Raw genomic sequence first — 55,879 nt, 5'->3', positions numbered from 1 at the left:
TTCGAGCCCGAGCCGGAGCCCGAGAGGGACCGTCGGCGCCACGAGCCGCTGCAGTCGCACGACCCCCTGCAGAAGGACGAACCGGCCGAGCCGGTACGCGTGATGCACCCTCCCGTGCAGCGGGAGCGGGAGCAGCCGTCTCCCCCTGCGATCATCGAAAATGGACGATCCGGGAGAATTGCCCCCGTGTCATCCATCACACCTGAACGCCAGAGCCTGGAGAAGAGCGCCCCGGTGATCATGCCCAAAGTTGTGTCCGAACGGGAGCCGTACCGGATCACCACGTTGCACCCCCGGACGTACAACGAGGCCCGTACCATCGGGGAACACTTCCGCGAAGGTACCCCCGTGATCATGAACTTGACGGAGATGGACGATACGGATGCGAAGCGACTTGTCGACTTCGCGGCCGGTCTGGTCTTCGGTTTGCACGGGAGTATTGAAAGAGTGACGCAGAAGGTGTTCCTGCTGTCTCCTGCTAACGTCGATGTCACGGCGGAGGACAAGGCCCGCATCGCAGAGGGCGGGTTCTTCAACCAGAGCTGAAGACGCAAGGATCAACGGAACGGGCCGTAAGGTCGCACGAGAGCGCCCAGTGTGGCGAGGGGAGAGGGAAGCGCAGTGAGTACCGCACTCGAGGTGGTCCAAGTCGCGCTGTACTGCTTCCTGCTCGTGTTGATCTTCCGACTGGTGATGGACTACGTCTTCCAGTTCGCCCGCTCATGGCAGCCCGGCAAGGCGATGGTGGTCGTTCTCGAAGCGACCTACACTGTCACTGATCCGCCACTCAAGCTGCTGCGGCGGTTCATTCCGCCGTTGCGCTTCGGGGGCGTGGCGCTCGACCTGTCCTTCTTCGTATTGATGATCATCGTCTACATCCTGATCAACGTCGTGGCCAGGCTGTGAACGATCGAAATGGTCTTGCCGACATGCCGACGAGTTACGTTGAGGTGAAGAGATGCCACTGACCCCCGAGGACGTGCGGAACAAGCAGTTCACGACCGTCCGCCTCCGAGAAGGCTATGACGAGGACGAGGTCGATGCCTTCCTCGATGAGGTCGAAGCCGAGCTGACGCGCCTGCTGCGCGAGAACGAGGACCTGCGCGCGAAGCTCGCCGCAGCGACCCGTGCTGCCGCGCAGAACCAGCAGCAGGGCGGAATGCGCAAGCCCGAGCCGCAGGACAACAGGCAGGGCGGGCCGGTGCCCGCCATATCAGGTCCTGTGCCTCCCGGTCAGCACGGCGGTCCGGGTCAGCACCCCGGTCAGCACGGCGGTCCGGGTCAGCACCCCGGTCAGCACGGCGGTCCGGGTCAGCACCCCGGTCAGCACGGCGGTCCCGGACAGCACGGTCCGGGTCCGCAGCAGGGCATGGGCGGTCCCCCTCAGCTTCCCGGCGGGCAGCCGCAGCTTCCTGCCGGTCCTGGCGGCCCTCAGGGCGGTCCCGGTGGTCCCATGGGCCCCGGCGGACCGCAGGGTGGCCCCGGCGGACCCCAGGGCGGTCCCGGCGGTCCCATGGGCCCCGGCGGCGGACTGCAGATGCCGGGTGGCGGCGGGCAGAACAACGACAGCGCCGCACGCGTGCTGTCGCTTGCCCAGCAGACCGCCGACCAGGCCATTGCGGAGGCCCGTTCCGAGGCGAACAAGATCGTCGGTGAGGCACGCAGCCGCGCCGAGGGTCTCGAGCGCGACGCCCGCGCCAAGGCCGACGCCCTTGAGCGGGACGCCCAGGAGAAGCACCGCGTCGCGATGGGATCCCTGGAGTCCGCCAGGGCGACGCTGGAGCGCAAGGTCGAGGACCTGCGTGGCTTCGAGCGCGAGTACCGGACGCGTCTGAAGTCGTACCTGGAGAGCCAGCTGCGTCAGCTGGAGAACCAGGCGGACGACTCGCTGGCTCCGCCGCGTACTCCCGCCGCGCCCTCCCTCCCGCCGTCCCCGTCGATGGCCTCCGCGGGTGCGCCCGCCGGTGGCGGGATGGGCAGCATGGGAGGCCACCAGTCGATGGGCGGCGACGGCATGGGCGGTTCCGGCGGCGGCCACGGCGGCCCGAGCTACGGCGGGGGTCAGCAGCAGATGTCCCCGGCGATGACGCAGCCCATGGCGCCCGTGCGTCCGCAGGGCGGCCCCGCGCCGCAGCAGGCTCCGTCACCCATGCGGGGCTTCCTGATCGACGAGGACGACAACTGATCATCTGACGGCGGACTCCGCCGGCACAAGGCAGGGCCGGGCCCGGAAGCGAGAAGCTTCCGGGCCCGGCCCTGTGCTCGGCCCCTCGCCGCGGGGGCGGCCGGAACGTGGTCCCTTTCGTGGCCACACAGGGCTCTCGGCGCCCGGCGGTTCGCTCTCCGCCCCGGAGATCCAGCGGCGGGTTCTCACTCCGTCAGGCGGATGCTCAGAGGTTTCTCCGGCGGGCCCCGTGACCGCGCTCTGCGGCAGCGCCGAAGCGGGGACGCCGAGAGGGGCCGCCCGCACGTGCGGGCGGCCCCTCTCGGTCTGTCTCGCGTACTCGGGGGTCCGGGGCGACTCCGTCAGATCTTGCGGAGACGGAAGGTGAGGGAGAGCGACTCGTCCCGGAACGGAGCGCCGAAGTCGGACTCCTCGGCAGCCACGTCCTTCTGCGCGAACTCCTCCGCGAGGACCTCTTCGGAGATCAGGCCCGAGTGGTCCGCGAGGGCCCGGCCGACCTCCTCGTCCGTCGTGGACCACCGCAGCGCGATGCGGTCGGCGACGTCGAGGCCCGAGTTCTTGCGGGCCTCCTGGATGAGGCGGATCGCGTCCCGTGCGAGTCCCGCGCGGCGCAGCTCGGGGGTGATCTCCAGGTCGAGGGCGACCGTCGCTCCCGAATCGGAGGCGACGGACCAGCCTTCACGCGGCGTCTCGGTGATGATCACTTCCTCGGGTGAGAGCGGCACGTGCTCCCCGTCCACCTCGACAGCGGCTGTGCCCTCGCGGAGAGCGGCCGAGAGCCCTGCGGCGTCCGCCTCGGCGATCGCCTTGGCGACCGCCTGGGTGCCCTTGCCGAAACGGCGGCCCAGAGCACGGAAGTTGCCCTTGGCAGTGGTGTCCACGAGCGAGCCTCCGACCTCCGAGAGGGAGGCGAGCGCCGTGACGTTGAGCTCCTCGGTGATCTGCTTGCGCAGGTCGGGGGAGAGGGTCTCGAAGCCGTGCGCCGCGACGAGCGCGCGGGAGAGCGGCTGACGCGTCTTGACGCCGGACTCGGCGCGCGTCGCACGCCCCAACTCCACCAGGCGGCGCACCAGAAGCATGTCCTGGGAGAGTTCCGGGTCGACCTTGCCCAGGTCCGCCTCGGGCCAGTCGGCAAGGTGCACCGAGTCCGGCGCGCCCGGCGTGACGGGGACAATCAGGTCCTGCCACACGCGCTCGGTGACGAACGGCACGATGGGGGCCATCAGGCGCGTGACCGTCTCCAACGTGTCGTGCAGCGTGCGCAGGGCCGCCGGGTCGCCCTGCCAGAAGCGCCGACGGGAGCGCCGTACATACCAGTTGGACAGGTCGTCGACGAAGGTCGAGAGCAGCTTTCCGGCGCGCTGGGTGTCGTAGCCCTCCATGGCCAGCGTCACCTGGTCGACCAGCGCGTGCAGTTCGCTCAGCAGCCAGCGGTCCAGCAGAGGCCGGCTCTCCGGCGCCGGGTCCGAGCCGGAGGGCGCCCAGCCGGTCGTACGGGCGTAGAGCGCCTGGAAGGCCACCGTGTTCCAGAAGGTCAGCAGCGTCTTGCGGACGACCTCCTGGATCGTGCCGTGCCCCACGCGACGTGCGGCCCACGGCGAACCCCCGGCTGCCATGAACCAGCGCACCGCGTCCGCACCGTGCTGGTCCATGAGCGGGATCGGCTCCAGGATGTTGCCCAGATGCTTGGACATCTTCCGGCCGTCCTCGGCGAGGATGTGCCCGAGGCAGACCACGTTCTCGTACGAGGACTTCTCGAAGACGAGTGTGCCGACGGCCATCAGCGTGTAGAACCAGCCGCGGGTCTGGTCGATGGCCTCCGAGATGAACTGCGCCGGGTAGCGCTTCTCGAACAGCTCCTTGTTCTTGTACGGGTAGCCCCACTGCGCGAAGGGCATCGAGCCGGAGTCGTACCAGGCGTCGATGACTTCGGGGACGCGCGCCGCCGTCAGCGGGCAGCCCTCGGCCGGGCAGTCGAAGGTGACCTCGTCGATGTAGGGACGGTGCGGGTCCAGGGCCGACTGGTCGGTGCCGGTCAGCCTCGTCAGCTCCGCGAGCGAGCCGACGCACGTCAAGTGGCCCTCCTCGCAACGCCAGAAGGGCAGCGGTGTGCCCCAGTAGCGGTTGCGGCTGAGAGCCCAGTCGATGTTGTTGTCCAGCCAGTCGCCGTAGCGCCCGTGCTTGACCGACTCCGGGTACCAGTTGGTGCGTTCGTTCTGCTCGAGCAGTGCTTCCTTGATCTGGGTGGTGCGGATGTACCAGGACGGCTGCGCGTAGTAGAGCAGGGCCGTGTGGCAGCGCCAGCAGTGCGGATAGCTGTGCTCGTACGGGACGTGCCGCAGAAGCAGGTTGCGGGCGGCGAGGTCCGCGACGAGCGCCTCGTCGGCCTTCTTGAAGAACTGCCCCTCCACCAGGTGGAGTCCGGCCTCGAAGGTGCCGTCGGGGCGGACGGGGTTGACCACGGGGAGGCCGTAGGCGCGGCAGGTGCGCATGTCGTCGTCGCCGAAGGCGGGAGCCTGGTGGACCAGGCCGGTGCCGTCCTCGGTGGTGACGTAATCAGCGTTGACGACGAAGTGGGCGCCCTCCATCTCCACGATGTTGAACGGGCGTTCGTAGCCCCAGCGCTCCATCTCGGCGCCGGTGAAGCGCTCCCCGGTCGGCTCGTAGCCTCCCCCGGGGCCTGCCGACCCGGGTGGTGCCCCCACGCCCAGCGCCTTCTCCAGCAGCGGCTCGGCGACGACGAGCTTCTCCAGCCCGTTGGTCGCGACGACGTAGGTGACGTCCGGGCGGGCGGCGACAGCGGTGTTGGAGACCAGCGTCCAGGGCGTGGTCGTCCACACCAGGAGCGACGCCTCACCCGCGAGGGGCCCCGACGTCAGCGGGAACCGGACATAGACCGACGGGTCGACGACCGTCTCGTACCCCTGGGCCAGTTCGTGATCCGACAGGCCGGTGCCGCACCGCGGGCACCAGGGGGCGACGCGGTGGTCCTGGACCAGCAGACCCTTCTCGAAGATCTGCTTCAGCGACCACCACACGGACTGCACGTACTCCGGGTCCATGGTGCGGTAGGCGTCGTCCATGTCGACCCAGTAGCCCATGCGCGTCGTCAGCTCGGCGAAGGCGTCGGTGTGCCGGGTGACGGACTCGCGGCAGCGGGCGTTGAACTCCGCGATGCCGTAGTTCTCGATGTCCTGCTTGCCGTTGAAGCCCAGCTCCCGTTCGACGGCCAGCTCCACCGGCAGGCCGTGGCAGTCCCAGCCGGCCTTGCGTGCGACGTGGTAGCCGCGCATCGTGCGGAAGCGCGGGAAGACGTCCTTGAAGACGCGTGCCTCGATGTGGTGGGCGCCGGGCATGCCGTTGGCGGTGGGCGGGCCCTCGTAGAAGACCCACTCGGGCCGTCCCTCGGACTGCTCGAGAGTGCGGGCGAAGACCTTGTTGTCCCGCCAGAAGTCGAGCACGGCGTGCTCGAGGGCGGGCAGGTCGACCTGGGCTGGCACCTGGCGGTACTGCGGCATCGGAACTTCCTCCGGCGGACATCTCAGCTTCCGTCGGAGGGACGAGATCACCTGCCTCAACGGCGGCGGTCCCGCGGTACCACCCTCCTTGGCAGCGGGACGTGCCCACTGCCCCCTCATTGGGGTGCGCTGCCGGTTCTACTCGCGCCGGTCGTGCCCGGCGCTTTCTTCCGGCGGCTCCGGGGTGATCTTCACGCCGTGCAGACCCCTGGGCTCACACCGTCCCCAGGTCGCTCGTGGCTGCGTGCGGACGCTACTCGTCCCCTTCATCGCCTTTCGCTCAGCCCAGTGTAAGGGGCTCGGCGGGCTGCGGAGGGCCGGTTTTCGCGGGGCCGGGCGGGGCACAACGGATTGGAGACCGGCGTGCCCCCGTTGTCGAGCGTTCGGAGTCGATTTATCGTTCCGGTCACGTTTCGCGAGCAAGATCACAATATGTGAAGGGGCCACGGCCATGGTGGCGAAAGGATCTGCCGCGAGTGATCCGGCAGCTGCTGACAAGTCCACGAAGAAGGCCGCGGCCACGAAGAAGTCCTCTGCGGCCGGCAAGACGGCACCGAAGAAGGCGACGGCGAGGAAGAGCGCAGCCGGGAAGACGGGGAAGACCGCGGCGGAGGGGGAGGTGCCCGCGAAGAAGACCTCGGCGAGGAAGACAGGATCCAGGAAGACCTCAGCGAAGAAGGCCGCGGCGAAGAAGACTGCGGCGAAGAAGGCCCCAGCGAAGAAGGCCGCGGCGAAGAAGGCCGCGCCCAAGAAGACGGCCGCGAAGAAGCAGACGACGGGAGCCGAGAAGGTGGCTGCGAAGAAGACTCCGGTGGCGAAGACCGAGAAGGTCCCCACGGCGCGGGCGGTCGCCGCTCCTGCGGAACCGGGCGAACTCGCCGTACGGGCGGGGGAGGAGCCGTGGACGCCCGAAGAGGTCGAGGAGGCCCGCGGCGAACTGCAGAGCGAGGCTCAGCGGCTGCGCGACGAACTGGTTGCCTCCGGCGAAGCTCTCGACGGGCTCATGCGGGACTCGGGCGACGGCGCAGGCGACGACGACGCCGACACCGGCACCAAGAACATCACGCGTGAGCACGAGATGGCCCTGGCGGCCAACGCCCGCGAGATGCTGTACCAGACCGAGCGGGCCATCGAGCGGCTCGACGCCGGTACGTACGGGCTCTGCGAGAACTGCGGCAATCCGATCGGCAAGGCCCGGATGCAGGCGTTTCCCCGGGCGACGCTGTGCGTGGAGTGCAAGCAGCAGCAGGAGCGGCGCTAGGTGCCGGAGGGGCGGGTGGGGGGCGAAGGGGGCCGCTACCGTCCTCATATGTCGTACCCTCGTCGGGTGACAGAGGTGGAGCGGACTATCGGTACTCCTGACGAGGCCACACAAGAGCCCGCCGACGGTTCCGGCGGCGACGCACAGGCCGCCCACCGCGGCAGACGCCGGGTCGGTGTCCTGATCTCCGTGGCCGCCCTCGCCTACGCGTTCGATCTGATCAGCAAGCTGATCGTGGTCGCGAACCTGGAGCACCATGCACCGATCCAGGTGATCGGCACGGTGCTTCAGCTGGACGTGGTGCGTAACCGCGGCGCGGCCTTCGGTATCGGCGAGGCACTCACCATCGTCCTGACGGCCATCGCGGCCGTGGTGATCGTCGTCATCGCGCGCATCGCGAGGCGGCTCTACAGCGTTCCGTGGGCGATCGCGCTGGGGCTGCTGCTGGGCGGGGCGTTCGGGAATCTCACAGACCGCGTCTTCCGTTCGCCGGGCGTCTTCCAGGGCGCCGTCGTGGACTTCATCGCACCCACGCACTTCGCGGTCTTCAATCTCGCGGACTCGGCGATCGTCTGCGGTGGCATTCTGATCGTGATCCTCTCCTTCCGGGGTCTCGACCCCGACGGGACCGTGCACCGGGACTGACCGGCACCGGAGCGCTCAGGGACACCGCCCGCCGATGCGCGGAGTCGGGCCGCGACGACGGAGAGCATCCGGGCATCCGGCATACTCGATCGGGTGAGCACGATCCCCGAAACCCGCACCCTGCCCGTACCGGACGGCCTCGAGGGCGAGCGCGTCGACGCCGCCATTGCCAGGATGTTCGGCTTCTCCCGCACGAAGGCGGCCGAACTGGCCGCAGACGGCAAGGTGTTGCTGGACGGTTCCGCGGCCGGCAAGTCCGACCGGGTCCACGGGGGAGCGTGGCTGGAGGTGGAACTGCCGCCTCCGCCCGAGCCGGTGCGGATCGTGGCGGAGCCCGTCGAGGGCATGACCGTGGTCCATGACGACGCCGACCTCGTGGTGGTCGACAAGCCCGTGGGCGTCGCCGCGCACCCGAGCCCCGGCTGGAGCGGTCCGACGGTGATCGGCGGGCTGGCCGCGGCCGGGTACTCCGTCGCCACCTCCGGCGCGGCCGAGCGGCAGGGCATCGTGCACCGCCTCGACGTGGGCACTTCGGGGCTCATGGTCGTCGCCAAGTCCGAGCGTGCGTACACCCTGCTGAAGCAGCAGTTCAGGGAGCGGACCGTCGACAAGCGGTACCACGCGCTCGTGCAGGGGCACCCCGACCCGCTCAGCGGCACGATCGACGCCCCCGTCGGACGGCACCCGCAGCACGACTACAAGTGGGCGGTCACGGCTCAGGGCAAGCCGTCCGTGACGCACTACGACCTGATCGAGGCGTTCCGTGCCGCCAGCCTCCTCGACATCAAGCTGGAGACCGGCCGTACGCACCAGATCCGCGTGCACATGTCCGCGCACAGGCACCCGTGCGTCGGCGACCTCACCTACGGGGCCGACCCGAAGCTCGCCAAGCGCCTGCGGCTGGAGCGGCAGTGGCTGCACGCGGTCAGGCTCGGCTTCGAGCACCCGTCCGACGGGAGCCGGGTGGAGTACGAGAGCGACTACCCGGAGGACCTGCAGAAGGCACTGGACATCGTCCGTTCCGAAAGCGCCTGAGCATGGACCAGCTCGCGCTGCTCTTCGCCCTGCTGCTCGGTGCCGTTCTGACCGTTCCCGTGGCGGACCGAATAGGTGTGCCCGCTCCGGTGCTGATGACGCTGCTCGGCGGTGTCCTCGCGCTGCTGCCCTTCGTGCCGGACGTCGAGGTGCCGCCGGAGTTCATTCTTCCGCTGGTGCTGCCGCCCCTGCTCTACGCGGCCGTCCAACGCACGTCCTGGCGCCAGTTCGCGGCGAACAGGCGGCCCATATTCCTGCTGGCGGTGGCGCTGGTCTTCGTGACCACCGCGGCTGTCGCGGCAGTGGCCAACGCGCTTGTGCCGGGGCTGGGCCTGGCGGGTGCCGTGGCGCTGGGGGCGCTCGTCGCACCGCCCGATCCCGTCGCGGCGACGTCGGTCGCCGGGCGGCTGGGGCTGCCGCGGCGGCTGGTGTCGATCCTGGAGGGCGAGGGCCTCTTCAACGACGTCACGGCGATCACCCTCTACCACGTCGCCGTCGCGGCGGCCGTCACCGGGACCTTCTCCGTGAGCGGCGCGATCGGCGAGCTGGTCCTCTCCGCGGTCGTCGCGGTGGCGGTCGGACTCGCGCTGGGGTGGGCGGCGAACAAGCTCGCCGGGTTCCTCGGGGACGCGACGCTGCAGACGGGTCTCACGCTGCTGGTGCCCTTCGCCTCCTACGTCCTGGCCGAGGAGCTGAAGGGCTCCGGCGTGCTGGCGGTGCTGATGACCGCCCTGTATCTCTCCTCCGGGCGTGCAGTGGACGCGGACGACGTGCAGGGGCGGCTGGTCGGTCAGAGCTTCTGGTCGATCGTCGACACGCTCGTCACCGGCGTCGCCTTCGGCCTGATCGGGCTCGAACTCGCCGCCGTCGTCGGCCCCGTGCGCGGACGATGGGACGAGCTGCTGCCGGCGGCGCTCGCCGTGATCGCCGTGGTTGTCGTGCTGCGGCTGGTGTGGCTCCTGCCCGCGGCGTGGCTGGCCAAGCGGTTGCACCGGCGCAAGGACCTGGACGAGGACATCCCGCTCACCTGGCGTGAGACGACGGTCGTGTGGTGGGCCGGCATGCGCGGCGTGGCCTCTGTGGCGCTGGCGCTCGCCGTGCCGCTGACGGTGGACGGCGGCGGCAGCTTTCCCGCGCGGGACGCCATCCTGTTCATCGCCTTCGCTGTCGTCCTGGCCACGCTCCTGCTCCAGGGGCTGACCCTTCCCTGGCTGGTCCAGCGCCTGCACGTGAAGTCCGACAGCGCCGCCGAGCGGGAGCTGGAGCGGCAGCTGGCCATGAGGTGCGCGAAGGCGGCGCGGCGGCGCGTGCGGCAGGTCGAGGAGGACGAGGACCTTCCGGAGGAGGTGTCCGAGGCACTGCTGCGTCGTGCTCACGACGTGGGCGCGCGCATCTCGCCGGACATCGTGGAGCACGAACGCCGGGAGGCGCACGCCATGCGTACCGCCCGGATGAAGAAGATGCACCGGCTCAACGCTGAGCTGCTCTCCGCCGCCCGGCACGAGGTCCTCGCCGCGCGCAGCGAGCCCGGTGTGGACCCGGAGGTGTGCGACCGCGTCCTGCACCAGCTCGATCTGCGCAGCTTCCGGTTCTGAGACGGCGACGCGGAGCGGGCGGCCCCGGGCGGCCCGCCCGCGGGTTCGGGGCACGATGCGTAGAGCACGTCCCTGCCCGCGGGCAGGGCAGGGACCAGGGCCCGGAAACAGAGACCGGTAACACGGCCCGGTAACAGGCCCAGGGTCAGGAGAGCCTGCCGCTGCGGTTGTTGCGGCCTTCCAGGTGTCCGTTGTCGGAGCTGGAGTCGGAGTACGGCCCCGGGGGATCGCCCGCGGAAGAGAGCCGGATACCCGGCAGCGCGTACGGATGTTCACGCCGGAGCCAGTCGAGCAGCTGTTCACGAAGGTTGCAGCGGAGCGTCCACAGATCGTCGGACGTACGGGCGGAGACGGCAGCGCGCACCTCGATGGTGGTGTGGGTGGCGTCGGTGACGACGAGGCTCCAACTGCGGCCGTCCCAGTAGTCGTTGGCCCGCACCAGCTCCTCGGTCCGCCTGCGGATCTCCGCGACCGGGGCGGAGTGGTCCAGCTGCAGAAGGACCGTGCCGGTCATCTGCGGGCCGCCGCGCGACCAGTTCTCGAACGGCTTGCTCGTGAAGTACGAGACCGGCATCGTGATGCGCCGTTCGTCCCATGTGCGCAGCACCAGGTAGGAGACGGTGATCTCGTCCACCGTGCCCAGTTCCCCGTCGACCACGACCTCGTCGCCGATGCGGACCATGTCGCCGAAGGCGATGGACAGGCCGGCGAAGAGGTTGCCCAAAGTGGCCTGGGCGGCGATACCGGCGACGATTCCCAGCACACCCGCGGACGCGAGCATCGAGGTGCCGAGCGTCCTCATCGCCGGGAACTGCAACAGGATGGCGGAGGCCGCGATGACGACGACGACCGTGGTGACCAGGCGCTGGATCAGCGTGAGCTGGGTCTTCACGCGCCGTGCGCGCGCCGGGTCGTGCGCCACCCCGGCGTACCGGGCGGTGGTCGTCTCCACCACGGCGGCGAGAACCCGCAGGACCAGCCATGCCGTGGCCGCGATGAGGATGATGTGCAGCCACAGGTTGACCGTCGGGCGGTAGCTGCGTGCGATCTCCGCCTGGTCGTAGAAGACGTTCAGGAGGGCCACGAAGACCACGGCCTGCAGCGGCACCCGCCCGCTCCGCAGCAGCCCCCAAAGCGGCGTCTCCGGGTGCCGGGCGTCTATGCGGCGCAGCAGGCGGTCCACGCCCCACGCGATGGCGAACGCGAGCACGATCGCACCGCCGAACACGATGAGCGGGCGTAGCACGTTCTCCATGACGGGATGACTCCTCGGGGGTTGACGGGCACTGACGACGGTACCTGCCACCATGTTCGGTGGCCCGATCCGGAACCGGGCCCCGGGTGCTATGTGAGGGAAGTGACATTTTGGCCACCGTCGTTCTGTTCCACTCCGTCCACGGGCTGCGACCCGCCGTGCACAGGGCGGCGGACCGGTTGCGGGCCGCCGGTCACGAGGTGCACACTCCCGACCTGTTCGAGGGGCGCACGGCCGGCACCGTCGAGGAGGGCGCGGAGCTGAAGGACGAGATCGGCCGGGACGAACTGCTGATGCGCGCCGTCACCGTCACGGCACCGCTTTCCGAGCGCGGCCTCGTCTACGCGGGCTTCTCACTGGGCGGTTCCGTCGCACAGAACCTCGCCCTCGCCGACGACCGTGCCCGGGCGCTGCTGCTCCTGCACGGCACGTCGGACCTTCCGGAGGACGCCGCCGTGGACGATCTCCCCGTACAGCTGCACGTCGCCGACCCGGATCCCTTCGAGCCGCACGACTGGCTGAACGCCTGGTACCTGCGGATGCGACGGGCCGGAGCGGACGTCGAGGTCTTCCGGTACGCGGGAGCGGGACATCTCTTCACCGACGAGGATCTGGACGATTACGACGCGGAGGCGTCCGAGCGCACCTGGCGCACGGTGCTGGGCTTCCTCGACGGCGTGTAGAGGCGCCCCGGTGCCCGTGGCCCCCGGGTGCTGGGCAGGGCCAACCGCCCGGGGGCCGCGCCGTGTTGAGCTTTCCGGGCCCGGCGCGGCCCGGCCGGGACCGCCGGCTCCGGGACCGGGGCCCTGCACCGGACCGTCACCGTCACCGTCGCCGTGCGAACGCCGCCGGCCGAGCCGTCTGACGGCGGCACCCTGACGACGACGGTCCCGGCCCGTCTCCGGCCGGTCAGGCGCCCAGCGGGCCGTCCGCCTTCTCCAGGCGACTGGTGCCGGAAAGCGTGCGGTAGGAGCGGCGGACCTCGCTGGTCGCGTTCTTGTCGGTCTTGTCCGAGAGGACGAAGTAGTCCATGTGCGCCCGCTCGGAGTCGACGTCGAGGACGCCGTAGCCGTGCGAGTCCATGTCGAGCCAGCGCACGTGGCGGTTGGTGGCCCTGACGGCGGCCTCCGCGACCGTCGAGACGGTGTCGGGCGCGGCATGGATGATGTCGTCGAGATTGTCGGACGTGACGGACGCGACGACGAACTCCGTGGCCACCGGCTCGTCCTGGGGGTACGTCGCGGCCTTGACGGGGACCTCGTTGGCGAAGGCCATGTGGATGTCGCCAGTGAGGAAGACGGTGTTGTCGATGCGCTGGTCGCGCAGGTGCGTGAGCAGTTCCCGCCGGTCGTCCGTGTAGCCGTCCCACTGGTCGACGTTGAGGGCCAGGCCCTCCTTCGGGATGCCCAGCAACTCCGCGAGCGGGCCGAGCAGATGGGCCGGCACGGAGCCGAAGGCGACCGGGGAGATCATCACGGAGGTGCCGACCATGCGCCAGCGAGCGGTCGAGGAGGTCAGCCCGGACTTGAGCCAGTCCAGCTGCTTGCGTCCCGTGATGGTGCGTTCGGGGTCGTCGATGACGTCGCCGTCGCCGATGGAGGCCTGCTTGTCGCGGAAGGAGCGCAGGTCGAGCAGGTGCAGATCGGCGAGCCGTCCGAAGCGCAGGCGGCGGTACGTGGTGCCCTCCGTGGAGGTGCGTACCGGCATCCACTCGAAGTAGGCCTGTTTGGCGGCTTGTTGCCGGTCCGCCCACTCGCCCTCCTCGCCGGGCGTGTGGTTCTCCGCGCCGCCCGACCAGGTGTCGTTGGCGATCTCGTGGTCGTCCCAGATGGCGATGAGGGCGTGGGCCGCGTGCATCGCCTGCAGATCGGGATCGAGTTTGTGGTGCGCGTGCCGGGCGCGGTAGTCGGCGAGGGTGATGGTCTCGTGCTCGGGCTGTACGGTGCGCAGCGCGCCCCCCTGAAGGGGGTACTCCTCGTGGCCGTACTCGTAGATGTAGTCGCCGAGGTGCAGGACGGCGTGCAGGTCCGCGCGCGCGGCCAGATGCCGGTACGAAGCGAACCAGCCGGCCTCGTAGCTCGCACACGAGACCACGCCGAAGCGCAGCCGGGCGGGGTCGGCGTCTTCGGCGGGGGCCGTGCGGGTGCGGCCGGCCGGGGAGTTCACGCCGCCCGCAGCGAAGCGGAACCAGTAGGCGGTGTCCGCGGCCAGTCCGCGTACGTCCGCCTTCACGGTGTGGTCGCTCGCGGCTGCGGCGGTGACGGTGCCGTGGGCGACGACCTTGCCGAAGCCCTCGTCCTCCGCGACTTCCCATGTCACCGTCACGGGGCCGCCCTTGCCCGACCCGGGAACGGCGTCCGCGGTGGGAGTGACCCGCGTCCACAGCAGGACGCCGTCGGGCAGCGGGTCGCCGGAGGCGACGCCGTGGAGGAAGGCGGGGCCCTCGGCGGCGTGGGCGACGGGCGTGCCGCCGACGAGGGGGAGGAGGGCCGCTGACGCGGCGGTGGCCGCAACGACGGTGCGGCGCCTGGGGTGCCCGGGGGAGGGTCTCTCCGCGGGGACCGAAGTCGGGGACTCACTATGTGTGTTTGTCACGGACTCAGATGTTACGCACAAGTAGCCCCGGTGGGCAGGTCACTCGCAAGAGTTCAACTGCCCGCCGGGGCATGTTCGTTCACAGGACGTGAAATCGAGCAGGTCGCAGCAGGTCGCAGCAGGTCGCACCCCACGGACCAAGGTCCGCACGAACAGCCCTGCGCGGCACAGCGGTTCAGGGTGGCGGCGGGGCGAGCCCGCCGCCACCCCCGCCGCCGTTACTGCTTCGGAGGCGTGAGCTTCACGCCCAGCTTCTGCAGCTCGGCCGGGAGCTGCTGCTGGTCGACGTCCTTGCCGTCGATCCGGATCGTGGGCGTGCCCTGGACCTCGCTCTTCTTGAAGTCCTCGACCATGGCGAGCGCCCACTTGTCGTACGTGCCGTTCTCGAGGGACTTCTTGAAGCCCGCGTTGTTCTTCAGCGCTGGGACCGAGTCCGCGACCTCGAGCAGGTAGTCGTCATCGGCGAACTTGTCCTGGCTCTCCTCGGGGTGGAACTTCGACGAGTACATCGCGTCCTTGTAGTCGCGGAACGCGTCCTTGTTCACGTCGAGCGCGGCCCCCAGGGCGCTGATGGCGTTCTTCGAGCCGTCACCGCCGAGGTTGCCGTCGATCAGGGCTCCCAGGTGCACCTTGAGCTTGTACTTGTCCTCCTCGGCGCCCTTGACGAGGATCTTGCCCGCGGCCTGCTCGAACTGCGCGCAGGCGGGGCAGCGGAGGTCCTCGTAGACGTCGACGGTCTTCTTCCCGTCGCCGATGACGATGTCCTGACCGTCCTTGCCCGAGGAGTTCGCGGGCTTGACCAGCTTCTGGTCCTTGGCCGCCTCCCAGTCACTGGGGGCGGTCAGCTTCGTGACGGCGAAGAAGATGCCGCCGGCCACGGCGAGGACGGCGAGGACCGCGACGCCGACCAGCGCCTGCCGGCGCATCTTGTCCTTCTTCGCCTGCCGTTCACGCTCCGCGCGCAGCCGATCGCGGGCGGCGCGCTTGGCTTCCTGGCTGTTGCGCTTGCTCATGGGTTTCTTCTCCGTGGTGATGTACGCGGTGTGCGTGGGGACGACGATGGACGGTCTCGTACCGGTCGGCTCGCGCGCCTGTTGCCCGGGTCGGGTCCTGTTCAGGCTGCGAGCGCGACCTGCGGCGGTCCTCGTCGGTGCACGGAGTGGGTGAGCAGCGGCAGCGCACGCGGGCCCAGAACGGGCAGCGACCGCGGGGCGGGCGCGGGTTCCCCGCACTCGTACGTACGGGAGCCGGCTGCGAACGCCGTCCGCAGCGGCCGGAAGGCGGTGACCGAGGCGGCGCGCAGCAGCCCGGCCAGTGCCGCCTCACCCCGGCGGAGCCAGGCGGCGGCCATGAGCCCGACCGCGACGTGGGCCGCGAGCAGCACGAACGGCGTCGCCGACGGGCCGGCCTCCAGTGGGCCCAGCTGCGCCAGGCCACCGTGGGCCAGGCCCTCGGTCCGGCCGGAAGCGCCCTGCGAAGCGAGGTCGGCGAGCGGGGTGCCGATGCCGGTGCCGCCGCACAGCAGGTCGACGCCGAGGGTGCGCAGCGGACCGGTGACGGGACCGCCCGCCTGCCCGTAACAGGCGTGCTGACCGGAGGTGAAGACGGTGTCGGCGAGCAGTTCCAGCGGGATCAGTACCCCGGCGATGCGTCCGTAGCCGCGCTCGCGGTCGGCGAGGGCGAAGGCCAGCAGGAAGATCACGCCGGTGACCGCCAGCAGCGGGCCGACGGGGAGCGGCATCCCCGAGAGCAGGACGTGGGATCCTGCGGACAGCGTGACGCACAGCACGGTGAAGACCACCGCGCGTACCGTCCGTATGCTTGCCGCACCCATGTCCATCGCCGGAAGTGTGCCATGCGGAGGGGTAAGGGGTCTCTAAAAGCGGACCGTGAATTGCCCCGCTCCCCGCCGTTCCCGGCCGCGGACCGCGGATGCGCCGACGGGCCCGGTGGAATCTGGGAGGCCTACAGGGGCTGCGGGGTCTACGTGCCTACGGCGTAAGGGGCCTGCAGGCCGGGGATCCGGCCGTTGCGGGCCGGCGCGGCCCGGCCCTTCCTTGTCGTCCTCGGTGACGTCCGCGTAGATCGGTGACGTCCGCGTAGAAGAGACAGGCCGTCCCCCGGCAGAAGGCGAACGCGGACGCGGTCATCTTCCGGAACTTGACCTGGAAGGCGGCCGGGTCGGCGGCCAACAGCTCTCCGAAGGCGCTGTCGAAGACCTCGAGGATCTGCTCGGCGCGCGCCTCCGCGCCGGTCTGCTGCGCAGCCGTGGAAACCGCCCGATCGGGGTGGGTCGTGGTGCCGGAGCTGACGGGGGAGCGCACCGGATTGCTCTCGCACGGGCCGCAGCGGTCGGCGCCGGGGGAGCCGCGGGATGCGCGTCCGGCAGGGCGCGGCGGTCCGTACGCCCGGACGCCGGCGGTCAGTTGGGGCCGGGCGGCCGGCGCCCGCGGGTGTCGGTGGAGGGTCGTAGACTCCGGAACCGATCCAGCAGCATCCGTGCCCGGAGGTGGCCCGCGCCGTGACCGACCAGCCGTTCACACATCTGCACGTGCACACTCAGTATTCGCTTCTGGACGGCGCCGCGCGGCTGAAGGACATGTTCAAGGCATGCCAGGAGATGGGCATGTCGCACATCGCGATGACGGACCACGGCAACCTCCACGGTGCCTACGACTTCTTCCACCAGGCCACGGACGCCGGGATCACCCCGATCATGGGCATCGAGGCGTACGTCGCCCCGGACCACCGGCGGAACATGCGGCCGGTCAAGTGGGGCACCCCTCACCAGAAGCGCGACGACGTCTCGGGTAACGGTGCGTACACGCACATGACGATGTGGGCGCGTGACAAGGAGGGTCTGCACAACCTCTACCGCGCCCAGTCGCGGGCCGGCCTGGAGGGCTTCTTCCGCAAGCCCCGGATGGACCGCGAACTGCTCGCCGAGTACGCGAAGGGGATGATGGCCACCACCGGCTGCCCCTCCGGCGAAGTCAGCACCAAGATCCGTCTCGGGCAGCAGGAGGAGGCCGTCAAGGCAGCCGGGGAGTTCCAGGACATCTTCGGCAAGGAGAACTTCTTCGTCGAGCTGATGGATCACGGCATCGACATCGACAAGCGGGCACGGGCGGGCCTGGAAGAGGTGGCCAGGAAGATCGACGCCCCCTTCGTCGTCACCAACGACTCGCACTACACCTACGAGCACGAGTCCGCGGCGCACGACACCCTGCTGTGCATCCAGACCGGCAGCAACCTGTCCGACCCGGACCGCTTCAGCTTCGACGGCGCGGGCTACTACATCAAGTCGGCCGAGGAGATGTACGCCATCGACTCCTCGGACGTGTGGCAGCAGGGCTGCCGCAACACGCAGCTCCTCATCGCCGAACGGGTCGACACCGCGGGGATGTTCGAGACCAAGAACCTGATGCCCCGATTCGACGTGCCCGAGGGGTACGACGAGGTGTCCTGGTTCAAGGAGGAGGTCAAGCGGGGGATGGCCACCCGCTACCCGGGCGGCGTCCCCCAGGACCGGCAGGAGCTGGTCGAGTACGAGATGGACGTCATCATCTCGATGGGCTTTCCCGGGTACTTCCTCGTCGTCGCCGACTTCATCAACTGGGCGAAGGACAACGGCATCGCGGTGGGGCCCGGCCGTGGTTCCGCCGCCGGTTCGATCGTCTCCTACGCGATGGGCATCACCGACCTCGACCCGGTCACCCACGGCCTGATCTTCGAGCGGTTCCTCAATCCCGAGCGCGTCACCATGCCCGACGTCGACATCGACTTCGACGAGCGCAGGCGCGGCGACGTCATCCGCTACGTCACGGAGAAGTACGGCGCGGACAAGGTCGCCATGATCGGCACCTACGGCACCATCAAGGCGAAGAACGCGATCAAGGACTCGGCCCGCGTGCTGGGTTACCCGTACGCGATGGGCGACCGGATCACCAAGGCGATGCCCGCCGACGTCCTCGGCAAGGGCATCCCGCTGTCCGGCATCACCGACAAGGACCACCCGCGCTACAGCGAGGCGGGCGAGATCCGCTCGATGTACGAGAACGAGCCGGACGTCACCAAGGTGATCGACGCGGCCCGCGGCATCGAGGGCCTGGTGCGGCAGATGGGCGTGCACGCCGCCGGTGTGATCATGTCCAGCGAGAGGCTCATCGACCACGTGCCCGTCTTCTCGCCGAAGAACGACGGCGTGGTGGTCACGCAGTGGGACTACCCCAGCTGTGAGGCGCTGGGCCTGCTGAAGATGGACTTCCTCGGGCTGCGCAACCTGACGATCATGGACGACGCGGTCAAGATGATCCGCAAGAACAAGGACGTCGATCTCAAGCTGCTCGACCTGCCGCTGGACGACCCGAAGACGTTCGAGCTGCTGTGCCGCGGCGACACCCTGGGCGTCTTCCAGTTCGACGGCGGCCCCATGCGTTCGCTGCTTCGCATGATGAAGCCCGACAACTTCGAGGACATCTCCGCCGTCTCGGCTCTGTACCGTCCGGGCCCGATGGGCATGAACAGCCACATCAACTACGCCCTGCGGAAGAACGGCCAGCAGGAGATCACTCCCATCCACCCCGAGCTCGAGGAGCCGCTGAGGGAAGTCCTCGACATCACGCACGGCCTGATCGTGTACCAGGAGCAGGTGCAGAAGGCCGCGCAGGTGCTCGCGGGCTACTCGCTCGGTCAGGCGGACCTGCTGCGCCGGGCGATGGGCAAGAAGAAGAAGGAGGTTCTCGACAAGGAGTTCGTGAACTTCCAGAAGGGCATGCGGGACCGGAACTACTCCGACGAGGCCATCCAGGCCGTGTGGGACGTGCTGGTGCCCTTCGCCGGCTACGCCTTCAACAAGGCGCACTCCTCGGCGTACGGACTGGTCACGTACTGGACGGCCTACCTCAAGGCCAACTACCCGGCCGAATACATGTCGGCGCTGCTCACCTCGGTGCGCGACGACAAGGACAAGTCGGCGGTCTATCTGAACGAGTGCCGCAAGATGGGCATCAAGGTCCTCCCCCCGGACGTAAACGAGTCCGAGGCGAACTTCACCTCGCGGGACGACTCGACCATCGTCTTCGGCCTGACCGCCGTTCGGAACGTCGGGCAGAACGTGGTGGACTCGATCGTCAAGTGCCGCAAGGCGAAGGGGAAGTACACCTCGTTCCCCGACTTCCTCGACAAGGTCGAATCCGTCGTCTGCAACAAGCGGACCGTCGAATCCCTTATCAAGGCCGGCGCGTTCGACGAGATGGGACACACGCGCAAGGGCCTGACCGCCCAGTTCGAGCCGATGATCGACAACGTGGTCCAGGTCAAACGCAAGGAGGCCGAGGGCCAGTTCGACCTCTTCGGTGACCTCGGCGGTGACGGCGACGACGCCCCCGGCTTCGGCCTCGACGTCACCTTCTCCGACGAGGAGTGGGAAAAGACGTACCTCCTCGCCCAGGAGCGGGAGATGCTCGGCCTCTACGTCTCCGACCACCCGCTGTTCGGGCTGGAGCACGTCCTCAACGACAAGGCGGACGCGGCCATCGCGCAGCTCACCGGCGGCGAGCACGCGGACGGGGCGATCGTCACCATCGGCGGCATCATCTCCGGGCTGCAGCGGAAGATGACCAAGCAGGGCAACGCGTGGGCGATCGCGACCGTGGAGGATCTGGCGGGCTCCATCGACTGCATGTTCTTCCCGGCGACCTACCAGCTCGTCTCCACCCAACTCGTCGAGGACGCCGTCGTCTTCGTCAAGGGGAGGCTGGACAAGCGGGAGGACGTGCCGCGTCTGGTCGCGATGGAGCTGATGATTCCCGACTTGAGCGAGGCCTCCGCCAGCGCGCCCGTGACGATCACGATTCCGACGGTGAAGATCACACCACCGCTGGTGGAGAAGCTCGGCGAAGTCCTCACCCACCATCGCGGTTCCAGCGAGGTGCGGGTACGGCTCCAGGGCGCCCGCAAGACCACGGTCCTGCGGCTGGACCGGCATCGGGTCACGCCCGATCCGGCTCTCTTCGGCGACCTGAAGGAACTGCTGGGCCCGTCCTGCATGGCGGGCTGAGCCCGGACTTCCCGGCGCCGGCGCCCTTCCGCGTCCGGGGCGGTGCAGGCGCCGGCGTCAACGCCCTTCCCCGCGGGGCGAGTGCGGCGGAGGCCGGCATGAACCCGCGCACAGGAAGAGGGCGGCCCCGGGGCTGGGGCCGCCCTCTCCTCATCAAGCGCCGACGTGCGGTGCCCAAGGGCACAGGTGAATCAAACGGAGTGTTGTCGACCTCTGCGCCAGGCAGGGTCAGTTGTGTCCGAAGCGCCGCTGATGCTTACGGGCCACGTCAGCAGGGCTGACGCTTCTGCCCGACGACGGGCGCGACTGCTGGCCTTCCGCCGAACCGCTCTCGGTCCTGCTCCGGTCGCGCTCGCTGTCACCGGCCTTCTTCTGACTGCGTTCCTGATTCCTGCCCTTGGCCATGATCGCCTCCTGGTGACCGTTGAACTTTGGGCCGAATTCAGCCTGGCACGGGGGTATGAAGCGCGCATGTCGGACAATCACCGTGAGTGAGGCGGTTCTTCGTGCTCTTGCGCCTCCTCCGCATCTGTGCCGCCACGCCGGTGATCGTGCACCGCCGCCAAGCCCTGTACGGTCGGGCAGACTCGAAGGCGAAACACGACTCCGGCCGTGGGCCGCTGTCGGTGACCGAGAGTGGGTGGATCGTGGACCGCTGCGTCGTTCTGGTGGATGCCGGATATCTGTTGGGCGCCGCCGCGAGTCTTCTGGCGGGAGAGCCCATGCGCTCCCAGATCAGCGTCGACCACGCCGCCCTGATCCGCGGGCTGCGCGATCGTGCCGAGGCCGACACCGGATGCGATCTGCTGCGGATCTACTGGTTCGACGGCGCCCCCGACCGGGTGCCGCAGCCCGAGCACCGCAGACTCCGGGTGATGCCGCGCGTCACCGTACGGCTCGGAGCGCTCACCAGAAGCGACGGCCGCTGGGCGCAGAAGGGCGTCGACGCGGCCATGCACGCCGAGCTCACCGAACTGGCCCGCAACCGTGCCTGCTCCGACATCGTCCTCGTCACGGGCGACGGTGATCTCCTTCCCGGGCTGATGTCGGCCAAGGAACACGGTGTGGCCGTGCATCTGTGGGCCGTACAAGCGGCGGACGGCGACTACAACCAGTCCGAGGACCTCGTGGCCGAGGCCGACGAACGCCGGGTCCTGGACCGCAGCTGGATCACCGAGGCCGTGCGCGCCATGGAGCCCTCCGGCGCCTACCACCCGCAGTCCGCGTCCAGACCGGAGATCGCGGCGATCCTGTCCGCGCCGCTGCCCGAGGCGGCGAAGAACGGCAGCGGGCCCGCGGTGCCCGTCCCTCACACGGATTCCGCATCGCCCGACCCCTCACCTGCCGGGACCGCGGCCGACAGCGACGGGCAGACGCCGCCGGAGGAGAGCGAGGACGGCGCGGCGGCCGCCCCGGGCAAGGGCCTCACCGGCGTTCCCACCCCCAAGGACCTCGCGGGGCTCGGCCGTCCCGCACCCTCGCAGCCCGGTCAGGGAACCCCTCCCGGAACGACGCTCAGATGGTCCTCCGAGCGGGGCTGGGTGGAGCGCGGTACGCCCGGTGAGTCGCCGGAGGCGGCCGCACTGCCGATGCTCGCCCAGCTGACGACGGCCGAGCAGCGCTGGGCGGACCGCGAGGAGGACATCACGGCGGTCAGCGGCGACCCCTTCGAGGTCGGCCAGGTCTTCGCCCGGCGCTGGCTGGAGCGGCTCTCCGCCCCCTCACACGTGCAGTCGCTGGCCCGCGAGTATCCGCGCATCCCGCACCGCATCGACGGGGAGCTGCTCCGTTACGCGGCGCGCTTCGGGCTGCTCACGCACAAGGACGACCAGATCGACGAGCACGACCGGTACGCGATCCGTGCGGGTTTCTGGCGCGAGATCGACGCCCCCGCCGCGGGGCAGGCCGTCCCCGGCGAGGACGCTTCCGTCGCCGGGCAGTAGCCCCATCCGTCCGTGAACGACCCTTCCGGAAGGCCCGCCGCCTGCGGAGCGTAGGCTCGTCGCTCGTGGGAACCGGCACAACGCAGCAGACGGCGCAGAGCGTGCGCACCCCGGCGCGGGCCGCTGTACGCATGACGCGCCTGGTCAAGACGTATCCCACGAGCCGGCGCCGCCTCGGCGCGCTCCCCCTCAATCCCCTGCGCACCGCGCGGGACGCCCCCGGCACCGAGGGTGTCCGTGCCTGCGACGGCGTCACCCTCGAAGTGCGGCAGGGCGAGATCTTCGGCCTGCTCGGCCCGAACGGAGCGGGCAAGTCCACCGTCGTCAGACAGCTGTCGGGCCTGATGCGGCCCGACTCCGGCACGGTCGAGATCCTCGGACACGATCTGACGCGGCACCCGGAGCGTGCCGCACGGCTCCTCGCCTACCTCGGCCAGGAGTCCGGCGCGCTCGACGAACTGACCGTCGCCCTGGCCGCGGAGACGACCGGACGCCTTCGGGGCCTGGATGCGGCGGCCGCGCGCCGCGAGCGTGACGAGGCACTGGACGAGCTGGGCCTGAGCACACTCGCCGGCCGTGCGCTCGGGAAGCTCTCGGGCGGCCAGCGGCGGCTGGCCTGCGTCGCGTCGGCGCTGGTGGGGGAGCGCCCGCTGCTCGTGCTGGACGAGCCGACGACCGGCATGGACCCGGTGGCGAGGCGCGCGGTGTGGGCGGCGGTGGAGCGCCGCCGAAGCGAGCGCGGTGCGACGGTGGTGCTGGTGACGCACAACGTCATGGAGGCGGAGGCCGTTCTCGACAGGGTGGCGGTACTGGACCGCGGCCGGGTCATCGCCTGTGACACCCCCGGCGGGCTGAAGGCCATGGTCGGCGGCGACGTACGCCTCGAACTCGTCTGGCGCGACCGGGCGCCCCTCGACGTACCGCAGGTCGCCGCTCTCGCCGCGCAGGCCGCGGTGTCCGGACGCCGCTGGACGCTGCGCATGCCGCCCGGGGCGGCCCGCGCCGCCGTGGACGTGGTCACCACGGGGCGGGCCTTCGCGGCACTCGACGACTTCTCGCTGGCGACGCCCAGCCTCGAGGATGTGTATCTCGCCCTGGGCGGCAGCGGGGAAGGTCTGGTGAAGGTGTGAGTACGGCCGCTTCGGCGCAGGCACGTGCGCAGGCAGAGGCCCGGGCACGTGCAAGGGCCGGTGAGACGGATGTCCGCGGCCGGATTCCGCTCGGGACCGCGGAGGACGCCCGTGCCGCGGACGCGGTGCCTGCGGACGCGGTGCCTGCGGGCGCGTCCGCCGGGTCGTCCGGCACGGCGGGGCGGCAGGCCGGGGAGCCGGCCCGGGAGGCCGTCGGGGACGTGGCCGGGGAGCCTCCCGCCTCTCTCGCGCCCCGGGCACGGCTGTGGCCCTCGCTGGCCGCGGTGTACCGGGCGCAGCTCTCCCGCGCACGGGTGGCCCGCATCCCGCTGCTGTTCGTGGCGACCTTCCAGTCGCTGGGGATCATGGTGCTGATGAGGGGCGTGGTCGACGGCGGTGCCGAGTCGAGAGCCGTGGTCGCCGGGGCGTCCGTCCTGGTTGTGGCGTTCGTGGCGCTGAATCTGCTCGCCCAGTACTTCGGGCAGCTGCGCGCGGGCGGGGGCCTGGACCACTACGCCACGCTGCCGGTGCCCGCTGCGGCGGTCGTGCTCGGCGCCGCCGGGGCGTATGCGTCGTTCACCGTGCCCGGAGTCCTCGTCACGGCCGTAGCGGGCGGCGTGCTCTACCAGTTGCCGCTGAGCGGTCTGTGGATTCTCCTGGCCGTCGTCCCGCTCGCCGGGGCCGCTCTGGCCGGGCTGGGCGCCGCACTGGGACTCCTCGCGCCGAGGCCCGAGATCGCCACTCTCTGCGGGCAGTTGGGGATGTCCGCCGCGTTGCTGCTGGGCGTCCTTCCGGGCGGGCGGCTGCCGCAGCCCGTGGGGCTGCTGCGGGACCTGCTGCCCTCGACGTACGGCGTGGAGGCACTGGCCCGGGCGTTCGAGGCGCGGCCCGACTGGGGGCATGCGGCAATCGATCTGGGTGTGTGCGCGGCCGTCGGAGTGGCGTCCCTGGCCCTGGCGACGTGGGCGTACCGGCGCGCGGCGGTGCGCTGAGCGGGAGACCCGAGGAGGTGCGGGAGCCGGAGCCGTACGCCGACTGGGCCGGAATGGGCGAATTCGCGCCCGTACGCCGCAGAGTCATCTGCCGCCCCCCGCCCGAACCGCCGTACGGGACTGGCACGATGGCGTCGTGACCGCTCCAACGCCTTCCTCACCGGACCCCGACCGCTCGCGTCGCTCCCGCCCGTACGACGGCCATGGCGGCCTGCACGGCGACGGACAGCAGGAACCGCGCCGGCGCGGCGACCCCACGGGTGGCGATCAGCCCGCTTCTCCGTACGGGGCTCCCGGTCCGGCCGGTTACGGAGGCGATGACTCCGGTGCGCACGGGAACGGAGACGCGTATCGAAGCGGCGACGCGTACGGGAGCGACGGCGTGTACGGGAGCGACCCCTCGTACGGCCACCCCGCCTCGTACGGCTACTCCGACGGGCCGCCGGCCCACGCGGCCCACGGCCCGGAACATCCCGAGCACCTCGACGAGGAACGGCCCGATGTGCGCCGGGAGGTGCGCACAGGTGTGCTGTGCGCCCTGCCCCTCATCGTCCTGGGAGTGGGGCTGGGACTGCTGTGGTTCTGGCTGGCGCCGCGCGTCCCGCTCGTCAGCGTCGACGGCGGCGTGTTCCTCAAGGACCCGGAGGGTGAGGAAGCGATCGGAGCGGACGGCACGTTCGTGCTGCTTGCGGTCGCCCTCGGTCTGGCGACGGGCCTTCTGGCGTTCCTGCGCAGCCGCGGCGGAGGAATCGGCATCGTCGTCGGTGTGGCCGTGGGGGCGCTGCTGGGGTCGGTGGTGGCCTGGCGGCTCGGTGTCTGGCTGGGCCCGAGCGGCGACCTGACCGCGTCGGCGAAGGCCGCGGGCGAGGACAAGACCTTCGACGGGCCGCTGAAACTGCAGGCCATGGGCGCGCTGCTGGTGTGGCCGTTCATCGCGCTCGTGACGCATCTGGTGCTCATCGGTGTCTTCGGGCAGCGCGATCCGGAGTCGGCCGCGCCGCCGCCGGCCGAGGACGGCAAGGCGGCACCCCACTGGTGAGCGTCGGGCCCGGCCGACCGGCGGTTCAGGACACCCCGCGGGCGATCGGTGCCCTGGCTGCGCGCGTCAGCGCCGCGAGGTCGTCAGGAGCGAGTTCGATCTCCAGGCCCCGGCGGCCCGCGGAGACGCAGACGGTGGCGTGAGCGGAGGCGGACTCGTCGAGGACGGTGGGCAGCGGCCTGCGCTGCCCGAGAGGTGAGATGCCGCCCAGCACATAGCCGGTACTGCGCTCGACGGCCGCCGGGTCGGCCATGACCGCCCGTTTGCCGTCGGCCGCCGACGCCAGGGCCTTCAGGTCCAGCGAGGCGGAGACCGGCACGACTGCGACGGTCAGCGTGCCGTCGACCTCGGCCACGAGGGTCTTGAAGACCCGTTCGGGTGCGATGCCCAGGGCCTCGGCGGCCTCCGCGCCGTAAGAGGGCGCGGACGGGTCGTGCTCGTAGGAGTGCGTGGTGAACTTCACCTCCGCACGTGCCGCGGCGAGAGTCGCCGGAGTCGCCGCCTGCTGCTGCCTCGGCTGTCTCTTCTTCTTCGCCATCGCTGCCCCTCCGCCCGGCGAGTGCCGTCCTGCGTGTGTCCGAAGCCGCCGTGCCGCACGCTCAGTTGGGGCTGGTCGGGTCCCGTGTGAGATCCGCAGCCGGCAGCGAGGGCAGCTTCCCGATGACCGCCGTCTCGCGACGGAGGATCTTCAGCTCGTCCGCGAGCCGCGTCGCGGTGTCCGGGGCCTGGAGCAGGCGCTGCTTCGTCGGGGTGTCGAGGATCGTGGCGGCGGCCACCAGATACGAGACGACCGACGGATCGTCCGGCAACTCCTGCCCGGCGGCCAGGGTCCGCTCCCGCGCGCTCGCCAGCCGCTTCTGGTAGCCGCGGAAGGCACGCAGCACTCCGGAGGCCAGCGCGCCCGCTCCGTCGCCCTCCTCCTCCGGCAGCTCCTCGACCTCTCCCATGAGGTACGGGCCGCCGGCGTCCACGGAGTGCAGCCGGAAGCGGGTGGTGCCGGTGGCGAGGACCTCGTAGCCCGGGCCGTCGCCCGCGGCCTCGTCCTCCTCCGGGGACGCCTCGCCGGTGTCCGCTCCGGCTCCGCCGGATGCGCCCGATGCGGCAGGGCCCCCTGCCGCGCCGGTGCGTTCGCGGATCGTCGAGGCGTCGGCGATGCAGCCGACCGAGTAGAACGACGCCATCGGATCGGCGCCGAAACCGGCCGCAGGCCCGGTGCCCGCCGGGTGCGCGCTCTCCGGCAGACCCGTCGAGGTCTGCGCGGTCTCCCGGCCGTCGCGGATGGCGACGACGCCGAAACGCCGGGGCGTGTCCTCGGGAATCTTCAGCAGGTCCCGCATCAGCGCGCGGTATCGCTGCTCGAAGATGTTCAACGGCAGTACCAGGCCAGGGAACAGCACCGAGTTGAGCGGGAAGAGCGGAAGCGCGGTTGTCACAACGCGTAAGCCTAAAGCCTTCGGGAGGCGCCCGGTGCTCCCGATCGATCAGGAGTGCCGTCCGGGCGGTGCGTGGCGCGGCGGTTCACCGTCGGCGAATCGTCCGCGGCCGGTGACCCGCCGCGGGTCATTGACGGCGCAGGAGCCGCGTCGCCCCCGTGGCGACGGTCGTCGCGAGGATCCAGCCGAGCAGGATCAGCCCCGCCGCCACCCACTGCGGCCCGCCCCTCGGGTCCCAGGCGTTGTCCTGTCCGAGGCTGATGACGGGCAGCAGCAGGTCCAGCGCGTACAGCGTGGCGTTCCAGTGCGGCGACTCGTCGCCCTTGAGCGGGTCCGGCCGATGCGCCCCGAAGTACATGGCGCTCGCCGCCCACAGCAAGGCCATCCACAGCGCCGCCTGGGCCGGGCGGTACCCGTAGGCGACCGTCCAGTCCTGTAAATAGCCCCAGAGCTTGCCCACCAGCGGAAGCGTCTCGCGGCGGCGCCGCTGCTTGGCCAGGAGCACCGCACGGGCGTTGGTGTCCTCACCGCTGTTGCGGTACATCAGCGCCAACTGCTCGTAGGGCAGCGGCGAATACTCCGGTGTGGCAGCCGCCAGCCACCGCAGCCGTTCGCGGACGTTGAAGTGGCCCTCCTTGGGGATCGCCTGCTGATAGGTGAAGCCGGCCATCCACAGCCGCTGGTCCCTCGGCCAGCTGCCCACCCGGTCGAGCAGCTTCTCGACGTTGGCGCCGGAGAGCACCGTCAGGCCCCGCTCCGGGGCGCGCGGTGTGAAGTTCAGCTCCGGTGTCTGGATGCGGCGCAGGGACAGCTCCTGGTCCCGTCCGAGTTCGAAGCGGGCGTTCTCGATGACGAGGGAGGAGCCGAACCGCCCGTCGTCGAGCACCACCCCGCCCGTGCACTCGAAGTGCTTCGTACGCCAGCGGCTGCCGCTGTCGGAGGTGAAGGGGACGGGGGTGCCGGAAGCGGGAGTGGCGCCCTCCCGCAGCTGCGAGGAGCGTCCCCGGTTGGCGTCGGCGAAGCTGGCGACGTGCTCGACGGTCATCTGCGGGGCGTACAGGGCGTAGCGGCCCTTGGTGTTGCGCAACACCGTGCCGAACATGTGCAGCGAGCTGCCGACCGTCGCCCCGCGCAGGCTCACCTCGCCGTCGGTCACCAGGAGGCTGGCCTGGAGCTCCTGGGAGACGGTGATGCCGTCGGCGGCGATGGCACGTATGCGGCGGCCGCTGCCGACCGTCGCCTCATTGAGCATCAGATCGGTGCCGATGGTGGCGTCGGTGAGCTTGATGCCCTCGGGTATCGAGCAGCGCGGCAGGTGCAGGTCGCCGTCGGTGCTGAGCCGGGCGGCCTCCAGGCGCGGTATGTAGCAGTCGACGAGGCGCCCGGTGTGCATGCGGGCCTCCGCCATCCGCACCTCGCGTTCGAAGCGGCACTGCCGCAGTTCGAAGTACGGCTCGATGATGCCGCCGGAGAGGTCCAGCACGTCGGTGATCAGGGCGCCCGAGACGTGCAGCGACGCGACGCGCCCCAGCAGCGGCGGCGGCCCGTGCAGCAGCAGATGCGCGATGACGCGGGCGCGTACGGTCCGTTCCGGGCCCCAGTCGTGGTCCCCGTTGGGGTCGTCCAGTTCCGCTTCGCCGCTGCGCAGGTCGTAGTCGCTGCCGTTGACGAACGCCTGCCACATGCCCCATTCGGCCCGTGTCAGCCAGGACGGCGGCTCTCTGGACTCCAGTGACTCGCTCACCGGTCGTCTTCCCCCTCTGCTCGGCTGTCCGGCGGCCCTCCGGGCTGCTGCGGCCCCGGGCTGTCCGGTACGTCGACTGCGGACCGGGCCGGTCGTGTCCGGTCCCTCGGCCGGGCGCCCGGGCGGCCGCGCCCGGTGCCCGTCCGCTTCTTTCCCCCTGCGTGACCGTATGAACGCCGGAGGCAGGGTTCGTCTCCAGGGGCGTGTATCACTCACTGATACGCGCGGCCGGTGGGCGGACGCCGTCTGAGAGACTGGACCCGTGATCTCCCGAATCGACCTGCGCGGTTCCGCCGTCTCCGCAGACGGCGGGTTCGACCGTGATCTGCTGCCCCGTGCCGAGCTGGACGTCGAGGCCGCCCTGGAGAAGGTGCGGCCGATCTGTGAGGACGTACGGCATCGCGGCACCGAGGCGCTCATCGAGTACGCGCAGCGGTTCGACGGGGTGACGCTGGAGCAGGTCCGCGTCCCGCGCGAGGCACTGGAGGAGGCGCTGGCCGGGCTGGACCCTCAGGTGCGGGCCGCTCTGGAGGAGTCCGTGCGCCGCGCCCGCATCGTCCACCGTGCGCAGCGGCGCAGCGATTCGGACGTCACGGTCGTGCCCGGCGGCACGGTCACCGAGCGGTGGGTGCCGGTCGAGCGGGTCGGCCTCTACGTGCCGGGCGGGCGGGCCGTGTATCCGTCGTCGGTCGTGATGAACGTCGTGCCCGCGCAGGAGGCCGGTGTGGACTCCCTCGCGGTCACCTCGCCGCCGCAGCCCGAGTTCGGGGGGCTGCCGCACCCGACGGTGCTCGCCGCGTGCGCGCTGCTCGGTGTGCACGAGGTGTACGCGGCGGGCGGTGCCCAGGCGGTCGCGATGTTCGCGCACGGCACCGACGAGTGCCCGCCCGCGCAGCTGGTCACCGGCCCGGGCAACATCTACGTCGCGGCCGCGAAGCGGCTGCTCAAGGGCCGCATCGGCATCGACTCCGAGGCCGGTCCCACCGAGATCGCGGTCCTCGCCGACGACACGGCCGACCCGGCGCACGTCGCCGCCGACCTCGTCAGCCAGGCCGAGCACGACACGGTCGCCGCGGCCGTCCTGGTCACCCCTTCCGAGGACCTGGCCGCGGCGGTCGAGGGCGAGCTGAAGGAGCAGGTCGCCGTCGCCCGGCACCGTGAGCGGATCAGCGAGGCGCTGGCCGGGCGGCAGTCCGGCATCGTGCTCGTCGACTCGCTGGAGGACGGCCTGGCGGTCGTCAACGCCTACGCGGCGGAGCACCTGGAGATCCAGACCGAGGACGCGGCGGGCTGGGCGGCACGGGTGCGCAACGCGGGCGCGGTCTTCGTCGGCCCCTATTCGCCCGTCTCGCTCGGCGACTACTGCGCGGGCTCCAACCACGTGCTGCCGACCGGCGGTTGTGCCTGCCACTCCTCCGGGCTGTCCGTGCAGTCGTTCCTGCGCGGCATCCACGTCGTGGACTACTCGCGGGACGCCCTCGCGGAGGTCACCCACCACGTCGTCACGCTCGCGGAGGCAGAGGACCTGCCGGCACACGGGACGGCCCTGAAGGCAAGGTTCGAGGGAAAGGTGCCGCAGAGCAAGTGACCGGCATCGAACAGCTTCCCGTCCGGGACGAGTTGCGCGGCAAGACCCCTTACGGCGCCCCGCAACTGGACGTGCCCGTACGGCTGAACACCAACGAGAACCCGTACCCGCTGCCCGAGGAACTGGTGCAGCGCATCGCGGAGCGCGTCTCCGAGGCCGCCCGCACGCTGAACCGCTACCCGGACCGGGACGCCGTGGAGTTGCGCTCCGCCCTGGCCTCCTACCTCACCAGGACCACCGGCTTCGAGGTCTCCCGGGACCAGGTGTGGGCCGCCAACGGCTCCAACGAGATCATCCAGCAGCTGCTGCAGACCTTCGGCGGGCCCGGCCGCACAGCCATCGGATTCGAGCCTTCGTACTCGATGCACGGGCTCATCGCCCGCGGCACGGGCACCGGCTGGCTGTCCGGGCCGCGCCGTGCGGACTTCACGATCGACACGGAGGCCGCTGTGCGCGCGATCGCTCAGCAGCGCCCCTCGGTCGTCTTCGTCTGCTCGCCCAACAATCCGACGGGCACGGCGGTCGAGCGGGAGACGGTCCTCGCGCTGTACGAGGCGGCGCAGGCGGCCGGGCCGTCGATGGTGATGGTGGACGAGGCCTACGGCGAGTTCTCGCACCGGCCGTCGCTGCTGCCGCTCATCGAGGGACGGCCGAACCTCGTGGTGACCCGTACGATGTCGAAGGCGTTCGGAGCCGCGGGGCTGCGGCTGGGCTACCTCGCCGCCGACCCCGCCGTCGTGGACGCGGTGCAGCTCGTGCGCCTGCCCTACCACCTGTCCGCGGTCACGCAGGCCACGGCGCTCGCCGCCCTCGAACACACGGACACGCTGCTCGGATACGTGGCGCGGCTGAAGGACGAGCGGGACCGGCTGGTGCGGGAGCTGCTGGCTCTCGGGCTCGAAGTGACCGAGTCCGACGCCAACTTCGTCCAGTTCGGCCGGTTCGACGACGCTCACGCCACGTGGCAGGCCCTGCTGGAGCACGGGGTGCTCGTGCGGGACAACGGAGTGCCGGGCCGGCTGCGGGTGACCGCGGGCACGCCCGAAGAGAACGACGCGTTCCTCGACGCGGTACGTGCAGTGACAAAGGAGACCACCCGATGACTCTGGCTCGCGTGGGCCGCGTGGAGCGCAGCACGAAGGAGACCTCGGTCCTCGTCGAGATCAACCTCGACGGGACCGGCAAGGCCGACATCTCCACGGGCGTCGGCTTCTACGACCACATGCTCGACCAGCTGGGCCGCCACGGCCTGTTCGACCTGTCGGTCAAGACCGAGGGCGATCTGCACATCGACAGCCACCACACGATCGAGGACACCTCTCTCGCGCTGGGCGCCGCCTTCAAGCAGGCCCTGGGCGACAAGAGCGGGATCGTGCGCTTCGCCAACGCCTCCGTGCCGCTGGACGAGTCGCTGGCCCAGGTGACGGTCGACCTGTCGGGCCGCCCGTACCTCGTGCACAGCGAACCCGAGGGCATGGCGCCGATGATCGGCGACTACGACACGACGATGACGCGGCACATCCTGGAGTCCTTCGTCGCGCAGGCACAGGTCGCGCTGCACGTGCACGTGCCGTACGGGCGCAACGCGCACCACATCGTCGAGTGCCAGTTCAAGGCCCTTGCCCGCGCGCTGCGTTACGCCAGTGAGATCGACCCGCGGCAGAGCGGCATCCCCTCCACGAAGGGCGCGCTGTGACGGGCCTGTCGGCTGTTCTCATCTTCGTCGGCCTGTTCCTGCTCGGCGGGGTGATTGCCTTCTGGAAGCAGAAGCAGCCCAAGGGAGTCATCGCCGTGCTCGGCGCGGGCGCCGCACTGGCGCTGCTCGCCGGGATCCTGCGGCTGGAGGTGTGGACATGAGCACGGGAGAGACGGCTGCGGAGACAGGGAACTCCGCGAGCGCGCACGACGGGCGCAAGAAGGTCGTCGTCTTCGACTACGGCTTCGGCAACGTGCGCTCGGCCGAGCGTGCGCTCGCGCGCGCCGGCGCCGATGTGGAGATCACCCGCGACTACGACGCCGCCATGGCGGCCGACGGGCTGCTGGTGCCCGGCGTGGGCGCCTTCGCCGCCTGCATGGACGGGCTGCGGGCGGCACGCGGCGACTGGATCATCGAGCGCCGTCTTGCCGGCGGCCGCCCCGTGCTGGGCATCTGCGTCGGCATGCAGATCCTCTTCTCCCGCGGGATCGAGCACGGCGTCGAGGCCGAGGGCATGGGCGAATGGCCGGGCACCGTGGGGCCGTTGAAGGCGGACGCCGATCACTCGGTGCCCCACATGGGCTGGAACACGGTCACTCCCGCCGAGGGGTCACGCCTCTTCGAAGGGCTGCCCAGGGGCGAGCGTTACTACTTCGTCCACTCCTACGCCGTCCACGACTGGGAACTGACGGTCACGAACCCGGCGATGAGCCCGCCCAAGGTCAGCTGGGCCGAGCACGGTGCGCCGTTCGTCGCCGCCGTCGAGAACGGCCCGCTGTGGGCGACCCAGTTCCACCCCGAGAAGTCGGGGGACACCGGCGCCCGGCTGCTGTCCAACTGGGTCGCGTCGCTCTGAGCCGCCGGGCACGTCCGGGGCTCCCGCGGCGTCCATCCTCCGACCGCTTCCGCTTCTCCGTCCGGCAACACCGTCCGGCAACACCGTCCGGCACACCGTCCGACCACACCGTTCCGCTCCAATACAGAAGCCGAGAGTGCCTGTGTCCACGCCTTCGTCAGAGCCCAAGCTGGAACTGCTGCCCGCCGTCGACGTCCGTGACGGACAGGCCGTGCGCCTCGTGCACGGCGAGTCCGGTTCGGAGACCGCCTACGGCGACCCGCTGCAGGCGGCCCTCAACTGGCAGCGCGCCGGCGCCCGGTGGCTGCACCTGGTCGACCTCGACGCCGCGTTCGGCACGGGCGACAACCGGGCCCGCATCGCCGAGGTGACCCGCGCCATGGACATCGACGTCGAGCTGTCCGGCGGCATCCGCGACGACCAGAGCCTCGCCGCGGCCCTCGCCACGGGCTGCCGCCGCGTGAACCTGGGCACGGCGGCGCTCGAGACGCCGGAGTGGGTCGCCAAGGTCATCGCCGAGCACGGCGACAGGATCGCGGTGGGTCTCGACGTACGGGGCACGACGCTGCGCGGCCGCGGCTGGACCCGCGACGGCGGCGACCTCTACGAGACCCTCGCCCGGCTCGACTCCGAGGGCTGCGCCCGCTACGTCGTCACCGACATCAACAAGGACGGCACCCTCAAGGGCCCCAACCTCGAACTGCTGCGCAACGTCTGCGCCGTGACGGACCGGCCCGTCGTCGCGTCCGGCGGTGTCTCGTCCCTTGACGATCTGCGGGCGATCGCCACGCTTGTACCCGAGGGCGTCGAGGGCGCCATTGTGGGGAAGGCCCTCTACGCCGAGGCGTTCACACTTGAAGAGGCTTTGGAGGCCGTCTCCTGATGACCCCGTCCGAACGGCGTGACCCCGACGTGGAACGTGACCGCTCCGGAAGCACCTGGGAGGAGACGATCGGCTTTGCGCGCGCCGTCGCGGCGGGCGACCGGGTGCTGGTGGCGGGGACGATGCCCCTCGCCGACGGCAAGCTCCTCGGGGAGGGCTCGCCGTACAAGCAGACCAGGGCGGCCTTCGGGAAGGCGCTGGAGGCACTCGAACCGTTCGGTCTCGACGCGTCGTCCGTGATCCGGACCCGGATGTATCTCACGCACGCGCGGGACGTGGAGGACGTGGCGCGTGCCCACAAGGAGGTCTTCGGCGAGGTCGCTCCCGCCGCCACCGTCGTGGTCGTCTCCGGCTTCGTGGACTCCCGGGTCCTGGTGGAGGTGGAGATGGAGGCCTTCCGCGGCGGCGGCAGGTAACGCCGCCGGCGCGCCCCGCGGACCGTGCCCGCCGGGCACGTACCCCTGCCCGTACCCGTAGCCCGTCGAACCCGTACCTCACCGGGGCGGTGACCCACCGCCCCGCAGCACCACCCCGCAAGGAGTCAGTACAGCAATGGCCGTGGCCGTACGAGTCATCCCCTGCCTGGACGTCGACGCCGGACGGGTCGTCAAGGGCGTGAACTTCAAGAACCTGCGGGACGCCGGCGACCCCGTCGAGATGGCGAAGATCTACGACGAGGAAGGCGCGGACGAGCTGACGTTCCTCGACATCACCGCCTCCTCCTCCGACCGGGAGACGACGTACGACGTGGTACGGCGCACCGCCGAGCAGGTCTTCATCCCGCTGACGGTCGGCGGGGGCGTCCGCAGCGGGGACGACGTGGACAGGCTGCTGCGCGCCGGCGCGGACAAGGTCGGGGTGAACACGGCGGCGATCGCCCGTCCCGAGCTGATCCGGGAGATCGCGGAACGCTTCGGCAGCCAGGTGCTGGTGCTCTCGGTGGACGCGCGGCGCTGCGTGCCGTCGGCCTCCGGGGACGCGGACAGCGGCGGGGTCTCCACCCCGTCCGGGTTCGAGGTCACCACGCACGGCGGCCGCCGCGGCACCGGCATCGACGCGGTCGAATGGGCGCGGCGGGCCGCGGAGCTGGGCGCCGGGGAGATCCTGCTGAACTCGATGGACGCGGACGGCACGAAGGACGGCTACGACTCGGAGATGATCCGGGCGGTGGGTGCGCACGTCTCGGTGCCCGTCGTCGCCTCCGGCGGCGCGGGCCGGCTGGAGCACTTCCCGGCTGCGGTCGCCGCCGGCGCGGACGCGGTGCTGGCCGCCTCCGTCTTCCACTTCGGCGACCTGCGGATCGGCCAGGTCAAGGACGCGCTCCGCGAGGCGGGCACGCCCGTACGGTGAGCCGGGCGCCCCTTCAGTGAGCCGCGTGCGACCCCGGTGACCGCGCCGGTGACCCTGCCGTCCCGGGTCACCTGCCGCGGCGTCCCGCCAGGCTCCAGCGGCGCCCCCGGGAGCGGGGGGACGCCTCAGGGCCGGGCCGGCCCTCAAAGGAGGCGTCGGAAGCGCCGGAGGGCGTACCGGATGTGGCGAGCGGTACGGACGGCGCCTGCGGCATGTCCGGTGCCTGTGCTGCGTCCGCCGCGTGTGTCGCCGGGGTGGCGGTGAACCGGACGGGCAGCGCAGTCAGTGCGCGGATGAACGGTCCGGGACGCCAGGAGAGTTCGCTTGCGGGGACGGCGAGTTCCATCTCCGGCAGCAGGTCGAGAAGCGTGTCGATGGCGACCTCGGCGATGACGCCGGCGGTGTCCTGCGCGGGGCAGGCGTGCGGGCCGGCGCTGAAGGCGAGATGAGCGGTGTTCGTGGCCCGCTGCGACTGGGTCGTGGGGAGCGTCGGGTCCAGGTTCGCGGCGGCGTGGCTGATGGTGACGGGCACGCCGGCCGGAATGTGCGTCTCTTCGCCGGTCTCCTGGTCGCGCAGGTCGTAGTCCTCGATGGCGTACACGAACGAGTAGTTCGAGTGCGGCGCGTGCAGCCACAGCACCTCGTTCAGCGCGTCGGTGACGGTGAGGCTCCCTCCGGTCAGGTCGCCCGCGAAGCGGTCGTCGGAGAGCAGCATCATCGTGGCCGTGGAGATCCACGCGGTGCCGGGCACCTGGCCGGCGCCGGTGATGACCACGAGCTGGTCGATCAGCTCCTCACGCGTCACGTTGGCCGAGTGCCGCAGCAGCCGCGTGGTCACGTCGTCGCCGGGAGTCCGGTACTTGGTCTCGATCAGTTCGTTCAGGCAGGCCACCAGGTCCTGGAGGCCCTCCGTGGCGGCACCGGGTTCGACGGCGTTGACCATCTGGAGAAAGGCGCTCGAGATCCGGCCGTTGAGATGGTCGGGGCAGCCGAAGAGCTGGGTGAGGACCTTGACCGGGATGCGCGCCGCGTACTGCGAGACCAGGTCCGCCCTGCCGTCCTCGGCGAACTCGTCGATCAGCTGCCTGGCGCTGTGCTGCACCACGTCCCGCAGCTGACGGGGGTCGATGCCGGCCAGGGCGCGGTCGACCGGCGTCCGCAGGCGCAGATGCTCCTGGCCGTCGGCGAACCACAGGCTCTTGCGCGGCCCCATGATCGGCAGGATCGGGCTGTCGTGGGGGACGTGGCCCTCGGCCAGCGCCTTCCAGCGGTGGGCGTCCTTGCTGAAGTAGGGGCTGCGAAGGACCTCCAGGGCCGCCTGGTAGCCGGTCACGAGGATCGACTCGACACCGGGCGCGAGCTCCACCCACTGGGCGGGCCCGCCCTGCGAACGCAGCCGGTCGTACAGGGCGTTGGGGTCCGCCGCGAAGTCGTCGTCGTACAGCTTCGGCAGCTCGCCGCCGCTCCCCGCGGAGGGACGGTGTGCGGGGCAGCCCGGCGGCGCCGGGTGTGGTCCGGGGTGGGACGAGGAGGTCACGACGACTCCTGGTGGCCGGCGTACAGGTGCTTGACGAGCGTGACGAGTGCGGTCTTGGCGGACTGGCGGTCCCGTGCGTCGCAGGTGACCAGCGGCGTGCCGGGGTCGAGGTCGAGCGCTTCGCGCAGCTCCGCCTCGGGGTAGTCCGGGGTGTCGGGGAAGGCGTTGAGCGCGACGATGTACGGCAGCGCGCTCTTCTCGACGAGGCTCAGAGCCTCGAACGACTGGTCCAGATAACGGGAGTCGGCGAGCACGAGCGCCCCGTAGGCGCCGCGGGAGAGGTCCTCCCAGATGTGGGTGAAGCGCTGCTGGCCCGGCGTCCCGAACAGGTACAGCACGAGGTCGTCGGCGAGCGTGAGCCGCCCGAAGTCGAGGGCGACCGTGGTGGATCGCTTGTCCGGCACCCCGCTCAGGTCGTCGGTGGCGGCGCCGTTCTGCGTCATGAGTTCCTCGGTGCGCAGCGGTTCGATCTCGCTCACGGCTCCGATGAGGGTCGTCTTGCCGACCCCGAAGGGGCCCACCACCATCAGTTTCGGTGTGATCTGCACGGTGTCGCGGACGTAGACACCGTCAGAGAGCCTGGAGGCCATGCAGCATCCTCTCCAGGGTCCGGAGGCGGTCGGGGTCGGTGGCGGCGCCGGAGGCGTCGTGGCTTCCGGAGTCCTTGCGGCCGGCCTTGACTTCGAGGTGCCCGGCGTCGATCAGGTCCCCGAGCAGGATCCGCGTGATGGTGAGGGGCTGTCCGAGGTGCCCGGCGACCTCGATGACGGACAGGTAGCCGCCGCGGCACAGGTCGATCACCCGCACGTCCTCGGGCTGGAGTCCGGTCCTCGGTCTGCCGGGGACGGCGGTCACCATCGTGAGCACGTCGAGTCCGTCGGCGGTCCCGGTGGGCTGGGCGCGCCCGCCGGTCAGCACGAACGTTCTCACCAGGTCGTGCCTGTGCCGGTGCGTCATGTGCCGCTGCCCACGTCCTCGCGGAGTTCGGCGCCCATCTCCCGTCCGAGCTGCGCGACGACCTCGTGCATCCGGTAGGCGACCTGTCCGACGTCGGCGGCGCCGGAGGTGGCGACGGACAGGAACGTCGAGTCGTGCGCCCGGATGGTGACGACGAATCCGCCGTCGAACTCGACCATGCTCTGCCTCCACGAGTCGGCCGGGGCGCGGCAGAACATCGCGGTGGCGCTGCTGGTGGACTGCACACCCGCGAGGGCCGCCGCGATGCTGTCCGCCTGGTCCTGGTCGAGGCCGGGGGAGAAGGCCTTCACCAGACCGTCCGCGGTGATGAGGATGGCGTCGTGCACCTCGGGCTGGTCCAGCACCTGGTTCAGCATCCAGGCGTCCGGGTTCTCGGTCATGACTCGGTAGTCCCTTCGGTGGACGGACGGAGGCGGTCGGCAGCCGCCTTGCCTGCGCGCTGGAACGCACCGATCGATGCCGCCGCCTCGCCGGGAGTGCGGGACGCGCCAGACCTGGAGGCAGGTGGTGGCTGCTGGGCCTCACCGGCGCTCGGGGCAGGCTGATTCCGGGTCCGTTTCGGCAGCCCGTTCGCGGTGGTCGGGCGGGCGGGTGCCGGTGTCGTCGCCGCGCTCTCCCCGGCCCCGGCTGCGGAGCGGGCCGGGCTGGGCGCGGCGGGCTCCGTGGGCTCCGCGCGGGGTGCCGGCACGGTGGCGGCGGGCGCGGTGGCGGTTGCGGCGGGCGCGGCCGCGGGCTTCACCGGTTCGGTGAGGAGGGTGCGGGGGACGTTCACCACGGCGCGGACGCCGCCGAAGGCGGAGGCGGTGTCGACCGAGACCGTGAAGCCGTAACGCCGGGCGAGCGCACCGCACGCGGCGAGCCCGAAACGGGGCGGGTCTCCCAGTTTCGTGAGCCCGAGGGACTCGTCCTTGAGCAGGCGCACGGCCTTCTCCTGCTCCGCCGCGTTCAGTCCGACACCGGCGTCCTCGATCACGAACGCCAGTCCGGTGTGGGTGAGTTGGACGTGCACCTGGACCGGGGTCTGCGGGTGCGAGGAGCGGGTGGCGTTCTCCAGCAGTTCGGCGATGGTCATGACGAGGGGTTCGACGACGCGGCCCGTGACGGCACGGGTGTCCTCGATCCGCACGATCTGGACGCGCTTGTAGTCCAGGATGCGTCCGATGGCGCCGCGGACGATGTCGTGGAGCGACGTCGCGTTGTGCTGGCGGCCGGGCCATGCGCGGCAGACCACGGCCATGCCGACGGCCCGGCGGAGGATCTGGGCGTTGGTGTGGTCGAGCTGCATGAGGTCTTCGAGGAAGGCCGAGTCGTCGTGGCGCTCGGTCATCTCGTTGATCTTCAACTGCTGGCCGTTCGCGAGTCCCTGGAGCTTGCGCGCCACGGCCAGCAGCAGACCTTCGGCGGTCTGCTCGGCGGTCTCGCTCGCGAAGCTGAACATCTCGAGGACGGTGTCGTGCGCGTCCGCGAAGTCCGTTCCGGCGAGGCCCTGGTGGCGCACGTCCGGTATCTGCCGGCGGCGGCCCTGCCACTGGGCGTCCGCGAGTGCCTGGAGGCGCTGCTCGACGAGGTGCTGCGTCTCCTCGTCACGCATGCGGACCTGCCGTTCGAGGATGTCGCTGCGCTCGGCGTTCCGGACAGCGATCTTCCGGTAGCGCGCCGCCGTGAATCCGGCCGCGACCGCGACGAGAGCCAGGAGCGGCACGAGCCAGAACGCCACGTCCGTCATACGCATCATCGAAACCTCAGGCAGGAGCGAGTTCGCCGGTCGGGAGAGAGTGAGCGAGCGGTGCACGGGGCGGCCCGGCACGCGGAACCCCGCGGCCCGCGGAAGGCCACCGGGGCGCGGCGGAGAGCGCGTACGGACGGTTCGGGACGGATGAACCGTCCGGCACGGCCAGGCGGGAACCGCGCGACGGACCCGCGACCACGTCACGAATGGTCAGAATCATCAGGGCTCCGTTCGAGACGGACAGGTCGAACCTGTGCCCATCGGTCAGTGCCCTGGTGCAGTCGGGCAGAGCGTCTCCGGGTGATACGTCAAGATACGTCAGCCCTCTTTGAATTCAAGACAGTTGACAGGAGAACTTGAACGGAGCCGCGCACAGCCCCGCTGACCTCGTCACAGGCCCTGAGAAGGACAAAGCGACTGCCAGGCGCACATCGGTGTCATCCCGTGCGGCAATCCCGTGCGGCAATAGGTTTGCGGCCGCGCCGGCAATAGCGATTTCGTCCCTTTCGGATAAGTCCGGTCTGCCGTCCCGGAACGCGTCCGCGGCCGATTCCGGGCAGCCGCTCTTTCCTCGGCCCTGCCGCCGAGTCCGGAGCGACGCGCAGCAGGCCGCGCCCGGAGATCCGGGACGGTTCACGCGGGCGGCGGGGGAGCATAGGCTGCGGCGCATGAGCAGGGTCAACGACGTCGGCGGGCAGACGGGATTCGGGCCCGTCGTGCCCGAGGACGACGAGCCGCCCTTCCACGCCGACTGGGAGGCGCGGGTCTACGCGCTGAACGTCGCGCTCGTGCGGCGCGGCGCCTACACCCTCGACGAGTTCCGCGACGCCATCGAACGCATGCCTCCGCAGGAGTACTTGGCCGCCTCGTACTACGAGCGCTGGCTGCACGCAATCGATGTGCTCACCGCCCCGGGCGGCGGCGATGAGTGAACCTGCGGCCGCGCGGTTCGCCGCCGGTGAGCGGGTGCGCACCCGCGCCTTCGACCCCGACTGGCACACGCGGCTTCCCGCCTACGCCCGCGGGCGCACGGGCCGGATCGTCGAGGTGACCGGAAGCTGGCCGCTCGCGGACGATGTGGCCCGGCGCCGCGAACGGCCACGCGTGGAGCCCGTCTACACCGTTGCCTTCGCCGCCCGCGACCTGTGGGGCGGGGGAGACCACGAGGTGACGCTGGACCTGTGGCAGTCGTATCTGGAACCGGCGGAGGAGCACCGTCCATGAGCGGAACGCACACCGGTAACCCCGTCGCCGCGCGGGTGCGGCGCCTGGAGGAACGTCTGGTCGCGGAAGGCCGGGTGACCGACGACGAACTGGACGCCGTCCTCACCGCGGTACTGGACGGCGCGTCCCCGCTGAACGGCGCCCGTGTCACCGCCCGTGCATGGAGCGACGCCGGCTTCCGCGAGCGGCTGCTCGCCGACGCCGGCGCCGCCCTGCCCGAGGTGGGCCTGTCGATGGCGGGCGGACTGCAGGAGCAGCGTCTGAAGGTCGTCGCCAACACTCCGGAGCGTCACAACGTGCTGGTGTGCACGCTGTGTTCCTGCTACCCGGTGGCGCTGCTCGGCCCCTCGCCGTCCTGGTACAAGAGCGAGGCGTACCGCTCGCGCGTCGTACGCGAACCGCGTGCCGTACTCGCGGAGTTCGGGCTCGACCTCCCGGACGAATGCGAGATCACCGTCTGGGACTCCAGCGCGGAGAGCCGGTACATGGTCCTGCCCCAACGACCGCCGGGCACCGAGGAGTTGACGGAGGACCAGCTCGCGGAGCTGGTGACCCGCGAAGGGCTCATCGGCACCGCGGCCGTCTGACGGAGACGGCCGCCTGCCAGTCGGCGCCTGGCCGGCCGGCGCGGGCGGGCCGGGCTCCGGGACGTGTCTTCAGAGACCCAGATCCGCGTCGTGAGCCCGCGCCACTGCTTCCTTCTGGCCCTCTTCCTCCACGCGTGCGACGCGCTGCCGCCCGGCGACGTACAGCACCAGTTCGCCCGGCTCGCCGGTCACGGTCACCACAGGGGTGCCCTTGCGGGCGACGGCGGTCTGGCCGTCGGGACGGCGCAGGACCAGTCCGACCGGCGACTTCCGGCCGAAGACCCGCGCCATCTTCTCCAGCCGCTTCCACAGCGCGTCCTGGAAGACCGCGTCGAGTTCTCGCGGCGTCCAGTCCGGGACGGCACGGCGCAGGTCCTCGGAGTGGATGTAGAACTCCACGGTGTTCGCGGCCTCGTCGACCTGCTTGAGCGCGTACGGGGACATCCGTGGCGGCCCCGTGCGGATGAGCTGGATGAGCTCCTCGTACGGCTTGGAGGTGAACTCGCCCTGCACACGCTCCAGTCGGGGTGCGAGCGACTTGAGCAGTATCCCGCCTGCGGCGTCCGCGCGGCGTTCGCGCACCACCACGTGAGCGGCGAGGTCGCGGGCCTTCCAACCGTCGCACAGGGTCGGGGCCTCCGGCCCGCTGCTCTCCAACAGGTCCGCCAGGATGAGACGTTCACGCTTCGCATGGGTCGACATGCCGCCAAGGGTACGGCGGGCTTCCGGAAGGAGCGCTGATTTCGGGCCGCTCCCGGCGGGGCGCTCCCGGCGGGGCGGCCACTCGCGGTCGCGGCCGGGAAGTCCCCGTGCCGTGGCCATGAATCCACGGGCAACCGGGACGGCGCGGCGCTCGTCGCCGGCCGGCGGCCGTGCGCCGGAGTTCCGCGGGGCCGGAATGCCAAGGTTCCTTCCGTGCGCACGCGGCGAGGCATGCACACCCGCGGCGAGCCCCGGCGCATGCCGGGTCCGCACACGCGTGCACGGCGGGGCCCGGCATGCGGGAGAATGGGCCCCATGCCCGCACGATCCTCCGCCACGTCGCTCGACCCCGAGATCGCCGCACGTCTCAAGCGCAACGCGGACGGCCTCTTCCCCGCTGTCGCCCAGCAGCACGACACGGGTGAGGTGCTGATGCTGGGGTGGATGGACGACGAGGCCCTGCACCGCACCCTGACCACCGGCCGCGCCACCTACTTCAGCCGCAGCCGCCAGGAGTACTGGGTCAAGGGCGACACCTCCGGCCACGTCCAGCACGTACGGTCCGTTGCGCTGGACTGCGACGGCGACACGGTGCTGGTCAAAGTCGACCAGGTCGGCGGCGCCTGCCACACGGGGGACCGGACGTGCTTCGACGCGGGTCTCCTCCCCGGGCCGGGGGAGCACCCATGGACGGGCCGCACACCGAGCAGGGGTGACGGCCAGTAAGGTCAGCGACCATGACGACTCCGGACCTCGAGACATTCCGCACGCTTGCGAAGGACCGCCGTGTCATCCCGGTGACGCGTCGCCTGCTCGTCGACGGCGACACCCCCATCGGGCTCTACCGCAAGCTCGCCGGCGAGCGGCCCGGCACGTTCCTGCTGGAGTCGGCCCCTGGGGGAGGACGCACGTGGTCGCGCTACTCCTTCATCGGCGTGCGCAGCGCCGCGACCCTCACCGTGCGTGACGGATCGGCCCACTGGCTGGGCGCCCCGCCCGTGGGGCTGCCGCGCGGCGGCGACCCGCTGCGGGCGCTGCGGGAGACGGTCGAGGCCCTGCACACCCCCCGCGACCTCCACGAGGACTCGGACCTGCCGCCCTTCACCGGCGGCATGGTCGGCTACCTCGGATACGACATCGTGCGGCGGCTGGAGAAGGTCGGCGACAGCGACAGCACCACCGACGATCTCGCCCTGCCCGAACTGACCATGCTGCTCGCCTCCGACCTGGCAGTCCTCGACCACCGCGACGGCACCGTGCTGCTGATCGCCAACGCCATCAACCACAACGACCTGGACACCGGCGTCGACGAGGCGTACAAGGACGCGGTCTCCCGGCTGGAGACGATGACCGCGGACCTGGCACGCCCTGTTCCGGCGACCCCCGCGGCGCTGCCGCCCTCCCGGCTGCCGGAGTTCACGGCGCGGTCGGGCGGCGAGACGTACCGGGCGTGGGTGGAGGACATCAAGGAGCGCATCCGCGCGGGCGAGGCGTTCCAGGTCGTACCCTCCCAGCGGTTCGAGACCGGCTGCACCGCGAGCGCCCTCGACGTCTACCGGACGCTGCGCGCGACCAACCCCAGCCCGTACATGTACCTGTTCCGCTTCGCGGGTTCCGCCGACGGCAGCGACGGCTTCGACGTGGTGGGGTCCAGCCCCGAAGCGCTGGTGAAGGTCGAGGACGGCCGGGCGATGATGCACCCCATCGCCGGCACCCGACCCCGCGGCCACACCCCGCAGGAGGACACGGCGCTCGCCGAGGAGTTGCTGGAGGACCCGAAGGAGCGCGCCGAGCACCTGATGCTGGTCGACCTCGGCCGCAACGACCTGGGGAAGGTCTGCGAGCCGGGCAGCGTCGAGGTCGTCGACTTCATGTCCATCGAGCGCTACAGCCACGTCATGCACATCGTCTCCACCGTGACCGGCCGGCTCGCCCAGGACCGCGCCGCCTTCGACGCGCTCACCGCCTGCTTCCCCGCCGGGACGCTCTCCGGGGCGCCCAAGCCCCGTGCCCTGCAGATCATCGAGGAGCTGGAGCCGACCCGCCGCGGCGTCTACGGCGGCTGCGTCGGGTACCTCGACTTCGCCGGCGACGCGGACATGGCCATCGCGATCCGCACCGCGCTGCTGCGCGACGGCACCGCCTACGTGCAGGCCGGCGCGGGCGTCGTCGCCGACTCCGACCCCGTCGCTGAGGACACGGAGTGCCGGAACAAGGCGGCGGCGGTCCTCAGGGCGGTCGCCTCGGCCGAAAGGCTCGGCGGTAGCGTGGACGGGTGACTCCCGTACCGCACCCACGTTCCTCGGACGGCGCACCGGGCCACGAAAGCCGCGCGGAGACGGCTGAAGCAGCAGCGTCCGGCAGCGCCGTCCCGGCCGCCGGCCCCTCTTCCGCACCGGCCTCCGCCACCCCCTCTTCCGCACCGGCTTCCGCCGGCGCCCGCGCGGGCTCCGCACGCCGCGCCCTCGCGCTGGCGCTGCTGTGCGGGGCGGCGGGCGCCGCCCTCGCGCTCCTCGCCGGCGGACAGGTGTGGAGTCACGCGACGGCGTCCTTCGCGCAGGGCGACCTGCCGGTGAAGGCCGAGGGCGGCGACGTCACCGGTCTGCCCAGCGCCCTCACGCTCGTCGGACTCGCCGCGCTCGTCGCGGTGTTCGCGGTCAGGGGGGCCGCCCGCGTCCTCGTCGCCGCCCTGCTGACGCTCTGCGGCGCCGGCACGGCCGCCGCGGCGCTCCTCGGTGCCGCGGACAGCGGTGCGCTGGAGGAGAAGGCGGCCAGGGCGAGTGGGCTCGCGCGTGCGGGAATCGAGACGGTGCACGTCAGCGCCTGGCCGTACGTGTCCGCGGCGGGCGGCGCGCTGCTGGTGGTGGCGGGCGTGGTCGCACTGCGGTACGGGCCGGTGTGGCCGTCGATGTCGGGCAGCGCCCGCTACGAGCGGAACGGACGTACGGCGCGCCGCACCCGTGGTGCCGCTCCCGCGCCGGTGGACCCGGACCGTCCCGAAGACCTGTGGAAGGCCCTCGACCGGGGCGAGGACCCCACCGGCCACAGCGCGTCCCAGGCGCAGCAACGGGACGCGGCTCCGGAGGGGAGGGCGCCCACCCGCGCCGACGGTGCGGAGGGCGCCGGCGCCTGAGCCCGGCTCCGTACCGGCACCAGCCGTGTTCCGGACGTGCGCCGGACCAGCCGGGAACCGCCCCGGCCCGGCAACGGGACCGTTCCGGGACGCGCACCGGGCCGCCGCAGCGGCCGCGGTCCCCGCGAGTGCACCCCTGGCTCATCGGGCCCGCGGGGCAGGGGGAAGAATGGGCGGTGAGCATGGCCCAGTCGGTTGAACTACGAGGAGCACAAAACATGGCGGGCAACAGCCACGGCCACACTCTGGCCGCCTGGACGGGCGTGACGATCAGCACCATCGGCTTCTTCGTCGCCGGCATCTTCACGGTGCTGGCCCAGCCGATCGGCTTCGTGGCGGGCCTGGTCGTGGTCGCCGTGGGCGGCGTCGTCGGACTGCTGATGAAGGCCGCGGGCCTCGGGCAGCCCAAGGCGGGCAACGGCTCCGGAACCGCGCGGCCCCAGGGGGAGTCGTCCTGAGCGGGCAGGAGCCCGTACCCGCGGGACAACGGCCGGCTGCGCCGCTGTCCCGCCTCGCCGCGCCGTTCGGCACTCTCGTGGCCGCCGGCGCGGCCTTCGCCTTCGTGGGGGCCGTGGACCCGGGCGAGCCCGGGCACTACCCCGTCTGCCCGCTGCTGTACTTCACCGGCATCTACTGCCCCGGCTGCGGCGGCCTGCGCAGCGCACACGCAGTCGCGCACGGCGACTTCGGCACGGCGCTCGGGATGAACGCCCTCGCGGTGGCCTCCTTCGCCGCCTTCGCGGTCTTCATCGTCTTCTGGGTGGTGCAGGTGCTGCGCTCCCGGCCGGTGACGGTGCCGCTGCGCACCTCGCACTGGTGGGCGCTGGGCGTGCTCGCGCTGGCCTTCACCGTCGTGCGGAACTTCCCGCTGGGGGCCGCCCTCGCGCCCTGAAGCCACGACGCGGAAGCGGACCGTCCCGCGGAACAACAGGGTTGTTTTGTCCGGAATGTGGGATTGGCGGCAGGCGGATGCGAGTCCTCCGGCTCCCGCCCGATAGCATCGCAGTGCCCGATCTGACCGGTACCCCGCCCGTCTCGCGGAGGCCGACCCGACCCGAAGGAGGCCGCTCGGTGAGTGTGCTCGACGAGATCATCGAAGGCGTGCGTGAAGACCTTGCCGAGCGGCAGGCGCGCGTCAGCCTCGACGAACTCAAGGAGCGTGCCGCCGCGGGTCCCCCCGCCAGGGACGGCGTCGCGGCCCTGAAGGGCGAGGGCGTCAGGGTCATCTGCGAGGTCAAGCGCTCCAGCCCCTCCAAGGGTGCGCTGGCGGCGATCGCCGACCCGGCCGCCCTGGCCGCCGACTACGAGGCGGGCGGCGCTTCCGTCATCTCCGTCCTCACCGAGCAGCGGCGTTTCGGCGGCTCGCTCGCGGACCTCGAGGCCGTGCGGGCCAAGGTCGACATCCCGGTGCTGCGCAAGGACTTCATCTTCTCCTCCTACCAGCTGTGGGAGGCGCGCGCGCACGGTGCGGACGTGGTGCTGCTGATCGTCGCGGCGCTGGAGCAGGAGGCCCTCGTCTCCCTCATCGAGCGCGCCGAGTCGATCGGGCTGACCGTCCTCGTCGAGGCGCACGACGAGGACGAGGCCCAGCGGGCACTCGACGCCGGGGCGCGGATCATCGGGATCAACGCGCGTAATCTCAAGACGCTCGAGGTGGACCGCGGCAACTTCGGCCGCATCGCCCCGGAGATCCCCGATCACATCGTCAAGGTCGCGGAGTCGGGAGTCCGCGGGCCGCACGACCTGATCGCCTACGCCAACGAGGGCGCCGACGCGGTGCTCGTCGGCGAGTCGCTGGTGACCGGCAAGGCCCCGAAGACTGCAGTCGCCGACCTCGTCGCCGCCGGCGCCCACCCGGCGCTGCGGCACGGGCACGGGAGGGGCTGACCTCCGCATGACCGCCGGCACGACCTTCCCCTCGCCCTCCGGGCCGGGGAGACCCCAACCCTCGCCCTCCGGGCCGGGGAGACCCCAACCCTCGCCCTCCGGGCCGGGGAGACCCCGGCCTTGTGAACAGCGCCGGCAGGCGCGCGGCCCGTACGCGGCGCTGGCACGCGGCTGCCGCCCGCGCGGGTGCCGGGCGCCGGCCCGACGTGTGCACGGACGGCGGGTGCGTTACCACATCGGCTGTGAGCCGGGCCAGATCAACGGCCGCCGATGGCGTACGCGTGCGGCAGCGTCCGCACAGCGGTGACCCATCCGTACTTCCGCAGCACGTCTGCACTTTCACGAGGAGCACGTCGGATGTCCGACTACTTTGTCCCCGACCCCGAGGGCCGGGTCCCCGATCCCGGAGGCTATTTCGGCGCCTTCGGCGGCAAGTTCATTCCCGAGGCGCTCGTCGCCGCCGTCGACGAGGTGGCCGTCGAGTACGAGAAGGCGAAGGCCGACCCGGCGTTCACCGCCGAACTCGAAGACCTGATGGTCAATTACACCGGCCGTCCCAGTCCGCTGACCGAGGTGTCGCGCTTCGCCGAACACGCGGGCGGCGCCCGGGTCTTCCTCAAGCGGGAGGACCTCAACCACACAGGCTCGCACAAGATCAACAACGTGCTCGGTCAGGCCCTGCTGACCAGGCGCATGGGCAAGACCCGTGTCATCGCCGAGACCGGTGCCGGCCAGCACGGCGTGGCCACCGCCACCGCCTGCGCGCTCTTCGGCCTCGAATGCACCGTCTACATGGGCGAGATCGACACACAGCGCCAGGCGCTGAACGTGGCACGGATGCGGATGCTCGGCGCCGAGGTCGTGCCCGTCGCCTCCGGAAGCCGCACCCTCAAGGACGCGATCAACGAGGCGTTCCGCGACTGGGTCGCGAACGTCGACCGCACCCACTACCTCTTCGGCACGGTCGCGGGCCCCCACCCCTTTCCGCAGCTCGTACGGGACTTCCACCGGGTCATCGGCGTGGAGGCGCGCCGTCAGATCCTGGAGCGGGCCGGGCGGCTGCCGGACGCCGTCGCCGCGTGCGTCGGCGGCGGTTCCAACGCCATCGGGCTCTTCCACGCGTTCCTGAACGACGAAGACGTCCGGCTGGTCGGTCTCGAAGCGGCAGGGCACGGTGTGGAGTCCGGGGAGCACGCGGCCACGCTCTCCGTCGGCGAGCCGGGCATCCTGCACGGATCGCGCAGCTTCGTACTCCAGGACGACGAGGGCCAGATCACCGAGCCGTACTCGATCTCCGCGGGCCTGGACTACCCGGGAATCGGCCCGGAGCACGCGTATCTGAAGCAGTCGGGACGCGGGGACTACCGGCCCGTCACCGACGACGAGGCCATGCGCGCCCTGCGGCTGCTGTCCGAGACCGAGGGCATCATCCCGGCGATCGAGAGCGCACACGCGCTCGCCGGGGCGCTGGACCTGGGCAGGGAACTCGGCACGGACGGGCTGGTCCTGGTGAATCTCTCCGGGCGCGGCGACAAGGACATGGACACCGCCGCCCGCTACTTCGGCCTGTACGACGAGGGGACGGACCAGTGAGCACCGAGGCAACCGCAGCGGACAGCGGCGCCGGCACCGCGGCGGGCGGCGGCATCGAGCTGCTGGAGAGGGTCCTGGCCGGGGCACGCGCGGAGAACCGCGCCGCCCTCGTCGGCTATCTGCCCGCCGGGTTCCCGACGGTCGACGGCGGGATCGAGGCGTGTGTCGCGCTGCTCGAGAGCGGCTGCGACATCGTCGAGGTGGGCCTGCCGCACAGCGATCCCGTGCTGGACGGTCCCGTCATCCAGACCGCCGACGACATCGCCCTGCGTGGCGGCGTCCGCATCGCCGACGTCGTGCGCACCGTGCGCGACGCACACGCCGCCACGGGCAAGCCCGTCCTGTGCATGACGTACTGGAACCCGGTGGACCGCTACGGTGCCGACCGCTTCGCCGCCGAACTCGCCGCGGCGGGCGGCGCCGGCTGTATCCTGCCGGATCTGCCGGTGGAGGAGTCCGAAGGATGGCGCAAGGCCGCCGAGCAGCACGGGCTGGCGACGGTGTTCGTCGTGGCCCCCAGCAGCAAGGACGAGCGGCTCGCGAAGATCACGGCGGCGGGCAGCGGCTTCGTCTACGCGGCCTCGCTGATGGGCGTCACCGGCACCCGGGAGTCCGTGGGGCGTGAGGCGCGGCAGCTCGTCGAGCGCACACGGGCCACGACACAGCTGCCGGTCTGCGTCGGGCTCGGCGTCTCCACCGCTGCGCAGGCCGAGGAGGTCGCCGCCTTCGCGGACGGTGTCATCGTCGGCTCGGCCTTCGTCAAGAAGTTGCTGGCCCACCCGGACGACCTCGGGGCCGGGCTGGAGGACGTACGGGCTCTCGCGTCCGAACTCGCCGAGGGAGTGCGGCGCCGGGCCGCCGGGTAACGGGACCCCGCGCCGCGAGTAACGGGCCACCGGCTCTTTGCGTCTCCGCCGCCCCGCGTCTCGCTCTTTCGGGCGAAACGCGGGGCGGTCGCGCAGGCGGTGGGGTCTCCCGTTCGTTGGCTCACGGTGTGAAGAGCCAGAAGAAGAACGCAGCACACCAAGAGGGGAACCGCACCGCCACTGAGCGCATGCGGGACGAGCAGCGGCGCCGGCAGGCGTCCCAGAAACGGGGCAGGCAGCTCAAGGTCGCGGGAGTGGTCGTCGCGGTGCTGGCCGTCGGTGCCGGGGTGGGTGCCCTGGTCGCCCAGCAGACCTCCGGGAAGGGGCCCGCCGACGCCAAGCCGATCGCCGTGGGCAAGCAGGACGCACCGGCGAAGCTCACCGTCTACGAGGACTTCCGCTGCCCGGCGTGCGGACAGTTCGAGAAGCAGTTCAGTCCGACGATCAAGGCCCTGGAGAAGCAGGGCAAGCTCAGGACCGAGTACCACCTCGTCACGATCATCGACGACAACCTGGGCGGCAAGGGCTCGCACCGCGCCGCGAACGCGGCGGCGTGCGCCGAGGACGAGGGCACCTTCCAGCGCTTCCACGACGTCCTCTACCGCAACCAGCCCCCGGAGCAGAACGACGCCTTCGCCAGCAGCGACCGGCTCCTCGACCTCGCCGGAAAGGCAGGCCTGAAGGGCAAGGACTTCCGCGAGTGCGTCACCGGCGGCACGCACGACGCCTGGGTGAAGAAGACCGGCGAGGCCTTCAAGAAGTCGGGCCATCAGTCGACGCCGACGGTGCTGCTCGACGGGGAGAGCATCTACGGCCGCAGTGAGCCGCTCACCCCGGCTTCGCTGAAGAAGAAGGTCCTGGCGAAGGGCTGAGCCGCCGTCGTCCCCGCGCGTGGCCCCGGTCCTTTGATGTGGCGAAGGTCTCGTCCGGGCGAAGACCCGGACGGGGCCCGCCTTCTGGCCGCGCGGAACCTGACGGGACGCCGGGTCCGCGGCGTGCGCCGATCGGCCGTTATGGAGCTGTTGCACAGGGTGCATTGCCGATGGCGCGGCAGTGCAGGGTAGCGTCGGGAAGGCCATGGAGATCCTTGCATTCATCCCCAGCCCCTCGGCCGGCGAGATCCACCTCGGCCCGGTTCCGCTGCGCGGCTACGCCTTCTGCATCATCCTCGGCGTCTTCGTCGCCGTGTGGCTCGGCGGCCGCCGCTGGGTGGCGCGCGGCGGGCGGGCCGGCACGGTCGCGGACATCGCCGTGTGGGCTGTGCCGTTCGGCCTGGTCGGTGGACGTCTCTACCACGTCATCACCGACTACCAGCTCTACTTCGGCGAGGGCCGCAACCCGCTCGACGCCTTCAAGATCTGGGACGGCGGTCTCGGCATCTGGGGCGCCGTCGCACTCGGGGCCCTGGGCGCATGGATCGGCTGCCGCCGGCGGGGCATCCCCCTCCCGGCGTATGCGGACGCGGTGGCACCCGGGGTGGCGCTCGCGCAGGCCATCGGCCGCTGGGGCAACTGGTTCAACCAGGAGCTGTACGGGCGTGCCACGGACCTGCCCTGGGCGCTCAAGATCGACGCCCAGCACAGGCCGGTCGACACCCCCAGCCTGGCCACCTACCACCCGACGTTCCTCTACGAATCCCTGTGGTGCGTCGGCGTCGCGGCCCTGGTGATCTGGGCGGACCGGCGCTTCAAGCTCGGGCACGGCCGTGTCCTCGGCCTGTACATCGCGTCGTACACCGTCGGCCGGTTCTGGATCGAGTACCTGCGCGTCGACGACGCCCACCACATCGCCGGACTGCGGCTGAACGACTGGACCTCGCTCGTCGTCTTCGTGGCTGCCGTGATCGGCATCGTGATCTCCGCGCGCAAGCGTCCCGGCCGGGAGGAGATCGTCGAGCCGGAGCCCTCCGGCGCCGGCACATCCTCCGGCGGCGGCAGCGCGGAGAAGGCAGGCGTTCCCGCCACGTCCGCTTCCGCGGAAAAGGCGGGGGACGAGGCCGAAGGGAGCGGTGACGGGCCGACGTCCGCCGTGTCCGCCCCGGAGAGTTCCAGCGGATCATCCTGACGGCCCCTCCCGCGGGCCTGGCGCGTGCTGCGCGCCGAAGCGGGCCTGCCCGGGACGCCGCCCGGCGGCACGCCCCGCGAGGGACTGTGTCCGCCGCCTTGCGGCGTCTCCCGCCTTCCGGTGACCACCGCCGCGTCAGCGAACCGTCCGGCGCACAGCGCGGGCACGTCACGCCTCCGGTCCGTGCCGCCTTCCTGACCTTCGCCGCGGCCCCGGTGTCCTGACCGCCGGGCCGCGGCGCACTCGCGTGGGGCGGCACGCGCTCCGCCCCGGTGGTTCCCGGCGCCCGGACGGGCCGTCCCCTGTCCGGTCAGGCGCCTGCGGCGAACGCGTCGGTCTCGCTCCGGTGCGGCATGGACGCGGACGCGCCAGGGCGCTGCACGGACAGGGCGGACGCCGCCGCGGCCCATGCCAGGGCGTCGGGCATCGCCCGTCCTTCCCCGACGGCGACGGCCAGCGCCCCCACGAAGGTGTCGCCGGCGGCCGTGGTGTCCTCGGCCTTCACGCGGCGGGCGGGCACATGCACCGGTTCGGCGTTCCGCGCGGCGTACAGCGAACCCTTCTCGCCGAGGGTGACGACGGTCTCGGGCACGAGGGCGAGCAGCTCGGACGCCGCCTCGTACGGGTCGGACTTGCCGGTGAGGACGGCGGCTTCGTGCTCGTTGGGGACCAGGACATCGGTGACGGCGAGGAGTTCGGGGGGCAGCGGCTGCGCGGGGGCGGGCGTGAGGATGACGCGCACACCGTGGTCGCGTGCCGCGCGCGCCCCGGCGAGGACGCCGCCGAGAGGGATCTCCAGCTGCATGAGGAGCGCGCCGGCCGCGGCGATGCGCTGCTCGTCGCCGTCGGCGAGGCCGTCGACGGTGCCGTTCGCGCCGGGCACGACCACGATGGCGTTGCCTCCCTCGTCGTCCACCACGATGTGTGCGGTGCCGGACTCGCCCTGGACGGTGCGCAGACCGTCCGTGCCGACACCGTCCGCGGTGAGGGCCGCCCGCAGGCGCACGCCGAAGTCGTCGTCGCCGACGGCGCCGATCATCGTGACCGAGCCGCCCGAACGTGCCGCCGCGACGGCCTGGTTGGCGCCCTTGCCGCCGGGGACGGTGCGGAAGGCGCGGCCGGTGACGGTCTCACCCCGGCGCGGCGCGGTCGCGACGTAGGCGACGAGGTCCATGTTGGTGCTGCCCAGCACCGCGATCGCGGGCGAGGAGGGGGACTTGGCGGGTGGCGTCGTGGGAGAGGTCACGGTACGGGAGTCTCCTGTCGGTCCGGGGACGGGCGGGGGTGCGAGGTCGCGGGTCGGGCGGGGAGAGCGCCGAGGGCGGTGCCGTCCAGGCGGCGTCCCGCCGGGAACCGGCCGCGGTGTCTGCCGGTCCGGCCGGGCGGAGGCTCCGGGGCAGGGGAGCGGCAGGGGGCGAAGAAGAAGGGGGAGAAGGGGGAGGAGGGGGAGGAGGCGGGGGCTGTGCTCATGGTGCGGGTGCCGTTCTGTGCTTGTGACGTGTGCGCCGGGCTGCGGCTGCTGCGGTGGAGCGTGCGGAGCGGGGGCACGAAGGGCGACTTCAGCGCTGGTATCTGGCGAGGATGCGGTTGCCGTCGTCCACGAGTTTGCCGCGCAACTCGCGCAGGCCGATGCTGCCCGCGTAGTACTCCTGGAAGGCGGGTGTGGCGACCTTGTCCTTCCACTCGGGATAGCCGCGTACTCCGAGCACGGGGGACGCCCGCAGGCCGGAGGCGATGCGGAGCCCGGTGCTCCAGCCGTGTTCGGCGGTGTCGAGAGCGGGGTCGCGCAGCGCCTCACGTCCGGTGGGCACGAGCCAGTCTCCCTCGGCGAGGCGCGCCATGTGGTCCGGGCGGGTCATGAACGCGATGAACGCCATGGCCGCCTTCTTCCGGGAGGTGTCCTGCGAGACGGACAGGGTCTGCGGGCTCACTCCCTGGAGGCGCCCGCCGCCCGGAGCGTCGCGGCCCACGGGCATCGGCAGCGTCACCCATCCGAATCCGTCGGGGGCCTGTTGCCGGATCTGCTGCCGGAAGGAGAAGTTGAGCGGCACGATCGCGTACCGTCCGGCGAAGAATCCGGGAAGGGTCTCGGAGCCGGCCATGCCGAGGGTGCTTCTGGCCGCCGTGCGGTCCTCGTTGACCTGCCGGTGTATCAGTTCGGCGACGCGGGAGTCGGCCTCGTCGAAGCGGATGACGTCCTTGCCGTGCTCACGGTGGAAGACCGCGCCGCCGGTGCTCAACGTGAGGTTCACGGACTGGCTGACAGGCTCCTTCATGGACCACGCGACGCCGTACGTGCGGCTGTGCCCCCGGGAACGGGTCAGTTCCCTCGCGACGTCCTCGAACTCCTCCCAGCTCCATGGCCGCCGCACCGTGGGCATGCGCACGCCGGACTTCTCCAGCAGCTCCCGGTTGGCGATCAGCACCCGCGGATCGTGCAGGAACGGTACGCCGTATATGCCGCCCGCGATGGTGGCGGTGTCCCAATTGGCCTGCGAAATTTGGCTCTTGAGGTCCTCGGGCAGCAGCGGCCGCAGATCCGCGAGGTAGCCGCCGTGGGCGAAGTCGGTGAGGTCTCCTGCCTCGTCGTGGATGACGTCGGGTGCCTCGCCGCCCTCGAACGACGTCAGCAGCTGGTCGTGGACGCTCTCCCAGGCGCCTTGCACATAGCGGACCTTCACCGAAGGGTTCCGTTCGTTCCACTCGGCCACCAGCGCCTTGTTGACCTCGATGGACTCCTTCTGCCAGGCGAGGCTCAGGTACTCCAGCGGCCCCGAGTCGCGGGGGGTGTCCGCGCAGCCGCCGGTCAGGACGGGCGCGCCTGCCGCCGCGGCGGCCGTGGTGAGAAAGTCGCGACGGCGCATCAGCCCTTCACCGCTCCGCTCATGAAGCCGCTGACGAGTCGCCGCTGGAGCAGCGCGAAGAACAGCAGGCTGGGGAGGGTGGCCAACAGCGCGGCCGCGGCGAGCGGTCCCAGGTCTGCAGCGCCCTCCGCGCCGATGAAGTGGGTGAGGATCACGGACATCGTCTGCTTCTCCGGGGACTTGAGCAGGACCAGGGCGAAGAAGAACTCGTTCCAGGCGGTGACGAAGGAGAACATCACCGTCGCCACCAGTCCGGGCGCGAGCAGCGGAAGGACCACGCTGCGCACGGTGCGCAGGCGCCCGCAGCCGTCGATCGCGGCGGCCTCCTCCAGCGACGCGGGCACGGCACGTGCGTAGCCCTGCAGCATCCACAGCGCGAACGGCAGGTTCCACACCACGTACACAAGTATCAGGCCCGTGAGGGAGTTGATGAGGTGGAGGCTCTTCAGCACGAGGAACAGCGGGATGATCACCAGCACGAACGGGAACATCTGGCTGACCAGGATCCAGCCCGTCGCCGCCTTGCCCACCGCCGAGCGGTATCTGACCGTCACGTAGGCCGCCGGGACGGCGACCGCCACCGATATCGCCGCCGCGCAGGAGGCCACGATCAGGCTGTTGAGCGCCGAACGTGCCAGCGGCTGCTGCCCGAACGCGGCGCCGAAGCTGTCCAGCGACGGGTCGCGCGGAAGCCAGGTGGCGTCGACGGAGCCCAGTTCCTGCGGGGACTTGAAGGCCGTGGAGATCAGCCAGACGAGCGGGAAGGCGAGGAAGACCAGATAGCAGACCAGCGCCAGGTACTGGCCGGCGCGCCCGACGGCCGTCCGGGAGGTTCTCACCGCTCGTCCCCCTTCAGGCGGTTGCGCAGGAAGACCGCCAGCAGCACGGCGACGACCGCGGTCATCACCAGACCCATCGCGGCCGCGTAGCCGAACTGCCCGTAGCGGAAGGCCTCTTCGTACGCGAAGAGCATCGGCAGCCGGGTCGAACCGCCCGGCCCTCCGCCGGTGAGGACGTAGACCAGGCCGAAGGAGTTGAAGTTCCAGATGAAGTTGAGGGCGGTGATCGCCAGCACCACGGGCTTCAGCACCGGCCACGTGACCGTTGCGAAGCGGCGCCACACACTCGCGCCGTCGATCGCGGCGGCCTCGTGGAGCTCTTGCGGCACGTTCTGCAGTCCGGCCAGCAGCACGACGGTGGTCTGCGGCATCCCCGCCCATACGCCCACCACGATCACCGCCGGAAGGGCGAGGGAGGCGCCGGCGAGCCAGTCGGCGTTCTCCGTGATCAGATGCAGGTCACGCAGCGTGGCGTTGAGGATGCCGGCGTCCTGGTTGTAGACCAGCCGCCACATCACGCCGACGACGACCTCGGGCATCGCCCACGGGACGAGCGCGAGCGTACGGGCCAGCCAGCGGAAGCGCAGGTTCTGGTTGAGCAGGACGGCCAGGCCGAGGGCCAGCAGGAACTGCAGCGCGGTCACCGAGACGGCCCATACGAGGCCGATTCTGAAGGAGTCCCAGAAGAGGGAATCCAGCCGCAGGTCCGCGAAGTTGGCCAGGCCCGTGAACTTGGTCACCGCCGTGCGGCCGGACTGCGCGTCGGTGAAGGCGAGCGAGAGCCCGTACAGCAGCGGTCCCGCACTCAGCAGCAGGATCGGCAGCAGGGCGGGCAGTAGCAGGAACCACCCGTCCCGGTCCAGCCCGAGGGCTCTGCGGCGCTCCGGCGCGGACCTGGGCGGCGGGGTGCCGGCGCCCTCCCCGCGGGCGGAGGTGCCGCGTGCGGTGACGCTCACCGCGCGGCCTCCCCCGCCCGTGAGGGCGCAGCGCGCCCGGAGGCGGGGCGGCGTCCCGTCCCGGCGAGGAGGCGCACGGCCGGCCCGGCGCCGGAACTGGAAACGGTTGCAGCCAC

Annotated in this window: 54 protein-coding genes and 1 pseudogene (1 of these 55 only partly in view); 35 read left to right on the top strand and 20 right to left on the bottom strand. The window is 71.2% G+C overall.

Translation table 11 applies throughout. The features are described 5' to 3' along the window. The 3 genes from H180DRAFT_RS09255 to H180DRAFT_RS09245 all read left to right on the top strand — a co-directional run. Window positions 1-546: the 3' portion of a cell division protein SepF gene (locus H180DRAFT_RS09255; protein ID WP_055485499.1), read on the top strand. Its footprint begins 90 nt before the window's first position; only the last 546 of its 636 coding nucleotides appear in the window; its start codon lies off the left edge, out of view; it ends in the stop codon at window positions 544-546. A gap of 75 nt (window positions 547-621) precedes the next feature. Then, window positions 622-906, top strand: coding sequence for a YggT family protein (locus H180DRAFT_RS09250; protein WP_028435711.1), 285 nt, complete (start codon window positions 622-624; stop codon window positions 904-906). Window positions 907-958: 52 nt separating this feature from the next. Beyond that, window positions 959-2,185, top strand: coding sequence for a DivIVA domain-containing protein (locus tag H180DRAFT_RS09245; RefSeq protein WP_055485498.1), 1,227 nt, complete (start codon window positions 959-961; stop codon window positions 2,183-2,185). 341 nt (window positions 2,186-2,526) lie between these two features. On the opposite strand, the gene ileS is transcribed toward H180DRAFT_RS09245, so the two are convergent. Next, window positions 2,527-5,703, bottom strand: a complete 3,177-nt coding sequence (ileS, locus tag H180DRAFT_RS09240) for an isoleucine--tRNA ligase (RefSeq protein ID WP_055485497.1) — start codon at window positions 5,701-5,703, stop codon at window positions 2,527-2,529. A 451-nt stretch (window positions 5,704-6,154) separates the two neighbouring features. Between ileS and H180DRAFT_RS09235 the strand changes: the two genes are divergently transcribed. The 4 genes from H180DRAFT_RS09235 to H180DRAFT_RS09220 all read left to right on the top strand — a co-directional run bounded on the left by H180DRAFT_RS09235 (window position 6,155) and on the right by H180DRAFT_RS09220 (window position 10,239). Continuing rightward, window positions 6,155-6,964, top strand: a complete 810-nt coding sequence (locus tag H180DRAFT_RS09235) for a TraR/DksA family transcriptional regulator (protein WP_055485496.1) — start codon at window positions 6,155-6,157, stop codon at window positions 6,962-6,964. Between the two features lie 66 nt (window positions 6,965-7,030). Next, window positions 7,031-7,609 (top strand): signal peptidase II, encoded by a 579-nt coding sequence (lspA, locus tag H180DRAFT_RS09230; RefSeq protein ID WP_055485495.1) that lies wholly within the window; start codon window positions 7,031-7,033, stop codon window positions 7,607-7,609. Window positions 7,610-7,702: 93 nt separating this feature from the next. Further along, window positions 7,703-8,644: an RluA family pseudouridine synthase gene (locus H180DRAFT_RS09225; protein ID WP_055485494.1), complete on the top strand. Its 942-nt coding sequence runs from the start codon at window positions 7,703-7,705 to the stop codon at window positions 8,642-8,644. A gap of 2 nt (window positions 8,645-8,646) precedes the next feature. Next, a complete protein-coding gene (locus H180DRAFT_RS09220) occupies window positions 8,647-10,239 on the top strand; it encodes a Na+/H+ antiporter (RefSeq protein WP_055485493.1) in 1,593 nt (530 codons plus the stop codon). 145 nt (window positions 10,240-10,384) lie between these two features. On the opposite strand, the gene H180DRAFT_RS09215 is transcribed toward H180DRAFT_RS09220, so the two are convergent. Beyond that, window positions 10,385-11,494, bottom strand: a complete 1,110-nt coding sequence (locus H180DRAFT_RS09215) for a mechanosensitive ion channel family protein (protein WP_055485492.1) — start codon at window positions 11,492-11,494, stop codon at window positions 10,385-10,387. A 110-nt stretch (window positions 11,495-11,604) separates the two neighbouring features. Here H180DRAFT_RS09215 and H180DRAFT_RS09210 point away from each other — a divergent pair, with 110 nt between their 5' ends. Further along, window positions 11,605-12,177: a dienelactone hydrolase family protein gene (locus H180DRAFT_RS09210; RefSeq protein WP_055485491.1), complete on the top strand. Its 573-nt coding sequence runs from the start codon at window positions 11,605-11,607 to the stop codon at window positions 12,175-12,177. Between the two features lie 226 nt (window positions 12,178-12,403). Here the strand turns inward: H180DRAFT_RS09210 and H180DRAFT_RS09205 are convergent, their stop codons facing one another. The 4 genes and pseudogenes from H180DRAFT_RS09205 to H180DRAFT_RS29040 form a co-directional block, all read right to left on the bottom strand. Then, on the bottom strand, window positions 12,404-14,089 hold the full coding sequence (locus H180DRAFT_RS09205; protein WP_055485490.1) for an alkaline phosphatase D family protein: 1,686 nt from the start codon (window positions 14,087-14,089) through the stop codon (window positions 12,404-12,406). A gap of 218 nt (window positions 14,090-14,307) precedes the next feature. Next, a complete protein-coding gene (locus tag H180DRAFT_RS09200; protein WP_055485489.1) occupies window positions 14,308-15,102 on the bottom strand; it encodes a thioredoxin domain-containing protein in 795 nt (264 codons plus the stop codon). Window positions 15,103-15,203: 101 nt separating this feature from the next. Further along, on the bottom strand, window positions 15,204-15,929 hold the full coding sequence (locus H180DRAFT_RS09195; protein ID WP_055485488.1) for a hypothetical protein: 726 nt from the start codon (window positions 15,927-15,929) through the stop codon (window positions 15,204-15,206). A 250-nt stretch (window positions 15,930-16,179) separates the two neighbouring features. Beyond that, a pseudogene (locus H180DRAFT_RS29040) lies at window positions 16,180-16,317 on the bottom strand (DUF2252 family protein); the annotation flags it as partial. Window positions 16,318-16,610: 293 nt separating this feature from the next. Here H180DRAFT_RS29040 and dnaE point away from each other — a divergent pair. Next, on the top strand, window positions 16,611-20,150 hold the full coding sequence (dnaE, locus tag H180DRAFT_RS09185) for a DNA polymerase III subunit alpha (protein ID WP_055485636.1): 3,540 nt from the start codon (window positions 16,611-16,613) through the stop codon (window positions 20,148-20,150). 228 nt (window positions 20,151-20,378) lie between these two features. Here dnaE and H180DRAFT_RS29770 read toward each other — a convergent pair whose 3' ends face one another. Further along, window positions 20,379-20,555: a hypothetical protein gene (locus H180DRAFT_RS29770; protein ID WP_175437743.1), complete on the bottom strand. Its 177-nt coding sequence runs from the start codon at window positions 20,553-20,555 to the stop codon at window positions 20,379-20,381. A 242-nt stretch (window positions 20,556-20,797) separates the two neighbouring features. Here H180DRAFT_RS29770 and H180DRAFT_RS09180 point away from each other — a divergent pair, with 242 nt between their 5' ends. The 4 genes from H180DRAFT_RS09180 to H180DRAFT_RS30360 all read left to right on the top strand — a co-directional run bounded on the left by H180DRAFT_RS09180 (window position 20,798) and on the right by H180DRAFT_RS30360 (window position 25,254). Then, the gene (locus H180DRAFT_RS09180) at window positions 20,798-22,093 is read left to right on the top strand and encodes an NYN domain-containing protein (protein ID WP_055485635.1); all 1,296 of its coding nucleotides are present in this window, start codon (window positions 20,798-20,800) and stop codon (window positions 22,091-22,093) included. 131 nt (window positions 22,094-22,224) lie between these two features. Beyond that, a complete protein-coding gene (locus tag H180DRAFT_RS09175) occupies window positions 22,225-23,223 on the top strand; it encodes an ABC transporter ATP-binding protein (protein ID WP_055485634.1) in 999 nt (332 codons plus the stop codon). A gap of 125 nt (window positions 23,224-23,348) precedes the next feature. After that, window positions 23,349-24,215: an ABC transporter permease gene (locus H180DRAFT_RS09170; protein ID WP_055485633.1), complete on the top strand. Its 867-nt coding sequence runs from the start codon at window positions 23,349-23,351 to the stop codon at window positions 24,213-24,215. 136 nt (window positions 24,216-24,351) lie between these two features. Next, a complete protein-coding gene (locus H180DRAFT_RS30360) occupies window positions 24,352-25,254 on the top strand; it encodes a hypothetical protein (protein ID WP_254665939.1) in 903 nt (300 codons plus the stop codon). A gap of 25 nt (window positions 25,255-25,279) precedes the next feature. Here the strand turns inward: H180DRAFT_RS30360 and ybaK are convergent, their stop codons facing one another. From ybaK to H180DRAFT_RS09145, 3 genes are all read right to left on the bottom strand, one after another. Further along, the gene (ybaK, locus tag H180DRAFT_RS09155; RefSeq protein WP_055485484.1) at window positions 25,280-25,792 is read right to left on the bottom strand and encodes a Cys-tRNA(Pro) deacylase; all 513 of its coding nucleotides are present in this window, start codon (window positions 25,790-25,792) and stop codon (window positions 25,280-25,282) included. 61 nt (window positions 25,793-25,853) lie between these two features. Further along, entirely contained in the window at window positions 25,854-26,687 is an 834-nt protein-coding gene (locus H180DRAFT_RS09150) for an LON peptidase substrate-binding domain-containing protein (protein ID WP_055485483.1), read from the bottom strand. Window positions 26,688-26,814: 127 nt separating this feature from the next. After that, on the bottom strand, window positions 26,815-28,371 hold the full coding sequence (locus tag H180DRAFT_RS09145; protein ID WP_254665953.1) for an oxidoreductase: 1,557 nt from the start codon (window positions 28,369-28,371) through the stop codon (window positions 26,815-26,817). Window positions 28,372-28,693: 322 nt separating this feature from the next. Between H180DRAFT_RS09145 and hisD the strand changes: the two genes are divergently transcribed. The 8 genes from hisD (at window position 28,694) to hisF (ending at window position 34,804) form a co-directional block, all read left to right on the top strand. Beyond that, window positions 28,694-30,019, top strand: coding sequence for a histidinol dehydrogenase (gene hisD, locus H180DRAFT_RS09140; RefSeq protein ID WP_055485481.1), 1,326 nt, complete (start codon window positions 28,694-28,696; stop codon window positions 30,017-30,019). Then, complete coding sequence (locus tag H180DRAFT_RS09135; protein WP_055485480.1) at window positions 30,016-31,122, top strand: histidinol-phosphate transaminase; 1,107 nt, start codon at window positions 30,016-30,018, stop codon at window positions 31,120-31,122. The genes hisD and H180DRAFT_RS09135 overlap by 4 nt, the downstream gene beginning before the upstream one ends. 2 nt (window positions 31,123-31,124) lie before the next feature. Further along, a complete protein-coding gene (hisB, locus tag H180DRAFT_RS09130) occupies window positions 31,125-31,715 on the top strand; it encodes an imidazoleglycerol-phosphate dehydratase HisB (RefSeq protein WP_055485632.1) in 591 nt (196 codons plus the stop codon). Further along, window positions 31,712-31,876, top strand: a complete 165-nt coding sequence (locus tag H180DRAFT_RS29765) for a hypothetical protein (protein WP_055485479.1) — start codon at window positions 31,712-31,714, stop codon at window positions 31,874-31,876. The genes hisB and H180DRAFT_RS29765 overlap by 4 nt, the downstream gene beginning before the upstream one ends. Beyond that, on the top strand, window positions 31,873-32,571 hold the full coding sequence (hisH, locus tag H180DRAFT_RS09125) for an imidazole glycerol phosphate synthase subunit HisH (RefSeq protein ID WP_055485478.1): 699 nt from the start codon (window positions 31,873-31,875) through the stop codon (window positions 32,569-32,571). The genes H180DRAFT_RS29765 and hisH overlap by 4 nt, the downstream gene beginning before the upstream one ends. Window positions 32,572-32,707: 136 nt before the next feature. Beyond that, on the top strand, window positions 32,708-33,454 hold the full coding sequence (priA, locus tag H180DRAFT_RS09120; RefSeq protein WP_254665938.1) for a bifunctional 1-(5-phosphoribosyl)-5-((5-phosphoribosylamino)methylideneamino)imidazole-4-carboxamide isomerase/phosphoribosylanthranilate isomerase PriA: 747 nt from the start codon (window positions 32,708-32,710) through the stop codon (window positions 33,452-33,454). Next, window positions 33,454-33,870 carry a Rid family hydrolase gene (locus tag H180DRAFT_RS09115; RefSeq protein WP_055485476.1) on the top strand — a complete coding sequence of 139 codons (417 nt, stop codon included), beginning with the start codon at window positions 33,454-33,456 and terminating at the stop codon, window positions 33,868-33,870. The genes priA and H180DRAFT_RS09115 overlap by 1 nt, the downstream gene beginning before the upstream one ends. 136 nt (window positions 33,871-34,006) lie before the next feature. Next, window positions 34,007-34,804 (top strand): imidazole glycerol phosphate synthase subunit HisF, encoded by a 798-nt coding sequence (hisF, locus tag H180DRAFT_RS09110; protein ID WP_055485475.1) that lies wholly within the window; start codon window positions 34,007-34,009, stop codon window positions 34,802-34,804. Window positions 34,805-34,871: 67 nt separating this feature from the next. On the opposite strand, the gene H180DRAFT_RS09105 is transcribed toward hisF, so the two are convergent. From H180DRAFT_RS09105 to H180DRAFT_RS09085, 5 genes are read right to left on the bottom strand one after another with little or no spacing between them, the layout of a single operon-like run. Further along, on the bottom strand, window positions 34,872-36,341 hold the full coding sequence (locus H180DRAFT_RS09105; protein WP_055485474.1) for a cytochrome P450 family protein: 1,470 nt from the start codon (window positions 36,339-36,341) through the stop codon (window positions 34,872-34,874). Beyond that, window positions 36,338-36,931: a GTP-binding protein gene (locus tag H180DRAFT_RS09100; RefSeq protein ID WP_055485473.1), complete on the bottom strand. Its 594-nt coding sequence runs from the start codon at window positions 36,929-36,931 to the stop codon at window positions 36,338-36,340. Before H180DRAFT_RS09100 ends, H180DRAFT_RS09105 begins: the two co-directional genes overlap by 4 nt. Then, window positions 36,912-37,298, bottom strand: a complete 387-nt coding sequence (locus H180DRAFT_RS09095) for a DUF742 domain-containing protein (RefSeq protein ID WP_055485472.1) — start codon at window positions 37,296-37,298, stop codon at window positions 36,912-36,914. The genes H180DRAFT_RS09100 and H180DRAFT_RS09095 overlap by 20 nt, the downstream gene beginning before the upstream one ends. Further along, window positions 37,295-37,699 (bottom strand): roadblock/LC7 domain-containing protein, encoded by a 405-nt coding sequence (locus H180DRAFT_RS09090; protein WP_055485471.1) that lies wholly within the window; start codon window positions 37,697-37,699, stop codon window positions 37,295-37,297. The genes H180DRAFT_RS09095 and H180DRAFT_RS09090 overlap by 4 nt, the downstream gene beginning before the upstream one ends. Then, window positions 37,696-39,045 carry an ATP-binding protein gene (locus tag H180DRAFT_RS09085; RefSeq protein ID WP_055485470.1) on the bottom strand — a complete coding sequence of 450 codons (1,350 nt, stop codon included), beginning with the start codon at window positions 39,043-39,045 and terminating at the stop codon, window positions 37,696-37,698. Before H180DRAFT_RS09085 ends, H180DRAFT_RS09090 begins: the two co-directional genes overlap by 4 nt. Window positions 39,046-39,716: 671 nt before the next feature. Here H180DRAFT_RS09085 and H180DRAFT_RS30935 point away from each other — a divergent pair. The 3 genes from H180DRAFT_RS30935 to H180DRAFT_RS09070 are packed head-to-tail and all read left to right on the top strand — an operon-like array spanning window position 39,717 to window position 40,859. Beyond that, complete coding sequence (locus H180DRAFT_RS30935) at window positions 39,717-39,980, top strand: SH3-like domain-containing protein (RefSeq protein WP_055485469.1); 264 nt, start codon at window positions 39,717-39,719, stop codon at window positions 39,978-39,980. Continuing rightward, entirely contained in the window at window positions 39,973-40,272 is a 300-nt protein-coding gene (locus H180DRAFT_RS30930) for an SH3-like domain-containing protein (protein WP_055485468.1), read from the top strand. The genes H180DRAFT_RS30935 and H180DRAFT_RS30930 overlap by 8 nt, the downstream gene beginning before the upstream one ends. Next, a complete protein-coding gene (locus H180DRAFT_RS09070; protein ID WP_055485467.1) occupies window positions 40,269-40,859 on the top strand; it encodes a nitrile hydratase subunit alpha in 591 nt (196 codons plus the stop codon). The genes H180DRAFT_RS30930 and H180DRAFT_RS09070 overlap by 4 nt, the downstream gene beginning before the upstream one ends. A 69-nt stretch (window positions 40,860-40,928) precedes the next feature. Here H180DRAFT_RS09070 and H180DRAFT_RS09065 read toward each other — a convergent pair whose 3' ends face one another. After that, a complete protein-coding gene (locus H180DRAFT_RS09065; RefSeq protein ID WP_055485466.1) occupies window positions 40,929-41,561 on the bottom strand; it encodes a TIGR03085 family metal-binding protein in 633 nt (210 codons plus the stop codon). A gap of 315 nt (window positions 41,562-41,876) precedes the next feature. Between H180DRAFT_RS09065 and hisI the strand changes: the two genes are divergently transcribed. From hisI to lgt, 11 genes are all read left to right on the top strand, one after another. Then, on the top strand, window positions 41,877-42,287 hold the full coding sequence (gene hisI / locus H180DRAFT_RS09060; RefSeq protein WP_055485465.1) for a phosphoribosyl-AMP cyclohydrolase: 411 nt from the start codon (window positions 41,877-41,879) through the stop codon (window positions 42,285-42,287). Window positions 42,288-42,298: 11 nt separating this feature from the next. Then, a complete protein-coding gene (locus tag H180DRAFT_RS09055; protein WP_055485464.1) occupies window positions 42,299-43,840 on the top strand; it encodes an anthranilate synthase component I in 1,542 nt (513 codons plus the stop codon). Next, window positions 43,837-44,694, top strand: coding sequence for a TIGR02234 family membrane protein (locus tag H180DRAFT_RS09050; RefSeq protein ID WP_074466704.1), 858 nt, complete (start codon window positions 43,837-43,839; stop codon window positions 44,692-44,694). Before H180DRAFT_RS09055 ends, H180DRAFT_RS09050 begins: the two co-directional genes overlap by 4 nt. Before the next feature lie 218 nt (window positions 44,695-44,912). Continuing rightward, the gene (locus tag H180DRAFT_RS09045; protein ID WP_055485463.1) at window positions 44,913-45,152 is read left to right on the top strand and encodes an HGxxPAAW family protein; all 240 of its coding nucleotides are present in this window, start codon (window positions 44,913-44,915) and stop codon (window positions 45,150-45,152) included. A 44-nt stretch (window positions 45,153-45,196) separates the two neighbouring features. Continuing rightward, window positions 45,197-45,586 (top strand): DUF2752 domain-containing protein, encoded by a 390-nt coding sequence (locus tag H180DRAFT_RS09040; RefSeq protein ID WP_254665952.1) that lies wholly within the window; start codon window positions 45,197-45,199, stop codon window positions 45,584-45,586. A 179-nt stretch (window positions 45,587-45,765) separates the two neighbouring features. Continuing rightward, complete coding sequence (gene trpC / locus H180DRAFT_RS09035; protein ID WP_055485461.1) at window positions 45,766-46,581, top strand: indole-3-glycerol phosphate synthase TrpC; 816 nt, start codon at window positions 45,766-45,768, stop codon at window positions 46,579-46,581. Between the two features lie 160 nt (window positions 46,582-46,741). Continuing rightward, window positions 46,742-46,888: a tryptophan biosynthesis modulator TrpM gene (gene trpM, locus H180DRAFT_RS30350; protein WP_368073119.1), complete on the top strand. Its 147-nt coding sequence runs from the start codon at window positions 46,742-46,744 to the stop codon at window positions 46,886-46,888. A 50-nt stretch (window positions 46,889-46,938) separates the two neighbouring features. Continuing rightward, window positions 46,939-48,174 carry a tryptophan synthase subunit beta gene (gene trpB, locus H180DRAFT_RS09025; RefSeq protein WP_055485460.1) on the top strand — a complete coding sequence of 412 codons (1,236 nt, stop codon included), beginning with the start codon at window positions 46,939-46,941 and terminating at the stop codon, window positions 48,172-48,174. Beyond that, window positions 48,171-49,040 carry a tryptophan synthase subunit alpha gene (trpA, locus tag H180DRAFT_RS09020; protein WP_055485459.1) on the top strand — a complete coding sequence of 290 codons (870 nt, stop codon included), beginning with the start codon at window positions 48,171-48,173 and terminating at the stop codon, window positions 49,038-49,040. The genes trpB and trpA overlap by 4 nt, the downstream gene beginning before the upstream one ends. Before the next feature lie 128 nt (window positions 49,041-49,168). Beyond that, window positions 49,169-49,912 (top strand): DsbA family protein, encoded by a 744-nt coding sequence (locus H180DRAFT_RS09015; protein WP_368073117.1) that lies wholly within the window; start codon window positions 49,169-49,171, stop codon window positions 49,910-49,912. 205 nt (window positions 49,913-50,117) lie between these two features. After that, on the top strand, window positions 50,118-51,104 hold the full coding sequence (lgt, locus tag H180DRAFT_RS09010; protein ID WP_055485457.1) for a prolipoprotein diacylglyceryl transferase: 987 nt from the start codon (window positions 50,118-50,120) through the stop codon (window positions 51,102-51,104). Window positions 51,105-51,414: 310 nt separating this feature from the next. Here the strand turns inward: lgt and rbsK are convergent, their stop codons facing one another. The 4 genes from rbsK to H180DRAFT_RS08990 form a co-directional block, all read right to left on the bottom strand. Next, window positions 51,415-52,350 (bottom strand): ribokinase, encoded by a 936-nt coding sequence (rbsK, locus tag H180DRAFT_RS09005; protein ID WP_302622433.1) that lies wholly within the window; start codon window positions 52,348-52,350, stop codon window positions 51,415-51,417. Between the two features lie 313 nt (window positions 52,351-52,663). Beyond that, window positions 52,664-53,968, bottom strand: coding sequence for an ABC transporter substrate-binding protein (locus H180DRAFT_RS09000; protein WP_055485456.1), 1,305 nt, complete (start codon window positions 53,966-53,968; stop codon window positions 52,664-52,666). After that, window positions 53,968-54,807, bottom strand: coding sequence for a carbohydrate ABC transporter permease (locus tag H180DRAFT_RS08995; protein WP_055485455.1), 840 nt, complete (start codon window positions 54,805-54,807; stop codon window positions 53,968-53,970). Before H180DRAFT_RS08995 ends, H180DRAFT_RS09000 begins: the two co-directional genes overlap by 1 nt. Further along, window positions 54,804-55,763: a carbohydrate ABC transporter permease gene (locus H180DRAFT_RS08990; RefSeq protein ID WP_055485454.1), complete on the bottom strand. Its 960-nt coding sequence runs from the start codon at window positions 55,761-55,763 to the stop codon at window positions 54,804-54,806. Before H180DRAFT_RS08990 ends, H180DRAFT_RS08995 begins: the two co-directional genes overlap by 4 nt. Between the last annotated feature and the right edge of the window lie 116 nt (window positions 55,764-55,879).

The organism is Streptomyces sp. WMMB 322 (assembly GCF_900090145.1).
Taxonomy (GTDB): Bacteria; Actinomycetota; Actinomycetes; order Streptomycetales; family Streptomycetaceae; genus Streptomyces.
Note: the sequence above shows the minus strand (reverse complement) of the source record. Positions and strands in the feature narration are given on the sequence as shown.

Excerpts from the sequence above, each read along its gene's own strand:
- H180DRAFT_RS09195 (WP_055485488.1), bottom strand. The coding sequence starts at position 15,929 with ATGGACATGGGTGCGGCAAGCATACGGACGGTACGCGCGGTGGTCTTC.
- H180DRAFT_RS09245 (WP_055485498.1), top strand. The coding sequence starts at position 959 with ATGCCACTGACCCCCGAGGACGTGCGGAACAAGCAGTTCACGACCGTC.
- H180DRAFT_RS30935 (WP_055485469.1), top strand. The coding sequence starts at position 39,717 with ATGAGCAGGGTCAACGACGTCGGCGGGCAGACGGGATTCGGGCCCGTC.
- H180DRAFT_RS09070 (WP_055485467.1), top strand. The coding sequence starts at position 40,269 with ATGAGCGGAACGCACACCGGTAACCCCGTCGCCGCGCGGGTGCGGCGC.
- H180DRAFT_RS09095 (WP_055485472.1), bottom strand. The coding sequence starts at position 37,298 with ATGACGCACCGGCACAGGCACGACCTGGTGAGAACGTTCGTGCTGACC.
- H180DRAFT_RS09145 (WP_254665953.1), bottom strand. The coding sequence starts at position 28,371 with ATGTGGCAGGCGTTCGTCAACGGCAGCGACTACGACCTGCGCAGCGGC.
- hisF (WP_055485475.1), top strand. The coding sequence starts at position 34,007 with ATGGCCGTGGCCGTACGAGTCATCCCCTGCCTGGACGTCGACGCCGGA.
- H180DRAFT_RS09090 (WP_055485471.1), bottom strand. The coding sequence starts at position 37,699 with ATGACCGAGAACCCGGACGCCTGGATGCTGAACCAGGTGCTGGACCAG.
- ileS (WP_055485497.1), bottom strand. The coding sequence starts at position 5,703 with ATGCCGCAGTACCGCCAGGTGCCAGCCCAGGTCGACCTGCCCGCCCTC.
- H180DRAFT_RS09000 (WP_055485456.1), bottom strand. The coding sequence starts at position 53,968 with ATGCGCCGTCGCGACTTTCTCACCACGGCCGCCGCGGCGGCAGGCGCG.
- H180DRAFT_RS09100 (WP_055485473.1), bottom strand. The coding sequence starts at position 36,931 with ATGGCCTCCAGGCTCTCTGACGGTGTCTACGTCCGCGACACCGTGCAG.
- H180DRAFT_RS09115 (WP_055485476.1), top strand. The coding sequence starts at position 33,454 with ATGACCCCGTCCGAACGGCGTGACCCCGACGTGGAACGTGACCGCTCC.
- ybaK (WP_055485484.1), bottom strand. The coding sequence starts at position 25,792 with ATGGCGAAGAAGAAGAGACAGCCGAGGCAGCAGCAGGCGGCGACTCCG.
- H180DRAFT_RS09045 (WP_055485463.1), top strand. The coding sequence starts at position 44,913 with ATGGCGGGCAACAGCCACGGCCACACTCTGGCCGCCTGGACGGGCGTG.
- trpB (WP_055485460.1), top strand. The coding sequence starts at position 46,939 with ATGTCCGACTACTTTGTCCCCGACCCCGAGGGCCGGGTCCCCGATCCC.
- H180DRAFT_RS09200 (WP_055485489.1), bottom strand. The coding sequence starts at position 15,102 with ATGAGCAAGCGCAACAGCCAGGAAGCCAAGCGCGCCGCCCGCGATCGG.
- lgt (WP_055485457.1), top strand. The coding sequence starts at position 50,118 with ATGGAGATCCTTGCATTCATCCCCAGCCCCTCGGCCGGCGAGATCCAC.
- H180DRAFT_RS30930 (WP_055485468.1), top strand. The coding sequence starts at position 39,973 with ATGAGTGAACCTGCGGCCGCGCGGTTCGCCGCCGGTGAGCGGGTGCGC.
- H180DRAFT_RS09175 (WP_055485634.1), top strand. The coding sequence starts at position 22,225 with ATGACGCGCCTGGTCAAGACGTATCCCACGAGCCGGCGCCGCCTCGGC.
- H180DRAFT_RS09065 (WP_055485466.1), bottom strand. The coding sequence starts at position 41,561 with ATGTCGACCCATGCGAAGCGTGAACGTCTCATCCTGGCGGACCTGTTG.
- H180DRAFT_RS09220 (WP_055485493.1), top strand. The coding sequence starts at position 8,647 with ATGGACCAGCTCGCGCTGCTCTTCGCCCTGCTGCTCGGTGCCGTTCTG.
- H180DRAFT_RS09055 (WP_055485464.1), top strand. The coding sequence starts at position 42,299 with ATGACGACTCCGGACCTCGAGACATTCCGCACGCTTGCGAAGGACCGC.
- H180DRAFT_RS29770 (WP_175437743.1), bottom strand. The coding sequence starts at position 20,555 with ATGGCCAAGGGCAGGAATCAGGAACGCAGTCAGAAGAAGGCCGGTGAC.
- hisI (WP_055485465.1), top strand. The coding sequence starts at position 41,877 with ATGCCCGCACGATCCTCCGCCACGTCGCTCGACCCCGAGATCGCCGCA.
- H180DRAFT_RS09085 (WP_055485470.1), bottom strand. The coding sequence starts at position 39,045 with ATGACGGACGTGGCGTTCTGGCTCGTGCCGCTCCTGGCTCTCGTCGCG.
- H180DRAFT_RS09215 (WP_055485492.1), bottom strand. The coding sequence starts at position 11,494 with ATGGAGAACGTGCTACGCCCGCTCATCGTGTTCGGCGGTGCGATCGTG.
- H180DRAFT_RS09235 (WP_055485496.1), top strand. The coding sequence starts at position 6,155 with ATGGTGGCGAAAGGATCTGCCGCGAGTGATCCGGCAGCTGCTGACAAG.
- hisH (WP_055485478.1), top strand. The coding sequence starts at position 31,873 with ATGAGCACGGGAGAGACGGCTGCGGAGACAGGGAACTCCGCGAGCGCG.